The organism is Lentzea miocenica, from assembly GCF_033949945.1.
GTDB classification, from domain to species: Bacteria; Actinomycetota; Actinomycetes; order Mycobacteriales; family Pseudonocardiaceae; genus Lentzea; species Lentzea miocenica.
On sequence record NZ_JAXAVW010000007.1, the window covers coordinates 229,911 to 286,721 of the forward strand.

Genomic DNA, 56,811 nt, shown 5'->3' on the forward strand with positions numbered 1-56,811 from the left:
TGGTGACCTCGAGCAGCTGGTGCACCTCGGGGCCGACCCTGTCGAGGGTGGCCAGGATCGGCAGGATGTCGCTGATCAGGTGCTCTGTCAGCACCGGAAGCTCGTCGACCAGCTTGATCGCGGCCTCGACCTCGTGCGGCGAGAGCTCGTCCACGAACCGTTGCGCGAGCGGCTGGGCCTTCTTGGCCAGCGGCTCGTAGATGCTGATCAACTCGTTCGCCGTGTGTGCCGTGTGGCCCGCTGTCGTGACGACCAGCCCGGCGCGTTCGGCGACGTCACTGGCGCTCGCCGTGATCGCGCGGACCTCGTCGACGGCCTTCTCGGCGTCCGCCACGACGTTCGCCGTGCGGTCGACCAGCGCGCCGGCCTTCTCCACGATGCCGTCGACGGCGTCGATCGTGCCGTTGACCTTGCGGACCAGCTGTTCGACCTCGCCGATCAGGTCCAGCACGCGGCCGGGGACCGCGGCGACGGCGGTTGTCGTGTCGATGGCCGTGTTGAGCGCCTGCTTGGCCAGTCCCATCCCGGGGATCTCCATACACCCACTCTGCCCTATGTGTTGATCAGTTCGGCGTAGCGCCATTCGGTTTTCAAAACTGTCGGACCTCGTCATTGCATTCACTGATGTCCGCCAGTCGGCTGACCGGGCGATCCGGGAACCGTGCACCGTCCGAAGTTGTCAGAGCAGGGGGTTAGCATCCCCGGCGGGCGAGGGAGGGCGCGTCATGGCTTGGTGGCACCGGATCAAACGCATTATCTCCGGTGGAGGGCGGGAATCGGCGAGTTTCGTCGCGGCACTGCTGGGTGTTCTGGTGCTCGCGGGCGCCGCGCTGGGGCAGGGCATCTCGCGCACGTCGGTGGAGGTGTCGGACGGGCTCACCTGGCTGGGGGACGACCAGCGCGGTGAGGTCGTGCAGATCAACCCGGTGTCCGGCAAACCGCAGACGCGCCTGCAGATCAGCGGGCCCGACTCGCAGCTGGAGATCGCGCAGGAGGACGGCCGGCTGATCGTCCTGAACCGGCGGACCGGCGAGATCACGGTCATCGACCTGGCGACGCTGCTGGCTTCCGGCCGCAGGCAGGCCCCGCCCGGTGCGTCGAGCAAGGTGCTGGTGTCGAACGGGATGGTGTTCGTCGTCGACCGCGCGGCCGGCACCGTGCACACCGCGGACCCGCTGACGCTGGCCGACGTCGGGCAGACGTGGCAGGCGGGTCAGCCGCTCGCCGACGCCGTGGTGGACGAGCGCGGCGTGTTGTGGCTGGTCGATCACGGCGGCACGTTGCGGTCGCTGGACTGGTCCGACGACGAGGAGCGGTTCCAGGAGCGGTCGCAGCGCCAGGTGTCCGGTGCCGGGCCGCGCACTGTTCTCGTGCCGCACGACCAGGGCGTCACGCTGATCGGGCTCGACGGCGGTGTCGTGGTGCGCGACGGCACCGGTGAGGACGTGTCGTCGTCGACCGACCGCTCGGACGCCGAGGTGATCGCCGCGCAGTCGTCGCCGCTGGACCTGGTGCCCGCGTCGGTGCCGTCGTCCTCGACCGTCGTGCTGGTCGTCGGGCGGGAGGTGCTGCGCGTCGACGTCGGTGCGCTGGGCTGCCCGAAGCCGGGGCGTCCCGCTGTCTACCGCGACAAGGTCTACGTGCCGTGCAAGGGATCCGGCAAGGTCATCATCCTCGACCGCGGTGGTAGCCGCGGTGGCGACGACGTGCGCACTTCCGGCGGGTCCGACCCCGAGCTCGTGTTCGACGACGGCCGGTTGTTCGTGAACGTGCCGGGCTCGTCGACGGGCGTGCTGGTCGACGCCGACGGCGGGACGCGGTCGCTGACGATCCGCAGCCCCGAACTGCCGGTGAAGGACCCCGACCGCTCGCCGCCGCCGTCGGTGCCGCCGCCCCCGCCGCCTAACCCGAACGAGCCGGTGAAGCCGCCGCGCAACCCCGGCAACAACCCTCCACCCCCGGACGTGCCCGCGCCCCCGTCGTCGTCATCGACGCCACCTTCTTCTTCCGGCGGAACGGCTCCGGCCGCGCCCGCGGGGGTGACGGTGCGGGAGAAGTCGCGCACCGCCTCGGCGGTCGTCGTGACGGTGAGCTGGAGCCCGGCCGCGTCCACCGACCCGGTGGTGGGCTACACCGTGACGGGTTCCGGCTCGTTCAGCGGTGGTTCGGTGTCGGCCCAGTCGGCCGGTACGTCCGCCGATCTGTCGGTGCCGTGCACGGGTTCCACGTTCTGCACGAGCGGCAGGCTGGACGTGACGGTGCGCGCCTCGACGGCGACGCAGGCCGGTGCGTCGGGCATGGCGGCGTTCACGGTCACGGCGCCGAACACGCCACCCCCGAACACCCCGCCGCCCAACACGCCTCCGCCGAACACCCCGCCCCCGAACACCCCGCCCCCGAACACGCCTCCACCCAACACTCCGCCGCCGACCACGACGACCACACAGCCCCCGCCTCCGCCGTCGTTGCCGACCGCTGGTGCCGCGGTGATCACCGGTACCACCGGTTTGCGCACCAACCCGACGCGCCGGGTGAACATGGCTCCGCCTGCCGACTGGGCGAACCACAACGGGCGCTGCGAGGTCGTGAACAAGACGTACGGGTTCTCGGCAGGGATTCCGTGCAACGCGACATCGGCGACGATCGACGTGGACGAGGGCAGCAACTCGATCGTGGTTCGCGCCTACGCGGCTACCGGTGCCGGCCAGGTCGAATCGGCGCCGAAGAACGCCTTCTTCACCTACGACGAGTGCGCGGGCAAGCCTTCCTGCATCCCGCGGATGGCTCCCGCCGGTGCGGGGACCGCGCCGATGGGTGCGGGTGGACTGGGCCTGCTGGCTTGCGCGTTCCTGTTGCGCATCGGTGTTCGCAGAGAAGAGGAAAAGTGATCGACACCGGTGAGGTTTCCGCCTTCCGCGACCTGCACACCCGGCTCGGCGACGCGGTCGAGAGCGCGGTGCGCGGCAAGCGCGACGTGATCGACCTGGTGCTGGTGGCGATGTTCGCGGGCGGCCACGTGCTGCTGGAAGACGTGCCGGGCACGGGAAAGACGACGCTGGCGCGAGCCGTGGCGGGCGCACTGGGCGGCCTGTCGCGGCGCGTGCAGTTCACGCCGGACCTGCTGCCGTCCGACGTCACCGGCACCTCGGTCTACGACCCGCAGACGGGCCAGATCCGGTTCCGCCCCGGCCCGGTGTTCGCGAACATCGTGCTGGCCGACGAGATCAACCGCGCGGCGGCCAAGACGCAGTCCGCGCTGCTGGAGGTCATGGAGGAGCGGACCGTCACGATCGACGGCGTCGGGCACGCGGTGCCGGACCCGTTCCTCGTGGTGGCGACGCAGAACCCGATCGACCTCGACGGCACCTACCGCCTGCCGGAGGCGCAGCTGGACCGCTTCATGCTGCGCACCTCGATCGGCTACCCGTCGGTGGAGGACGAACTGGACGTGCTGCGCCCCGGCAGCGGCGCGGGCCGGATCGCCGACGTGCGCACGGTGTCGTCCCCGCGCGAGGTGAGCGCTTTCAGCGGACGTCTGCAGCTGCTGCACGTGGCCGACCCGATCCTGCACTACATCTCCGGCCTGGGCGTGGGCACCCGCACCGACGAACGCCTGCGCCTGGGCACCTCGACGCGCGGTCTGCGCACCCTGGTCCGGTGCGCGCAGGTGTACGCGGCGTCGAAGGGCCGGCACTTCGTCGTGCCGCAGGACGTCCAGGACATCGCGGACCCTGTGCTGGCCCACCGCCTGGTGCTGACGCGGGAGAGCGTGCTGGCGGGCGTGACGACGTCCGAGGTGCTGGCCGACGTCCTCGCGCGCGTGCCGGTCCCCAAGCCCGCAACGCAATGAGACTCACCGTCCGCGGCACCGGAACGGCGGTGCTGGGCCTGCTGATGCTCGGCGTGGGCCTGTGGTGGCGCTACGCGGGCATGACAGCGTTCGGCCTGGCCCTCGTCGCCCTGGTGATCGCGTCCATCGTGTCGGTGCTGGTCGCGTCACCGCTCTCGGTGACGCGAACCGTCCGCCCCCGCACCGTGCCACGCCTGGCCCGCTGCAACGGCCGCCTGGAACTGTCCGCCACCGGCCGCTGGCCAGTGGCACTGGACGCCGTCGACATGGTCGCGGGCGCCCCCTCCGCCGTCGACGTGCCGCTGCTCAAGCCCGGAGTCGTGGAGGCCGTCGACTACGCCATCCCGACCGAACGCCGCGGCGTGTTCGACGTGGGCCCGCTGACGCTGCGCCGCAAAGGCCTGGCCGGCCTGGCACAGGCCCGCACAGTCCTGGGCGAGGTGGTCCAGGTCCGAGTCGTCCCGCGCGTCCTGCCCGTCCGCGGCCTGCCCTCCGGCGCCCGCCGAGGCCAGGTAGGCGCCGACGAACGCGTGGAACGCGGCGGCACCGACCTGGTGGGCCTGCGCGAGTACGTGCCAGGCGACGACCTGCGCCGCCTGCACTGGGCCACCTCCGCGCGCACCGGCACCCTGATGATCCGCGAGGACGCCGACCCGGCCCGCCCGCACCTGGCCGTGCTGCTCGACGACAACGCTGCTTCCTACGCGGAACCCCAACGCTTCGAAGAGGCGGTGGAGGTGGCGGCATCGCTGGTCACCTCAGCCCTGGAGCAAGGACACCCGGTGCGCCTGCTGACGTCGTCCGGCGGCACCTCCCTGGAGGAGACCCAGGACTCGGCCCCGATCCTGGCCGCCCTCGCGGACCTGGAACTGCAGGACACCGACGGCCGCCCGACCGTGCCGGTGCGCGACCTCGACGTCGTGGCCGTGGTCAGCGGGACAACCGTGCCCGCCCTGGTGCTGGAGGCGGGGCGGGCCGCGTTCGGCACCGTGCTCGTGGTGGGGGAGAAGCGGCCCGTGGGGGCTGCCGGGTCGGTGCTGGTGATCAGCGGGGCGAAGGCGGAGGACCTGGTCGACTCGTGGAACGCGGTGGTGGCACGGTGAAGTTCGCGTGGGTTGCCGCTGTCCTCCTCGTCGGCTCGCTCCAGCTGGCCCAGGCCTGGGACGGCGCGCACGTCTACTTCGGACTGGCCGCGTTCGCGGGATTCCTCGCGCTGGGGCTGAAAAGGCTCGTGCCGGCAGGCCTCGCGGGCTTGGCCGTCATGGTGCTGGCCATGACCGGCGGGTTCTTCGCGGCGCGGGGTGCGTCGCCTGACCGCGATCCCACGTGGGTGTTGCTCGACACCGTGCCCCGCCTGCTCACCGCGGCGAGGCCCGCGCCTGCCACGCCTGAGTTGTTGGTGCCGGGGATGTTGCTGATCGTCGGCCTGTCCACGGTGACGGTGCTGTCGGTGACCAGGCGGGGAACGGCGTTGTTCGTGCCCGCGCTCGCGGCGGCGACGCTGTACGTGTCGGCGGCGTTGCTCACCACGGGGCGCGCGGACCGGTACGGGCTGGTCGCGCTGGTGCTGGTGGTGTTGCTGTCGCTGGGGTGGCTGATCATCGACCGGCGCGGGCCGGTGGTGCCGCCCGCGGTCGTCGCGACTGGGCTGGCGGCGTTGACGTTGCTCGCCTTTGTGTTGCCCACCAACGGGTTTGAGCCGCGCAAGCTGGTCACGCCGCCGGTGACCGATGTGGCCATCGCGAATCCGTTGCCGCAGTTGGCTGCGTGGGCCGCGCAGGGGGACGCTGAGTTGTTCCGGATGCGCGGGCCCGAGGTGCCGGTGCGGTTGGTGACGTTGAGCCGGTATTCGGGGGCTTCGTGGGAGGCCGCTTCCACGTACGGGCCGCTGGGTGTGGTGGACGCGCCGGATCTGCCTGCTGGTGGGAAGGTTCAGGACGCGAGCGTTGATCTGCGGATCACCGGGTTGCAGGGCGAGTGGTTGCCTGGCGTGGGGAAGCCGCAGGCGGTCTCGTTGAGCAACGCCATGGTGGATCCGGACACCGGGTCGCTGGTGGTGGCCGAGGGGCTCAGGACGGGGTTGAGTTACACGGTGAGAGGCACCGTGGAGACGCCGGCCGACACGGATCTGGCTGAGGCGAAGGTGCCTGAGGCCACCAGGTACACGGCGTTGCCGCGGTTGCCGTTCACGTTGGCGGAGTACGCGCGGCAGGCCACGGCGAACGCGCGCACGCCGTACGAGAAAGCTGTTGCGCTGGAACAGGTCGTGCGGCTCAACCGCAGGCCGGACGCCGAGGCGCCGGTCGGGTCGTCTTATGCGCGGCTGGAGACGTTCCTGTTCGGACAGACCGGGGAGGCGGGGGCCGGGGCTGGGACGGCGGAGCAGTTCGCGTCGGCATACGCGGTGCTGGCGCGGGCGGTCGGGTTGCCCACGCGCGTTGTGGTCGGGTTCCAGCCGGTGCCGGAGCAGGACGGCGAACGGATCGTGCGGGCCGCGGACGCCACGGCCTGGCCGGAGGTGTACTTCAGCGGGTGGGGCTGGGTGGCGTTCGATCCCGTGTCCGGCAACGGAAGCGGGCCCAGCGCCGCGTCGAAGCGCGAGGTGCTGAACCGGCTCGCGTCGACCACGGCCAAGCCGGCGCCCACCTCGTTGGCCTCAGTGCCGCCGTTGGTGCAACCGACCGCGGTACCGGCCGAGAACACCGCCGTGCCTCAGCCGCCGAAGGGTTTTCCGTTCTGGGTGTTCGCGCCGCTGCTGCTCCTGGTGGCGCTGTACGTGGCACGGACGTCGCGCCGGCTGCGGTTCCGGGCGGCGGGGCCGGTGGGAGCGTGGAACGAGGTGCTGGACTCGTTGCAGCTGGCCGGATTCCGGCCGAAACCGAGCCGCACGGTGCCGGACGTCGGACGAGAGTGGGGCGAGGCCGGGACCACGCTGGCCGTGCTGGTCGACCAGGCCGCCTTCGCACCCGAACCGGTCAGGGCCGAGCACAGCTGGCGGCTCGCGCGGCAGGTCAGGAAAGCGGTGCGGCGCAAGGCTTCCTGGTGGCGCAAGGTGGTGTGGGCGATCGACCCGCGGCCGCTGCTCCGCCGTTGAACTAACGCACCACCTGGGCGGGAATGCAGTTCTTCCACGTCACCTTGAGCAACGCTTCGCACAGCGAGGGTGCCACGTCCGACGGGAACGGGCCGATCCACACGAACTGGGTGAACCGCGAGTCCTCGGGGACGATGGCGTCGCAGACGTCGTCCCGTCTGGTCAGCAGCGCGGTTTGGCCGCTCAGCGCGGGGTTCGCGCTCTCACGATGCTTCACCCACATCGTTTCGTAGTCCAGCAACACTTTCACGTCCGACGTCTGCATCGAGCCTTCCAGCGAGTGCAGCACGAGGACGGACGAGCCCGGGTCACAGGGCATGTCGGTGTATTCGAGCTGGGCGGGCTCGTTCGGAGAGGTGGGAAAAGTGCCGGTGCTGACGGACGACGACGGCCGGAGGTTGCCGCCGATCAGCACGCCGATCCCGATGCCGACGACGAGCGGGATGGCCGCCCACAGCACGAGTGTGCGGCGGTTATGTCCACGAGCGAACAACGGCGGGCCAGCATAGCGAGCGCTTTGCACCGGGGGACCGTACGCCACTCCGTGCGGCCGCAACAACGTGGCTCCGCAACGTTTAGTTCTTGTTCGCGCACACCTTGGCAGAACTACCGCGTTCGCCGTTGTAGCCGAACGCCGCGATTTGGTAGCAACGACGCTGCCCGCCGCCGTCCTCGACGACGTACGTGGTGCTGCCCCCGGTCACCCTGGTCACGGCGACCGGTTTCGCACCGGTCACGTCGATCACCACGAACTCGGCCTGGCCGTCGCTCGGGTCGCTCCACTCGAGCTCGATCGCCTTGCCCTGGTACTCCGCGCGTTTGAGGACCGGGACGAACTTCGGGTCGGTGTTCGGGAGCGGGCCCGCGTCGGCGGAATCCGACGTCGGCGCCGGCAGGGTCGTGGTGGTCTCCGGTGACGTCGTGGTCACCGGCGGTTGCGACCGCTGGTTGTCCGGGCGGTTGAGCACCATGCCCGCGACGATGCCGCCCGTCACCGCGACCACGGCCAGCACCGCCAGCAGCCCGCCGCGCTTGCGCTTGCGGACCGGCGCGGTCATCGGTTCGGCGGGCGGCAGGTCGACGATCGGCAGCACGGCCACCGGCTGCGGACGAGGCGGTTGCGGCACCAGGTCGTGCTGCCGGTAGGTCAGGTCCGCGAGCTGTCCCCGCCAGGAGTCGTCCGGTTCCTCCTGCGGCGCGGGCTCCGGTTCCGGCTCGGGAACGAAACCACGCGGGCCGAAGCCGGGCGCCTCGGTCGGGCCGTCCAGGATGTCGTAGACGCGCTCACCCAGCATCGCCGTCGCGTCCGGGTCCACAGAGGACAGCGAGTTGCCGGAATTGGCCGCCATCAACGCGTCGCGCAACTCCAGCGCCGAGCCGAACCGGTCGGCGCGGTCCTTGCGCAGACAGCGGTTGATCACGGTGGCGAGCCACGGCGGCACGTCGAACCGGGTGAGCGGGCGGGGTTCCCCGGAGCTGACCCGGCCGACGTACGAGAGCAGCGTGTCCTCGTCCGGGTTGTCCGAGGCGAACGGCGGCTTGCCCTCCAGCAACGTGAACAGCGTCGACCCGAGCGACCAGATGTCGTCGGCGAACGACGGCGTGGCGCCCTCCAGCATCTGCGGGGCCGCGTGCCGGTAGCTGACCATCTGCAGCGACGCCGAGTGGCCGGCGTCGGCACCGCGGGCGATGCCGAAATCGGCCAGCACATAGGAAGTGGGCAGCACGAGCACGTTCTGCGGCTTCACGTCGCGGTGCAGGATGCCCTGGCCGTGCGCGAACGCCAGTGCGTCCGCCACCGCGATGCCCGCCGCCACCACGTCCGGCACGGGTAACGGGCCCATGGCGCGCAAACGGTCGTGCAGCGAGCCGCGTTCGTAGAACTCCATGACGATGCACGGGCGGCCGTCCGGGAGCGTCCCCGTGTCCAGGACGGTGACGATGTGCGGGTGCTGACGGCCGAGCTCGACGGTGATCGCCAGCTCGCGGCGGAACCGGGTCAGCGTCGCAGGGTCGGTCACCTGCAGCACCTTGACCGCGACGTCGCGGCCCAGCCCGTCCTGCCGGGCGCGGTAGATCGTGCCCTCGCCGCCCTGCGCGATGACGCGGAACCCGCTGTAGCCGGGCAGCACGACCTCCGGTGCCGAAGCTGCACCGGTAGCGGGCGCCCACGCCATCAGATCGTCTTCCACCAACGAATCCTATCCCGGTGAACTTGGATCACCGCTGGACATTCGCAGCAGAAGCGGACGAGGTTCGGATCTCAGCGGCAGAACTCAGTCGCCGGCGACCTTCACCTGGAATCCCAACGATTGCAGCATTCCGGTGAGCATCACCCGCGTGTTGTCCTCCGCGCGCTTCAGCAACTCGGACCGCTTCGCCGCCTCGGTGAGCTTGGCCTCGGCGGCGACGTAGAACCGTTGCTGGTCAGGAGGTCCCGCGAGCGCCTGCAGGTCGTTGATCAGGCCGCGTTCCTGGCTGAAGACGTACGAACGGTCGTGGTGCAGGTTCGGCTTGTCCAGCTGCGGTTTCGGCAGCTTCAGCTCGACCGTCTTGCCGTCCGGTGACAGGATCAGACCATCGTCCTTCAGCGAACCCAGATCGACGAAGGCGTTGACGGATCCGGCCGCGACGAACAACGTGCGTTCGCCGGCCAGCGCCGCGGGCACCCACTTCACGTCGTTCTCGATGTCCAGCACGACCTGGAATTCGCCCGCCGCGGCGTGGTACTGGCTCAGGTCCCGCACCGATTTGAGCATCGCGGGCTGGCTGCGATCGATCGATTCATCACCGAACGGCCTGAACTGGCCGAAGACGAACACCGCCGCGCCGAGGAGAATGAGAACGGCTGCGACCAAGGCTCCACGGGTGACCCAGCGCCTGTACACCTCGTTGGAGTACCCGTGAGGTGATGCGTGCACACGGTCCGTATGGGCTAATCGACCCGTGCGGAATCAGTCCCGTGTCCACGTGGTTGGCTTTGGACGAGACGCGAATCGATGTTCAGGAGGCGTGCGGTGGACCCGGAGAACCTGTACGAGGTGGACTCGGAGGTGCCGGACCTGACGGGTGCGGTGCTGCTGCACCACTTCGAGGGCTTCATGGACGCCGGCGCCGCGGGCCGACTGCTCGCCGAGCACCTGCTGGAGACCCTCGAGAGCCGCGTCGTCGCGCGTTTCGACATCGACGGCCTGATCGACTACCGCTCGCGCCGCCCGCTGATGACCTACGCGACCGACCACTGGGAGGACTACGCCGCCCCGGAACTGGTCGTGCACCTGCTGTGGGACAGCGCCGGCCACCCGTTCCTGCTGCTCAACGGCCCCGAGCCGGACCGCGGCTGGGAGGCGTTCATCCTCGCCGTGCGCTCGCTCATCGACCGCTGGGGCGTGCGCCTGACCCTCGGCTTCCACGGCATCCCGATGGGCGTGCCGCACACACGCCCGTTGAACGTCATCGGCCACGCCACCCGGCCCGAGCTCGTGTCCGAGTACCAGCCGTTCTTCAACCGCGTGCAGGTGCCGGGCAACGTGTCGGGGCTGCTCGAGTTCCGCCTCGGCCAGGCCGGCCACGACGCGATGGGCTTCGCCGCCCAGGTGCCGCACTACCTGGCGCAGTCCCAGTACCCGACCGCCGCGGTCACCCTGCTCGACGCCGTCGCGCGGGCGACGGGTCTGGCGTTGCCGATCGGGTCGCTCGTCGACGCCGCTCAGGCCGCCGACGCCGAGATCCACCGGCAGGTCGCGGAGTCCGAGGAGGTGGCCCAGGTGGTCGAAGCGCTCGAGCGGCAGTACGACGCCTTCATCCAGACTGTGGGCAACACCGACCTCCCCAGCGCGGACGAACTGGGCGCCGAGTTCGAACGGTTCCTGGCCGAGCAGCAGCGTCCGCCAGACCTGTAGGAGCGAGTGATGGCCACCTGGGACGACGTGCACAGGATCGCCACCTCCATGCCCGACGTGACCGAGCGGGTGCGGGAGGGCGTCGTCGACTGGCGGGTCAAGGAGAAGCTCTTCGTCTGGGAACGGCCGCTGCGCAAGTCCGACCTGGCCGCGCTGGGTGCCGCGGCCCCCTCTGGACCGATCCTGGCCGCGCGGGTGCCGGACCTGGGTGCCAAGGAGGCGTTGCTCGCCTCCGACGGTTCCGTCTACTTCACCACGCCGCACTTCACCGGGTATCCCGCGATTCTGGTGCGGCTGGAGCACATCGAGGTGGGCGAGCTGGAAGAGCTCATCGTGGAGGCCTGGCACGCGCGGGCCCGTCGCCGGTAGATCGGCAGAACTGAGGCGCTCGTGCTGGTTTCCTGGATTCTCGAAGTAGCGGAAGGACCGTTGCTGCTCAACGGCGACATGGCCGAGGAAGCCGCGGAGAACACCTGGAGTCTCGGAGTGGGCGTGGAGGACTCGCTGGTGGCCGCGGAGGTCGTGGCCGCCTTCGAGAAGACCGCCCGGCTGCTGGGTCAGCGGGTGGCCGCCATGGGGAAGACCGCGACGTTCTACGTGTGGCACGACCAGCAGGCCGGACAGCTGAGGTGCTCGACCACGTCGTTGCCGCCCGACGGTCTGCCGTTCGGGGCGAAGGTGGATCCCGCGGTGCCGCTGGCTTCCATCGTCGAGGGGTTCCTCACCGATCCCGGCGGATCCGTCGCGTGGGACGACCTCTACGAGGACTCGCCCGAGTCCGAGATGCCCGAGTTCGTGCTGCCGGTCTGGGCTGTGAAGATCGGCTGATGGAGTTCTTCTGCTACCACCGCGATCGGCCGGGTTCGCGGCCGTTGCGCGAGAAGCTGGGCGAGGAGCACTGGTCCTACATGGATCGGTTCGAGCTGATCGCCCGCGGCCCGACGTTCTCCGGCGAGGTGCTCACCGGCAGCGTGCACGTCGTTGAGTTGCCCGCCGTGGCGGACGCACGGGCGTTTGTGTTCGACGAGCCGAACTACCAGGCCGGCGCGTATCGGGACGTGCTGCTGCGCAGGTGGCGCAACGTGCTCGGGCGCACGATGTGGGACTTCCCTGGAGGCAGGGAGGGCGGCGGCCACCTGGTGCTCGGGTTCGGGTCGGGGGAGCCGGTGGACCTGGTCCCCGAACGTCTCGACGAGCTGATCGCGTACGGGCCGTTGCTCTCCGACGACGGCACCGCCTGGCTGGGGACGGCCGCGCTGGTCAGGTCCGCGGACCCGCGGTCGGTGCTGACCGCCGGCCGCTACGACGCCGTCGAGGTGCACGAGTGGGAGTTCGGCGGCCGGCGTTGATGGTTCTGGCGCTGACTACGTGTAGGTGACGAACCGGTAGTGCAGCCCTGAGCTGGACTCCTGCCACTCACCGACGGTCGCCGGTTCGCGATCGATCTCCGGCGCGTACGTGTCGCCCTCGAACGTCTCGCGGATCTCGGTCACCTCGACGCGGTCCGCGAACGGCAGCGTGGCCGCGTACACCGCCGAGCCACCCATCACCCACAGGTCACCGGTGACGTCCGCGAGCGCCTCCTCCAGCGAGGCGAACGTCTCGGCGCCCTCCTGCGGCGTCCGGCTGAGCACCAGGTTGCGGCGGCCAGGCAGCGGGCGGAAGCGTTCCGGCAACGACTCCCAGGTGCGGCGGCCCATCAGGACCGCCGAGCCGGCGGTGATCTCGCGGAAGTGCTTCATGTCCTCCGGGACGCGCCACGGAATGGCGTTGTCGCGGCCGATCACGCGGTTGGCCGCCTGGGCCCAGATCAGGCCGATCACACCGCCACCGGCGCCTTGATGCCGGGGTGCGGGTCGTAGCCCTCGATCGTGAAGTCCTCGTAGGAGTAGTCGAACAACGACGCGGCGGGAGCCATCTTCAGCGTGGGGAACTCGCGGGCCTCACGGCTGAGCTGCAGTTCGACCTGCTCGACGTGGTTGTCGTAGATGTGGCAGTCGCCGCCGGTCCAGATGAAGTCGCCGACGCCGAGCCCGGTCTGCGCGGCGATCATGTGCGTCAGCAGGGCGTAGGAGGCGATGTTGAACGGCACGCCGAGGAACAGGTCCGCGCTGCGCTGGTAGAGCTGGCAGGACAGCTTGCCGTCGGCCACGTAGAACTGGAAGAACGCGTGGCACGGCGGCAGGGCCATGTTCGCGATCTCGCCGACGTTCCAGGCGGACACGATGATGCGGCGCGAGTCCGGGTTCGTCGTCAACGTCTTGAGGACGTCCGCGATCTGGTCGATGTGACCGCCGTCCGGGGTCGGCCAGGAGCGCCACTGCACGCCGTAGACCGGGCCGAGCTCTCCCTCGGGAGACGCCCACTCGTCCCAGATGGACACGCCGTGTTCCCGCAGCCACTTCACGTTGCTGTCGCCGCGCAGGAACCACAGCAGCTCGTAGGCGATCGACTTGAAGTGCACCCGCTTGGTCGTGATCAGCGGGAAACCCGCGGCGAGCGGATAGCGCAGCTGGTGGCCGAAGATCGACCGCGTGCCGGTGCCGGTGCGGTCCTCCTTGCGCACGCCCTCTTTCAGGACGTGGCGGAGCAGGTCTTCGTACTGCGTGTCGGGCATGAACGCACCCTAACTCCAGCGGTTGAACGAAGTCAGCTCCGCCACGTCGCGTCGCGCGGCCACCGAGAACTTCCCGGCAGGATGACCGAGCGGCACCAGCGCGGCGATCTCCCACCTGTCCGGCACGCCGAGCAGGTCCAGCGTCTCCGCCTGATGCACCCTGATGACCGTGGTCAGCGTGGTGCCCAGGCCCAGCGCGCGGGCCGCCAGGCAGAAGTTCTGCACGGCCGGGTAGACCGAGGCGTGCACCGGTCCGATGTCGATGCCCTGTACCAGCGACGGCAGGCGCGGCATGAGGAAGAACACGATCACCGGCACGGTCGCCAGGTGCTCGGCGAGGTGGTTCGCGGAACGTTCGATGCGCACTCCGGCCGCGTCGGTGCGTTCGGGCGCTACCTCGGTGTAGCGGGTGAACGCGCTGCGGTACAGCTTCCCCACCTCGGCGCGCAGGTCGGGATCGGTGACGACCAGGTAGCGGGTCGGCTGGACGTTGCCGCCGGACGGGGCCTGCTGGGCCGCGCGCAGGCACGTCCACAGGTCCTCGTCCGCGACGGGCTCATCGGTGAACCGGCGGATCGCCCGCGTGGTCATGATCGCTTCGAGCGCGTCCATCAGAACCTCGTCATGTCCGGGCCGAGCCCGAGCTTGAGCATCGAGTACGTCTCCAGCATCCGCCGCGACACCACGGTGTGCTGAGCCGCGACGTGCACATCGCGCAGGCACCGCTGCAACGGCGACGACTCGAACACCGAGCTACCACCGCCTGCCGCGAACGCCTTCTGGCTCACCTCGGTGGCCTCACCCGCGGCGAACGAACAGGCCAGCCGCAGCCGCGCCTTCACCGGATCCGGTGAAGGTTCGCCGTTCGCCGCGTGGTCCCAGGCCGTGCTCAGCGTCTCGTGCAGGAACGCGGCCGCCCCCGACAGCCGGGCCTCCATCAGCGCGATGTCGATCTGCACGCCGGTCTGCTCGGCGAGGCGGGTCGTGGCGTACTGCGGCGTCTTCTCCGCGGCCAGCGCCTCGATCTCGTCGATCGCGCGCCGGGCCACGCCGAGGCACACGGACGCGACGCCCACGGCCAGGAAGCTGAAGTACGGGAAGATCGTGATCGGGCCTTCGATGCCCGGCGTGCCGCCGATGGGCCACACCGCGCGGCGGGCCGGCAGGAACGCGTCGGCGACGGAGAACTCGTGCGAGCTGGTCGCACGCAGGCCGGCGGCGTGCCAGGTGTCGTGGATCGTCACGTCTTCACGCGGATACACGGCCAGACGCGGACCTTCTGGCGTGAAGGTGCCACCGATGACCCACGACGCGTGCGTGACGGCGCTGCCCCAGCCCCAACGACCGGTCACGCGGTAACCGCCGTCGGTCGTGACAGCCTTCCCCAACGGTGCCGCGGTGCCCGCGATCAACGCGCGCGGGTCGCCGAACACCTCGTCGGCGGCCTCCTGCGGCAGGTACCAGGCCAGCGACGACGAGATGGTGGTCGTCATCGCGGTCCAGCCGGTCGAGGCGTCGGACCGCGACAGCTCCTGGACCTCGCGGCTCCACTCGGGCAGGCCGAGTTCGGCGCCGCCGTAGCGCTTCGGGGCGATCAGGCGGTGCACGCCGTGGTCGACGAGCGCGGTCAGCACCGGTTCGGTGAGAGCGCGCTGTTGCTCGGCCAACGGCGCCTCGGCGCGGATCAGGGCGTGGAGATCCATGCGCGGGATCTTGCTGGACGCGCTACAGCTTGGCGAGCGCCTCAACGAGTGGCTTGAGCTCCGGAGTCCCTGAAGCCTCCTCCAGCGACGCGGACAGCACCTCGTCGTGGGTCGGGCGGGCGAGCGCGAGCAGGTCGTGGCCCTTGTCGGTGACCTCGGTGTAGATGCCGCGGCGGTCGGTGGGGCACAGGTAGCGCGCGAGCAGGCCGCGGTCCTCGAGTCGCGTGACCAGGCGCGTTGTGGCGGACTGGCTGAGCACCACGGCGTTGGACAGCTGGTTCATCCGAAGGTGGAAGCCGTCCTGGCGGTTGAGGACGTCCAGAACGGTGTACTCGCTGACCGAGAGCTCGTGCGCCTTCTGCAGTGCTCTCTCGAGGCGGTCCTCGATGCGTGCGTGCAACGCCGCGAGCGTGCGCCAGCCCTGCGCGCGCGCCTGGACGGCGTCGTCGTCCAGTGACATAGGTCAATCCCTCTCAAATAGACAGCGTCTGCAACTATTGCGTACGCTTGTAATCGTCTTCAACAAGTCTACCGGGGAGAGACATGGATCTGTCGGGACGCACGGCACTTGTGACGGGCTCCACCGCGGGCATCGGCTTCGCCACGGCGGAAGGCCTGCTCAGGGCGGGTGCTTCCGTCGTCGTCAGCGGCCGCGGCGAGGAGCGCGTGGCCGAGGCGGTCGGCAAGCTGAGCGCTCACGGTGACGTGCGAGGCGTCGCGGCGGACATCTCGACCGCGGAGGGTGCCGCCTCGCTGATCAGCCAGGTGCCCGACGTGGACGTGCTGGTCAACAACCTGGGCATCTACGGCGCGCAGCCGGTGTTCGAGATCGACGACGCCGAGTGGCAGCGCTACTTCGACACCAACGTCATGTCCGGCGTACGGCTCTCGCGGCACTACACGCCGCGCATGGTCGAGCGCGGCTGGGGCCGGGTGATCTTCGTGAGCAGCGAGTCGTCCGTCTTCACGCCGACCGAGATGGTCCACTACGGCATGGCGAAGACCGCGCAGCTCGCCATCGCGCGCGGCATGGCCCAGTCCGTGAAGGGCACCGGCGTCACGGTGAACTCCGTGCTGCCCGGCCCGACGCTCACGCCGGGCGTGGAGGAGTTCATCCGCGACCGCGTCGGCGACGGCGGCGAGGCGGAGTTCGTCCGGACCGAACGCCCCACCTTGTTGCTGGGCCGCCTGATCCGCCCCCACGAGGTCGCGAACCTCATCACCTACGTCGCGTCGGACCTGTCGTCCGCGACGACCGGAGCCGCGTTGCGCGTCGACGGCGGCACCGCTCCGACGATCATTCCGTAAGCACTGACTGGTAAGGATCTGCTTTGAACATCGTCAAGCTCAACAACGGCGTTTCCATGCCCCAGCTCGGTTTCGGCGTCTGGCAGGTGCCGGACGCGGAGGCCACGCCCGCCGTCGCGGAGGCGTTGAAGGCGGGCTACCGCAGCATCGACACCGCCGCGGCCTACGGCAACGAGGCGGGCACCGGTGCGGCGATCGCGCAGTCCGGTGTGGACCGTGACGACGTCTTCGTCACCACCAAGCTGTGGAACGACGACCACGGCTACGACAACACCCTGCGCGCGTTCGACGAGTCGCTGAAGAAGCTCAAGCTCGACGTGCTCGACCTGTACCTGATCCACTGGCCGACCCCGGCCCGCGACAACTACGTGGACACCTGGAAGGCGTTCGTCGAGCTGCAGAAGGAGGGCCGCGTCCGTGCGATCGGCGTCTCCAACTTCCAGCCCGCGCACCTTCAGCGGCTGATCGACGAAACCGGCGTCGTGCCCGCGGTCAACCAGATCGAGCTGCACCCGTACCTGCAGCAGGGCGAGGTGCGCGCCTTCCACGCCGAGCACGGCATCCAGACCGAGGCCTGGTCCCCGCTCGGCCAGGGCGGCGAGCTGCTCTCCGACCCGGTGGTCACGAAGATCGCGCTGGCCCACGGCAAGTCCCCGGCGCAGGTCGTGCTGCGCTGGCACCTGCAGATCGGCAACGTCGTGATCCCGAAGTCCGTGACGCCGTCCCGGATCCGGGAGAACATCGACGTGTTCGACTTCTCGCTCGCGTCCGACGAGATCGCCGCTCTGTCCACTCTGGACCGCGGCGGCCGCATCGGCCCGGACCCGGACGAGCTCAACTAGCATCAGAAGTACGAAGCCCCGGCCCGCTCGATGCGGTCCGGGGCTTCGCTGGCAACAGGCCTGAAGGACTAGGCCCGCATGACTGTGGCGATCGGGATCCGTGCCGCGCGGATGGCCGGGATGAGGCCACCCAGCACACCGGCGATCAGACCCGCGATCACACCCGCGACACCGGCCTCCCACGGGAAGGTGGTGCCCTGCAACGACGGGAAGCGGCCACCGAACATCATCAGCGCGACCTGCAGGCCCGCCGCGCCCGCGCCGATCGCCAGTGCGGCGGTCAGCAGGCCGGTCAGCAGCGTCTCGGCGAGCACGATGCCCGCGAGCAGCAGGCGGGACATGCCCACCGCGCGGCGCAGCGCGAACTCCTCGACGCGTTCGCCGACGGTGGCGAGGCCGACGTTCAGGATGCCCGCGACGCCGATCAGCAGCACCATGAACGCCATGCCGAGGAAGATCAGGCGCATGATCCGCAGCTCGGACTCCATGCGCTCCTTGGACTTCACCGTCTGGAAGTGCAGCTGGTCCTGCGGGATGCCGGCACCGACGAGCTTGGCCTTCAGCAGCTGCTGCAGTTCGTCGGACCCCGGCTGCAGGTAGAGCTCGAGTTGGGTGCCGCCGCCGCGGAACCTGTTGGCGTCGCTGTTCGCCGCCGCCGACGGCATCCACGTGCGCAGCTCGTCGAGGCGCATGTAGATCCGCGGCTGCATGTTGCCGTCCTGCACCACGCCGATGATCTGCGGCGACACGTGGTGGGTGGCACCGTCGATCATCATCTCGCCGGGGACGCGGTACTGCCGCAGGCCCTTGGCGGCCTCCTCGTTCAGCACGATCCTCGGAGCCAGTGAAGGCGCGGAGCCGAAGTCGAGCCAGCTGCCGGAGACCGGGCGGAACGGCTTGAACGGGCGGATGTCACCGGTCAGCGCGACCATGCTGACCTCGATCGCCTGGCCGTCCGGCTTCTTCTCCGGTGCCTTCTGCTCCTGGCAGATGCCGTTGGAGTCGCAGTACATCATCGGGCCGTTGTAGCCGCCCTGACCCGCGTACTCGAACGGCATGCCGCCCTCGTTGATCGGCCGCACTCCCGGCTCACCGATGATCGCCTGCGAGCTGATCATCGCGACCGCGTCGGAGCGGCCCTTCAGCGAAGCCTCAACGATGCCCGGCGCGCCCTTCTCGCCGGGGATGTAGCCCATGATCGTGCCGTCCTTGCCGGCCTGCAGCTCGACGTCGGTGAGCATCGCGCGTTCGGCGATCTCGGACCCCGCCTGCACCGCCACGACCGCGAGCACGCCGAGGAACAGCGACACCATCGACAGGAACGTGCGCAGTTTGCGGGCGCGGATGCCCTGTCCGCCGATGACCAGGGCGGACCGCAACTTGCCGGAGAACATCAGTTGAACCGCCCGTCGCGGAGCTCCAGCACGCGGCCCATCTTGCGCGCGTGGTCGTGGTCGTGCGTGACCAGCACCAGGCCGCAGCCCTGCCTGGTCGTGTTGAGCAGCACCTCGACGACGAGGTTGCCGGTCTCGGTGTCGAGCGCGCCGGTCGGTTCGTCGGCGAGGATGATCCGCGGCTGCCGGACCAGCGCGCGGGCGATCGCGACGCGCTGCTGCTCACCGCCGGAAAGCCTGGTGGGCTTGGACTTCGCGAGGTGCGCGATGCCGACCTGCTCGAGCGCCTCCATGACCTGCTGCTTGCGCTTGCGGCGCGCCGACCAGCCCTGGCCGTTCACCAGCGCCATCGCCACGTTCTGCGCCGCGGTGAGGTGTTTGAGCAGGAAGAAGCGCTGGAACACGAACCCGAACTCCGCGCTGCGCAACGCCGCTGCCTTGCGCTCGGGGAGCTTCGTGATGTCGTTGCCGTGCAGGAGGTACTGGCCCTCGTCGGCGCGGTCGAAGAGCCCGATCAGGCTCAGCAGCGTCGACTTGCCGGAACCGGAGCGGCCGAGGATCGCCACGCTCTGTCCAGGTAGGACGGTGAAGTCCACACCGGACAGAATCGTGCGCGGTTCTCCTTGTCCCTTCAGGACTTTGGTGAGGCCGCTGAGCTGGAGCAGTGGCTGCTGCACCTGGACCTGGGGCTGGGACGGCTGAGGCTGGGTCACGTCCGGGGTCATCACGGTCCCGTCGGCTTCTGCTGCTGGTCGCCGCCCTGCTGCTGGCCCTCCGGCAGGTTCGGGCCGGGCACGGCCAGTTCCTCGTCACCGGTGAGACCGGACTTGATCTCGACGACCTTGCCGTCGGTGAGCCCCAGGGTCACGTCGATCGTCCGGCGCGAGCCGTCCGGCTGGATCACGTCGACCTTGCCCTTGCCCTGCGTGCCCGCCACGGCCTCGACCGGAACGACCAGCGCCTGCGCGGCCTTGCCGGTGGTGACCTCGATCGACGCGGTGGCGCCGTTGATCATCTGCACGTCCGCGCCGCCGGTGCACACGATGCGCAGGCCCGTCGAGGAGCTCGGCTGCTGCGGCTGTTCCTGCTTCGGTTCTTCCTTCTTCGGCTGGCCCGCCGGCGTGTCCTTGTTGTCCGGCGTCTGCGTGGGCTTCTCCGGGATGGTGCCCTGCGGCAGCGCGGCGATCGTGCCGAGCACGGTGCACGGGAACGGGCCGGGGCCGTTCTTGATCTGCGCCGTCACGTCCGTGAGCGCACCGCTGATCTTGTACGCCTGCGCGCCGTCGATGTCGCCGACCAGCGCGTATCCCACGTGCTTGGCCGAGGCGATCGGCATGCCCGCGGTCACCGTGGCCTTGTCGTCGACCAGCCTGCCGCCGAACGTGGCACCGGCCGGGATCTCGACGTAGTTCGGTGCCCCGTCCTTCCACACCGTCGCGACCCGGACGGGCTTGGTCGGCGTGCCGTTGGGCGGCGTGATCTCGAAGTACCGCACCTGACCCGCGACCGGCGCGACGAGCCCGAACGTCGGGTTCATCTCGACCTTGCCGTTGATGCTGAGCTTGGTCGTCAGGTCCTGCTTGGTCGGCTTGACCTTCGTCATCGTCGTGCCGCGCGGTGCCAGCTCCGGATTGGTCTGGTCCGGACCTGACGGACTGCACGCCGCCACGGCTACCGTGACCAGCGCGCACAGCGGCGCGAGAAGAATTTTGCGCACGAATGTCCCCCATGTCGTTTCGACCAACCTACCGATAAGGACACCTGATGGGCCGGGGAGGTTGCATCGGACTTTCGGCCGATGTGGCATCGACCTGGTGGCCACGGGTTTCCGGGCGTTGACCGGGAGGGGACCACCTGTGAATGCGCTTACCACGGTGAGCGTGCCGGATTCAGCCGATTCCTGACGGGTACTCGCGCCCCATGAGCCAATCGAATCCCATCCGGATCCAGAAGTACCTCTCCGGCGTGGACCACGCCGTCAGCGCGGAGGTTTCGAACGCATGAGGCGGGTCTGGCAGGCGTACGGCGAGGACAGGCCGCTGCCGGGCTACCTCCTGGCGATCGGCAGTTATGCGGTTCTCGTCGGCGCTGTCACGGTGGCCGGGCGCCTGACCGGCGTCCGGCTGCCCGAACGGTTCTCGCTCGCCGACACCGCGCTGGTCGGCGTGGCGACGCACAAAGCGAGCCGGTTGCTCACCAAGGAGGCCGTGACGAGTCCGCTGAGAGCTCCGTTCACCCGCTATGAGGAACCGGAAGGGCACGCGGAGCTCAAGGAGTCCGTCCGGTCGGACCATCCGGCGGGGCACGCGATCGGCGAACTGCTCACGTGCCCGTTCTGCGCGGGCGTGTGGATCGCGAGCGGGCTCACCGCGGGCCTCGTGTTCGCGCCGCGGCTGACCCGCCTGGTGTCGACCGCGCTCACCGCCGTCGCGGCGTCGGACGCGCTGAACCTCTTGTACGGCAACCAGAAGTCGTGACTCCCGGCCCAGCGCCGGAACGCGCGCCGGCACGGCGTCCGCCCGCAACGCGGTCCGGCCGGACGCCGTGCCGGGAAAACGAACTCTTCTTCTACCCCAACGGTGTCAGGGGTGTCAGCGCACGGCGGCACGCCGGCCGAGCGCCACTCCCAGTCCGATCATGCCGATGCCGAGGACGAAGTGCAGCCAGTCGTCCGCGGTGTTGAGCGGCACGAAGTTGGCACTGCTCGTCTTGTCGATCAGCAGGCCGTACAGCCACAGCACCAGGTAGATCGCGCCGCCGCCGATCAGGAACGCCCGCGAGCTGGCGGCCGTGCGTGCGGCCAGGAAGCCCGCGACGCCGAAGAGCAGGTGCACGATGTTGTGCAGGATCGAGACCATGAAGATCCCGAGCAGCATCGCACCGGACTCGTGACCGGAGAAGGTCATCTGGTCGTAGTCCGTGGTGATGCCGGGGACGAAGCCGAGCACGCCGACCAGTGCGAACACCGCCGCGACGATGAGCGCGGCCTGCTGGACCGGGGTGCGTGTCCTGACGTCGACCATGGGAGTCACCTCGTTCTGTGATGGACACGGACGGTGATCGGCTACCCGGCGCGGATAGGCACAAACGCGGGTGGGGTATCCGGACCGGCATGGACGACCAGACGATCGAAGCGCTCGGCAAGCTCAGCAAAGCCCTGGAGACCGTGGAACAGGCGCGCGGCCACCTCTACTCGTTCCACCAGCTCACCGGCAGCGCCGACTTCATGCTCGACGAGGTGATCGCCGCGTTGCGCGCGGCGGGCCACCACGACCACGCGGACCGGGTGCAGCGGGAGCTGGTCGGCAGGAACGTGCTGCCGGGGAAGTGGACGTTCGAGATCGTCGAGCTGTACGACGACACCTACTACGACGTGTTCCGGGACGTGGAGCGCGCCACCAGGAACGAGCTGGGCGGCGGTAAGCGCCACGAGCACGAGGCACGGCTCAAGCGCGAGCGTCAGCGGCTCAGTGCCGCCGCGTACGCCGACAGGGACTCCCGGTCCGGCTGACCCGTCTTGGCGATCAGCGACGCCACGTGCTTTTCGACCGTGCGCGGGGAGATGTGCAGCCTGGTCCCGATGGCCTTGTTGCCCATTCGGTCAGCCAGCAGCACGAACACCTCGAACTCGCGCACCGTGACGCCGTGCCCGCGCAACTGCCGCGGCACCTGTTCGGTACCGCTGCGGCGTTGCTGCACCGGCGCGCCGGCCTGCCTGAGCAGTCCCCGGCACGCCGAGGCCACCGCCGGGATCCCCTTCTGGTGGAAGTACTCCTCGGCCGAACGCAGCCAGCCCACCGGATCACCCCACCCGCCGGCGGCCGGGGCCACCAGCCGCAGGCCGAGATGGCGGGCCATCGGATACAACGCGGCGGCGTCCTGGGCGCGTCCGAAAGCGGCCACCGCCTCTTCGCGCCTGCCGTCCCGGCCGAGGAGAACGGCGTGCGCGAGGTCGGCGAACTGCCGGTTCCACCGCATGGTGGCGGCACTCGAGTTCACCTGCTCCTGGTAGTCGGGCCAGCCGAAACGGCCGTCGAGCACGCCGAGCAGCACGCGCATGCCGTGCGTGCCGGACAGGTGGAACGTCGTGGGGTTCTGCGACTCCAGCGCGAGAGCGCGGTCGAGCTCCTGCGTCGCCAGCGCGTGGTTTTCCTCCAGCAGGGCGCAGAACGCGCGCGCGAGTCCGATGCAGAGCGGGTACTCCTGGGCGCTGCTCTTCCCGACGGACTCGAACTTCGCGACGGCGTCGTCGGTTCCGGCGCGGTCGGCGCGGTGCGCGGCCAGGGTCGCCTTCGCCATCAGCAGATAACGGGTCAGAGCGTGAAACCGGAGCCGCGCGGTGGTCTCCAGAGACCTGTCGATCTGGTCGGAGGCCTCGGCGTAGTCGCCGACGAGCACGGACTGCAGCGCCAGGATGGCGTCCACGTTGTGCGCCACCGTGATCGCGCCCACCCGGAACGCCTCCGTGTGTGAGCGGCAGAGCGCCTCGGTGCTGCCGTGTTCGAGCCAGTCGTTGCCCGCCCGCCGCACCAGCGCGGTGGCGTGCTGGATCGGCATCTGTCGCGCGTCCGCGAGTGCGAGTGCTTTCCCGAAGCACGCGTTGGCCTCGGCGAGGTCCTGCTCGCGAGCGATGATCCCGAGCAGCTGCCACGCTTCGCACTCCACGGTCGGCAGCTGTGCCCGTGCGGCGGCATGAGCGGCCTGCCTGGCCAGCGACGCCGCCGAGGAGATCCGGTCCGCGCTCTGGATGTTCAGCGTGAGGTAGGCCGAGTTCACGTCCAGCTGCGCGGTCAGCTCGTCGGGCGCGCCGGGGCCCAGCAGCGTGCGGGCGATGCGCACCTGTTCCACGCCTTCGGTGAACCACCCGGCGGTGTGGGCGACGCGGGCGAGCCGGGTGTGCAGCTTCGCGCGGCGTGTGCTGTCCAGGCCGGGCAGGGTGATGTCCAAGGCGAACGCACGGTCGAAGTCGCCCTGCACGGCCAGCGCGGGGAGAAGGGTGTCGAGGACGTCGGCGCGGGCGCTGACCTCGTTGTCCAGCAAGTGTTGTGCACGATCCAGCAACGCGACAGCCGACTCCGCGCCACCACTCGCCAGCGCCCTCCTTCCCGCCTCCGCGAACAGCAGACCGGCCCGCGTGGAGGAACCGGCGTCGAACCGCAGTTTCGCGACGAGCGGGCACCAGTCGCCGGGCAGCCCGGGATGCAGGTCCTCGATCGCGTCGGCGGTGCGCTGGGACAGGTCCGTGCGTTCGGCCGGGGTCAGCTGGGTGAGCAACGCGTCCGCGGTCAGGGGATGCCGGAATGCGTACCAGTCGGGGGTGGGCTCGTCGGGCGTCACGAGCTGTGCGGCGACCCCGGCGTGCAGGTGGCTCAGCAACCCGCGGTCGTCGGTGCCGCTCACCCGCTGCACCACGGAGAGCGGGAACCGGTGGCCGAGCACGGCCGCGATGGAGAGCACCTCGCGGCCCTGCGGTCCCAGCCGGTCCGTGCGGTGCGCGACGCTGCGCACGAACGCCGCCGGCACCGGCAGCTTGAGCTCGCCGAGCACCTGCCAGCCCTGGGCACCGGCGACGAGCAGGCCGCCGCTCACCATGCCGTGCAGCAGTTCCTCGATGACGAACGGGTTTCCGGCGCTGTCCGTCCACAAGCGATCTGTGAGCTCCGCCGGTACCCGTTCGCTTTCCAGGCAGGCGGCCGTCATCTGCCCGACCTCGTCCTGCGTCAGCCTGCGCAGTTCCATCAGGCTGCCGGAACCGCGCTGCACCATCCGGTGGATCAGCTCCAGCGCGTTGCCCGGCTCGGTGCGGATCGTGGCGAGCAGCAGAACCGGTTGCTCCTCCAGGTTGTCCGCGAGGTACTCGATGACGGCGAGCGTCTCGGCGTCGGCCTCGTGCAGGTCTTCGAGGACGAGCAGGCACGGCGTCTTCCGTGCGACGGACCCGAGCAGTCTGAGCACCGCTTCCGCCAGCACGAGGACGGATTCCGTCGTGGACCTGTGGTCGTTCCACTCCGGGATCAGCTTGCCCAGCACGGGTTTGTACGGCCCGAGCGCGGAGTCGTCCGGTGGTTCACCGCGGAACAGACCCAGCAGAGCTTCCGCGATTGGACGAAACGGCACCATCGGGCCGATCGTCGTGCCGCGTCCTTTCAGCACCCGCATGCCCAGCTCGAACGCCCGCCCCGCGGCGTACCGCGCCAGCCTGGACTTGCCGATGCCGGCCTCGCCGGTCAGGAAAATCGCGCCACCACGGGATTCGCGCGCGTGTCCGAGTGCCCCCGTGATGGCCGCGACCTCTCGATCGCGGCCGACCACGTGGGGCGCTCTGGTCTGCATGGCTGGACCCTAGCGGCCGGGAGGTCCGTTCCGTATCGGCTGCCCAGGCGTATTCGACGCCGAAGTTTCTACCCCGAGTGTGGGTCTACCGGACGCTGACGCTCGTGTCCGACAGCGTGGGTGTGATCGACGCGAATGCGCCCACCGCGAGCGTCAGGCCCATCATCGCGCGGGCCCGCGCACCCGCGAAGGTCTTCGGGGTGAGTTCCATCTCCCCGATCACGGGCTCGACCTCGTCGGTCTGGTCGGCCGGGCGGTGCAGGGACTCGTTCATCTGGTGCACTCCTCGATGTGTTGTGTTGGTTCCAGCAGCAGGACCGATGGCACCGGGAACCCTTGGCGCAGCAGGCCGTGGCCGATTCCGGCCAGACCCGTGAGCAGCCCTGGCGACGGCACGCCACCTGGGGTGGCGCAGCGCGGGCCGTGGTCGTCCAGTGCTCCCAGCAACAGCGCCGTGCGGCGGGTCGCGGCGCTGGGGTGGTGCGCGGCCAGTGCTTCGACGACGCCCAGTTCACCGTGGCAGAGACTCATGTCCCGCAACGGTTCCCGTGCCGCCAGCAAGCCGGCGAGGCGTTCGTCGTCACGTGCCAGGGCCGCGCCCGCGAGGCCACTGCACCAACCGGAGTCGGTCGGGTCGATGGCGTCGCTCTCCAGAAAGGCCAGGCCTGTCACATCTGTTGACTCGTTCGAAACCGTTGCCGCGTAACGCCGCAGAGCCCATCCGATTCCCGCATGACCACGGGCGAAGCCATTCGTGGAACAAATCGCGGCACGTAGGACCGTCGCGTAGTGGTCCGCGAGCGCGAGGGAGTCGCGCGTACCGACGGCGAGCATCGCGGCCAGCGAGCCCGCGACGCCGTCCACGACGCTCATCGACGAATCTTCCAGCGGCATCAGCGACACCGCCGTTGAGAGCAGTGCGGGATCGAGGCCGAGCAACGGGGTCAGCCGCGCCAGCCCGTAACAGATGCCGCCCAGGCCGTGCAGCCCGCCGCCGGCCGCCGAGACGAGTTCGGGCGTCGAGCCGAACAGTTCCAGCAGCGCCGGCAGCGGGCGCATCGCGTCCACGGCGAAGTCGACGTACCTGGCCGCCCCGGTCAGCGCTCCCAGCTCCGCGAGGAACAGCGCGACACCCGTGTAGCCGTTGGACAGACCGGCACCGAGCGGTTGCACCGCCCAATGCCTGTCGTCGACCAGTTCGAGCCCGAGCCAGTTGACCCGGTTCTCGCCGGCGACCGCGTGCGCGAGGATCTGGTCCGCGATCCCGCACGCGGCGACCAGCAATCGTGCCGGATCCGGGTCGACCGGGGCGACGCCGCAGGACAACGGCGCGGCGGAGTGGTGCGAGACCGGTCGCGGCCGCGACGCCAGCGCCGCCGTGATCACCCACTGCTGGTCGTGCCGGTCGACCTCGCTCATCGCCGCGATCTTGCGTTCCACGGCGAGCAGTCCGGGCTCCGGCAGCATCCCCGGCAGCCGGAGCCCGGACCCGGTCCACAGGTCGCGAGAGCCCGGCCGGCACGTGAACAGCGGCACGTCACCGCGCCACAGATCAGCGACCTCGAACGGCACCAGCCGATCGAGCAACGGATCGTCGACCACCAGCACACCAAACGCCAGATCGCGGTCCAGCGCATCGGCCAAGACAGACGGATGTGTGGACTCGTCGAGCAATCTTGCGTATTGACGCGTCGCCCGCGCCACGAACCGCACCTCGTCGTCCGCACACGCACGAACCAGCCGCACCAGTTCGTCCCGATGCGCCACGATCGCGTCGTAGCTCGCGCGGAACCCCGCGAGCAGCGAGTCCTGGTAGTCGGCGGGCTCGGCTGGAATCCCGTGCAGCAACGGCCGGTTGAACGCCCCGGAGGACACGCTGGGCCGCCGCACGAGCCGCATCCGGTCCGTTCCCGCGTCCGCCCAGTCGACGACGTCCAACGGCGACGGCGCACCCCGATCACCGCCGACCCCGCCCACGTCCACGACCCCGTTGTCGCCCAGCAGCACGTGGGGGAGCAGCGCCGTGCGGTACACCGAACGGGCCAGCGCCAGCGCCGCCGGATCCTCGGACGCGCCGGGCGTCGGGTGGAACAGCGTCTCCACGTCCACGAGCACCGGCTGGTCACCGCACGCGATCAGGTTCTCGTAATGCATGTCCGTGCCGTCGACGGCGTAGAGCAGCGCCAGCAGCGCACCCAGCCGGCGGTAGAACTCGGCGACCCCGGCCACGTCCGCGCACGGCTCGTACTCGACGTGTTCGAGCCACCCGTACCCGTCGCGGGTGAGCAGTCGCGGCGACCGGAAGTTGATTCCAGTCCGCGTGGAAAGCCAGCGGAGCTGGGCGATGAACCGGACGTGCAGGCCCGTCGGCCGCGGCCGGTAGACCAGCCTCGCCCCGGACTCGAAACTCAGGATCGCGACCGTCCGCCCCTGCTGGTGCGGATCCCCCTGGCCCGTCTCGATCGCCACCAGCGCACCCGGATCGAGCCCGCCGAACAGCTCCCGGACGATCTCCGCCCGGTCGCGGGTGAACCGCGACGACAGCTCGTGGTGCACGGAAACGGCCTGCTCACAGGCCTGCGCGAGCAACCGCGCCAGCACCGGGTAGCGGGCGAAGACCGACGACAGGTCGAGCGTCCGGGTGAAGTCGTCGAACCGCTCGGACCCCGTGCTCCCGTTCAACGTGCCGCGGGCCCGGTGCAGCTCCAGCACCAGCGTGCGTGCCGCGATGCCCACCAGGCGCCGGCCGAGCTGCTCGGCGAACGCGGCGTCGAACGGCGGCGCGACCTCGGTGCGGGCAGCGTCGATCAACGGGCGCAACGCGTGCGCGAAGGCCGCTGTCCAGCTCTCGCCGGTGCTGGTCCCGGCCGCGGAGGTCACGCGGGAGAACCTCGCACGCGCGCCCGTCGGGCACATGGGGACGAGTCCCCCAGATTTGTGCCCGAAGGTGAATATGGGGGGCCACACCCCATGTTTCGCCGCTCCCACGGCCCGAGACTCGAGGTCCGAGGAGGGAACGGGCATGAGGGAGTTCGGCGAACTACTGCGCACGCACCGCATCCACGCAGGCCTGACCCAGCAACAGCTGGCTGATTTCGCGATGGTGAGCGTGCGGGCCATCCGCGACCTGGAATGCGGCCGCACCCGGTCGCCACGCGCCGAGACGGTGCGCCTGCTCGCGGACGGGCTGCGGCTGGACGAGGGCAGCCGCGCGAACCTGCAACAGGCCGGGGGAAGGCCGGCGGGCCCGGTGCCGGTGGCACCACCCGCGCCGGCCGCGGTGATCGTGGGCCGGGAGGTGGAGACCCTCGCACTGATGGACCTGCTGGCCGAGGGTGCGGCCGCGGCTCGGGGACGCCAGGGCGGTGCCGCGGTGCTCACGCACGGGCACGGTGCCGTGGCTGCTGCCCAGGCCGGGGAACGCCAGGCCGAGGCCGCTGACGTGTGGGCCATGGGTGGCGGTGTGAACGGCCGCGAAACCGAGGGTGCCACCTCGGCTCGGGGCCTCCAGCGCGGTGCCGCGGACCTGCTGGCCGCCGGCACGACGGACGGCGCGTGTGCCGGCGGACCCGGCGCGGCGCGGCGGCTGGTCACGATCACCGGCGTCAGCGGCGTCGGCAAGACCCGGCTCGCCCTGGAGGTGGCGGGCGAGCTGCACTTCCGGCTCGGCTGGTCGGTGCTGTGGCATCCGGCCCGCACGCCGGTGATCGACGACGACCAGGACACCGTCCTCGTCACCGATCGCCTGCCCGACCTGTGCCTGCTGGCCGCTCATCCGCGCCTGCGGATCGTCGTCACCGCGCTGGCACCGACGGGGCTGCCCGGCGAGCACGTGTTCCCGCTGGCGCCGTTGGGTGACGACGCCGCGGTGCGGTTGCTGCTCACGCACGTGCACCGGGTGCGGCCAGGCTTCCGGGCGGAACCCGGCAACCAGGCCGCGCTGACCGGGCTGGTGCACGAGCTGGACGGCCTGCCGTCGGCGCTGGAGTTCGCCGCCGGGTGGTTCATGGTCTACTCGCCGCAGCACCTGCTGGAACGGCTGCGGTCCAACCCGATGGACCCGACTTCGGCCCATCTGCGCGACTCGCTGCGCCGTTCGCTGTCCACACTGGACTCCGACGAGCTCGCGCTGCTCACGCGGATGGCCGACGGGTCCGGCTGGGACCGCCCGGACGCACCCGGCACCGGGCACGATCCTGCGCGCGCCTTGTGCGTGCGTGGACTGGTCCGCCGCGCGGGACCCCGATACGAGGTGCTCAACCTCGTGCGCGCGGCGGTGCTGGAACCGGTGTCAGGGCCACACCTCACTGGGGGTGTGGCCCTGGCCTGGCCCTGACCCGGCCTTGTCAGGGGCTGGAACCGAGCGATCAGAACTGAGCGGTCAGGCACGCGAGGCGGTCACCGGCGGTGCCCGCCTTGCCGTGCTCGGTGCTGGTGTGCGCGGCGTGCACGATGACCGCGTTCGCCTCGCCCTTGCGGAACTCCCACTTCACCGTCGCGGTGCCGGTCGCCGCGCCCTGTGCGTCGGTGGTGAAGTCGAGCCAGATCTCGTTCTGGGCGTTGGCGTACTTCGCGTCGACGCTGGGCGTCACCGGGTCCTTCTCGTTCTGGTAGTGCGGGCCCGAGTCGGCGGGCTTGGCGCCGCACGGCTTGGTGTGCACGTGCGAGCCGTACTTGGTGTTCGGCAGCAGGCCGGACACCTTCAGCTCGACCGTCGTCTGTCCATCTGAGACGGACGAGCCAGCGGAGAGCTTGGCGCCCAACGGGATTCGCTTGACGTCGTAGGTGATGCCCTTCGGCTGGTCACCGGAGGCCGCGGGGGCCGCGACGTCGGTCTCGGCCACCGGCTTGATGGCGGGCGGCGCCGGCGTCGAGGAGGACGGGGCCTCGCTCGAGCAGGCGGCCAGTCCGGCGGTGAGCAGTACGGCACCCACGAGGGCGGCCACAGTCGTGCGCATGTTTCTCCTTGAGTCAACTGCGTTCCAGGTTCCCACCCCCTCCACGTCCACCATCGGGTGACCGGTTCAGATCAATTGAGACGAGGTCGGTGAACGCCTGCCGATAGGCCGCGCACAGGTGATAACCGCCATGAGTCTCCACTGTGTCCGGAGAACCGTCCGTCTCATTTGCGCGACGATCAAGCGGGTTGTCCTCCCAGCCGTGCACCGGGAAGCCGAGATAGTCGGTGCGGCGCCACAGGTTTATCCAGTTCTCACCCAGCAACGTCGTGAGGCCGCGTTCCGGTGCCTCGCCGGGCTTTCGCCGCCACGGGTCGCACGAGAACAACGCGCCCGCCCGCACCTCGGGCGTGCCGAGCACGGCAGGCCCGAGCAGTTCGGGGAAGATCCGCCCGAAGTACGGCCGCAGCTGCACGCCGTACGTCAGCAGCTGAACCCGCCGCAAATACCCTTCCGGCAACGCGAACAGCGCCGCCACGGCCAGGACCGCGCCCAGGCTGTGCGCGGACAGCACCACGCGATGATCAGGCGACTCGTCCAGGAACTCGCGGGAGCGGTCGGCGATCTCCGGCACCGCGCGCTCGGCGTAGCAGGGCGGCGCGAACGGGTGCGCCGTGCGCGGCAGGAAGCACATCAGGTCCCACAACAGCCCGAGCGGCCGGCGGTTGGTGAGCATGCCGGCGCCGACGAACGACCCGATCACCGCGACCCCGGCGAGGCCGGTGACCCAGTCGCCCTTGCCCACCACCCACGTCACGCCCCGCCACTGCGACCACGAAGGCGCGTCGAACGTCAGGTAGCAGGTCAGGATCAGCGCGAGCACGCCGAGCGTCGACAGCACGCCGATGACGTTCTCCGCCCGGTGCGTGACGGCGACCACGTGCCGCACCCGCACGACGAGCACCTCGGCCTCGCCGTCGAGCACGGCGGGCGCGAGCAGCCGCGACAGCAATGTGACGGCCTGCGCGATCACCAGCAGCACCAGCGGAACCAGCGCCACCGCGAAGGCCGCGCTGAACCACGAGTAGAACGACGGCGCCCGCAGCCCGGTCCCGACCCACCCGCGGAACGTCAGCACCAGCACCGTCGACAGCATCACCGACGAGGTCAGCGACAACCCCAGCAGCACACCGGGTCCCGCGCCGCGCCACGCCTGCCACTCGTCACCGTGCCGCGGCCGCGCCCGCCACGCGAGCACCCCGCCGAACACCGCCGCGCCGACCCACGCGAGCGAAACCCAATACGTGGCAACCATGGACACGACGAACAGCACGAGCAGAACCAAAGGCCCCTTGGCGTCGTTGCGCCGCCACGACCACGCCGCCAGCACCGATCCGAGCAACGCCACCGTGACGACCGGCGGCCCCCACGACGTCAGCCACAGCGGGCCGGTGAACTCCGGCGCGATCGCGTACAGCGCGAATCCGTGCGCCACCAGCACGATCACCGACGAGATCATCAGCAGCCACGACCACAGGCCGCCCTTCTCGGTCGACGGCACGTCCGGGCAGTCGGTCGCCGTCACCACGACCCGGCCCATGACCGTCGCCAGCAGTCCACCGGCGAGCACGCTCAGCACCAGGAAGAACGCGTGCTGCAACTGCTGAGCGCTCGTCACCAGCACCACCGCGCAACATCCGGCCGCGATGTGCAGGCGGGTGAGCCGGCGGATCCGCGGGCTGCCCTCCCACATGGACGACCGGCTGAGCATCACCCCGGCCCGCCGGACCGGCTTGCGCCGCATCGTCGTTCCCTCGTACCTGCTGCGGGACAACGACGTCAGCGCCAGCAGGCCGAGCAGCAGCAACACCGGCACGGCGGACGCGGCGAGCACCCTGATGTGCCGCGCCGGATCACCGAGCAGGTCCAGGAACTCCGGCAGCCGCTTGCAGGTCGTGCCCGGCAACGAGCACTGGATCGCGTAGATGTCGATCGCCACCTCGCACACGGAGAGCACCAGCAACACCGTGAGCCCCAGCCCGAACAACCGCGTCGAAGCGGCGCCGCGCCCGGCGTTCCACCACACCATGTGCTTCGTCGTCGGCATCGAGTCGTCGGGCAGTTTGCGCGACCAGTAGGCGACGTTCGCCAGCCCGAACGGCAGCAGCAGCGCCCACCCGATGCGCCCCAGCACGTTCGCGAGCACCGACGGCACCCCGCTGCCCGGCACCCCGGGAGTGCTGCGCGCCATGCCGCCCCACGAGTACGCCTCGCGCCGCACGTCCTGCGGCACTTGCCCGGCGTGATCGGTCGGTAACTCGGCGAGTTTGTCCGGCTTCGGCCGCCAGAAGCTGCCGAACCGGTCGCCGCGGAACTGTTCGACCGCGTGGTCGGGGAGCGCCAGCATGGCGTCCGGGGGCGTGTTGTTCACCCCGTGGATGCGCAGTTCCAAGGCCCGTGGACTCATCGCCGGCCTCCCTTTACTCCAGTTGTCGTCTGGAAAACTGCTCCAATTAGCGGCCGAACGGGTGAAAAAGGTGTATCCAGCCGCCCTGGAAAGCCTCTACTTGGCAAGGAGGCCCGCCATGACCGCAACCGCTCACCCGAACGTCGCAAACTCCGTCGGACTCGCCGAGTTCCTCGCGACGTCGGGCACGCTCACCCTCGCGCAGCGCAAGCTGATCGTCGACCAGGCGCTCGTGCTGCTGGAACAGAACTACGCGCATCTGCCCCTCAAAGTCGCGATGCACGCGGTGAACCCCGTGCAAAGACTCAGGGTCCTACGAGCCAGACTCGAACGGCAGACCGACGCCACGGCCGATCCCGAGTGGCAGTTCCACCGCGACCTGTCGAGCACCTTCCACTCGGTGCGCGACCTGCACACGAACTACCTGCTGCCCGCCCCGTACGCGGGCAAGATCGCCTTCCTGCCGTTCCAGCTGGAGCGCTGCTTCGCCGAGGACGGCACCGAGGAGTACCTCGTCACCCGCACCGTCGCGAACTTCTCCGGTCTCGCCGCCGGTACCGTGGTGACGCACTGGAACGGCATACCGATCGCCCGCGCGGTCGCGTTGAACGGTGCGATCTTCGCGGGCAGCAACACCGCCGCGAACCTCGCCCGCGGCCTGGAGTCGCTCACGTTGCGGCCCTTGGTGATCCAGCTCCCGCCGGACGAGGCCTGGGTCGTCGTGACCTACCGCGGCGCGGCCGGAGCCGAGGAGATCCGGGTCGACTGGCAGGTCATCGACAACCTGCCGCCGATGACCGACGTCGACTCGCTGTCGCCCGCCGCGGCCGCGCAGGGCGTAGATCTGGACTCCGACGAGAAGGCCCGCGCCAAGAAGCTGTTGCACGCGCCCAACGTCGTGCAGGCCGAGGCCACCGGCGGTGCCGTCGCGATGGCCGCGCAGGATGTCCCGACGACCATGCCCGGCGTGTTCCGCGCCCGTCCGGTCACCACGCCGTCCGGTGAGTTCGGCCACCTGCGGATCTTCACGTTCAGCGTGGACGACCCCGAGGCGTTCCTCGCGGAGTTCATCAGGCTCGCGGCCCTGCTGCCGCAGAACGGGCTCATCGTCGACGTCCGCGACAACGGCGGCGGCCACATCTTCGCCTCGGAGTTCCTGCTGCAGACGATGACGCCGCGGCGCGTCGACCCGGAACCCGTGCAGTTCCTCAGCACGCCGCTGAACCTGCGGATCTGCCGCCGGCACGCGGACGACCCGACCGGCCAGATCGACCTCGGCCCGTGGTTCCCGTCGCTCGACTCCTCGACCGAGACCGGCCAGGCGTTCTCGTGCGCCCACACCATCACGCCGGTCGACGGCGCGAACGCCGTGGGCCAGACCTACCACGGCCCGGTCCTGCTGATCACCGACGCGCGCTGCTACTCCGCCACCGACATCTTCGCCGCGGGCTGGGCCGACCACGAACTGGGCCCGATCCTCGGCGTGGACGACAACACCGGTGCCGGCGGCGCGAACGTGTGGACGCACGGGCTGCTGATGACGCTGCTGAAGATCCCGGGGCCGGGCGACACCGAGTCGCCGTACAAGACGTTGCCGGGCAAGGCGAACATGCGCGTGTCGATCCGCCGCACGCTGCGGGTCGGCAAGCTCTCCGGCACGCCCGTGGAGGACCTGGGCGTGCGACCGACGCACCAGCACCGGGTGACGCGGGCAGACCTGTTGCAGGGCAACGTGGATCTGCTCGCCAAGGCGGGCTCGCTGCTCGCCGCGATGCCGGTGCGCAGGCTGGGCGTGGCGGTCGACGGGACGACCGTCTCACTGGACACCGTGAACCTCGACCGGGTGGACGTCTACGTCGACGGCCGCCCCGTCACCTCGCAGGACGTGACCGACGGCGCGCACGTCGTGACGTTGGCCGCGGCCGGACGCGAAGTGCGCGTCGAAGGGTTCGCGGAAGGGCAGCTGGTGGCCGCGCGCAAGGTCATCAGTTGAGAGAGCGGGCGCTTCCGGTGACTCCATGACCGGAAGCGCCCGCACCAGAACTACTACCTGGTTGCCAGAACTACCTGGTTGCCAGAACTACTTGGTTGCCAGAACTACCTGGTGAAGGTGAAGGCGCGGTCGGTGGCCAGAGCCGCCAGCCGCGCCTCGGTGCCCGGCGTCCAGCTCTGGACCCAGACGACCTCGCCGTTGCGGCGGAAGTTCCGCGCCGACGTGATGCCGAACCGCTCGTCCTTCGAGAACACGGTCACGCCACCCCGGTGGTCACTGACCGTGCGGGTGCACGTGGTGGTCTCGCAGTACTCCTTCGGCGACCACGCGTGCGCGCCCGGCGCGTTGACCTGCGTGTACGTCGTGACGTTCTGGCCGTTGTAGGTGAACGACACGGTGTTGCCCATGTACTGCATGTCGTCGAACACGCCCTCGGCCTCGCCACCCCAGTTGCCCGGCGAGACGTTCTGCGCGCCGCGGAACGCCCGCGGGTAGGTCTGCTGCTGCCGCGCGGAGAACCCGTCTGCCTGCTTCTGCAGCTCCGCCTTGGTCTTGTGGACCGGCGTGATGTCCTTCGGCGGCCACGTGAGGTCCGTGGAAGCCGATGCGGACGCCGTCGCCGTGCCCGCGAGACCGATGAGTGCGAGGCCCGTCAGGGCAGCCGCCATCACGTTGCGCATGCGCATGTATCCCCCTGGTGATGTGTGCTTGCACAGAGGGAGACGCCGCAAGATCACTTTTGGTTGCCACCAGGTTTCCGGCTAGAGCCAGCCGCGCCGCATCGCCTGCACGCCGGCCTGGAACCTGGTCTGCGCGCCGCACCGGTCCATCAGCTGCCGCACCCGCCGCTGCACGGTCCGCGGCGCCAGCCCGAGCTGCCGGGCGATCGACTCGTCGGTCAGCCCGGCCGCGAGCAGCCCGAGCAGGTTCGGGTCGATGTCGGCCGCCGCCGCGTAGATCCCGCCGGGGCTGAACGGGATTCCCTTGTCCCAGTACAGCTCGAACGTCGACCGCAGCACGTCCAGCAACGCCGACGGGCGGATCAGCAGCACCTTGTCGATCACGTCACCGGACGCCACGGGCAGCACGGCGGCGTGCGCGTCGATCACGGCGAGCTTGAACGGCAGCGTCGGCGTGACGCGGGCCCGTTCGCCGGCCGCGACCATTTCGATGATCTCGGCGACCCGGCCCGGCAGGTCCACAGCGGACCTGTCGTAGACCACGCGCCACTGCACGTCCCGTTGCCGCGTCGAGTCCTCCAGTTCGGCGTGTTCCTCCTGCGGCGACAGGTAGGGCGGCTGGTCGAGCACGCAGACCTCCTCGCGCGCACCGCCCAGCAACGTCCGCCACAGATCGCGCACAGCGTCCTTTCCGGACACCACCTCGACGAACGCGTTGTCCGCCAGCTCCTCGTCGCGGTTGCGCAGGTACAGCTCCATCAACGGGCCGACGTCCGCGCGAGCCCGCCGGTTGGCCTCCTCACGGGCCGCGATCAGGGCCTCGACCGCGAGATCGGGCGCGACCGCCTGCCACACGTCGCCGGGCAGGTGCCGGACCAGGCCGAGCTCTCGCATCTGCTCCAGCACCACGACGGCGACGCCGATCTCGTCGGTGGTGCGGCTGCCTCCCGTTACCAGAAGCTCGTAAACGGCCGTTAGCTCCGGAGAGACGCCCAAGTGTCCGAACACGGCCATATTGTGCGCCATTCAGAGCAGTAGCCCTGTCGTGAACACGCCAGTGTCGGAAACCGGACTCCGCTAGACCTGTTTTCGCAGGTGTGACCCGACTTACGGTCCACGTCACCTCCGCAGCCGGTTCAGAACACTGACGCCCTCAACGGCACGCGAAGGCCCTGCGTGGAAGGACCTCACGTGAACGGATTGCGACGCACGACCCTGTGCGCCGCGGCAGTTTCCGCCGCCGTGTTCAGCGTTGTCTCACCAGTCAGTATTGGATCATCTTGGGCAGGTCCCAGCGGGATCCAGTCCCAGCCGGACTCGACTCAGGTGAACCGCCCCTTCGAGCGGCTGATCGTCGGCTACAAGCCCGGCACCGCCGAGGCCTCGTCCGACACCGCTGCCTCGGACGACGCGAAGAACAAGGGCAAGTCCGTGCACCGCCGCATGGCGAGTGGCGCGGTCGTCGTCGACCTCGGCTCGAAGACCACGAACGCCGAGAACACCATCCAGGCGTTCAAGAACGACCCGAAGGTCGCCTACGTCGAGCCGGACCTGCTGATGCAGCCGTTCGCCGACCCGAACGACACCGAGTACTCCCGGCAGTGGGACCTGTTCGAGGCCACCGCGGGCATGAACGTGCCCGGTGCGTGGTCCAGCACCACCGGCTCCGGTGTGACCGTCGCGGTCATCGACACCGGCTACGTCGCGCACAGCGATCTGGCATCCAAAGTCGTCGCGGGGTACGACTTTGTTTCCGACTCCGCTCGTGCCCGCGACAACAACGGCCGTGACTCCAACCCGGCCGACGAGGGTGACTGGACCGCACGCGGTGAGTGCGGCACCGACGCCAACGGCCAGCCCGTTCCGCCGGCTGACCAGGGTTCGTCCTGGCACGGCACGCACGTGGCCGGCACGATCGCCGCGTCCACGAACAACAGCAAGGGCATCGCGGGCATCGCCTACGACGCCAAGATCCAGCCGTTGCGCGTGCTCGCCAAGTGCGGTGGCGCCACCTCGGACATCGCCGACGCGATCACCTGGGCGTCCGGCGGCACGGTGAGCGGCGTGCCCGCGAACGCGACGCCCGCCAAGGTCATCAACATGTCGCTGGGCGGTCAGTCGTCCTGCTCGACGACCTACCAGAACGCGATCAACGGTGCCATCAACCGCGGCTCCACGGTCGTCGTCGCGGCCGGCAACTCGAACGCCAACGTCGCCAACTTCACCCCGGCCAACTGCAACGGCGTGGTGACCGTCGCGGCACTGGGCCGTGAGGGCAACAAGGCGTTCTACTCGAACTACGGCACCCGCATCGACGTGGCGGCGCCCGGCGGCGAGACCCGTCGCGGCACCGACACCCCAGGCACCATCACCACGCCGGAGAACGGCATCTGGTCGACGCTGAACGCCGGCGCGACCGTCCCCGGTGCCGAGAACTACAAGCCCTACCAGGGCACGTCGATGGCCGCCCCGCACATCGCGGGCCTCGCGGCACTGCTGGTGGCGAAGAAGCCGTCGCTGACCCCGGCCCAGGTCAAGGACCTGATCAAGACCAACGCCAGGGCGATCCCCGGCACGTGCAGCGGTGGCTGTGGCGCCGGCCTGGCCGACGCGACCAAGACCGTGAACGCGCTGGACACCACGCCGCCGCCCAGCGGTGGCCTGGAGAACACCACGGACGTGGCGATCGCCGACCTCGGCACCGTCACCTCCTCGATCAGCTCCACGGTGACGGGCAACGCCTCCTCGACGACCAAGGTCGGGGTGGACATCGTCCACACCTACCGCGGCGACCTGGTGATCGACCTGGTCGCGCCGGACGGCACCGCCTACCGGCTGAAGAACTCCTCCTCGTCCGACAGTGCCGACAACGTGGTGGCGACCTACACGGTCAACGCCTCGTCCGAGGTCGCGGCGGGCACGTGGAAGCTGCGGGTCCAGGACGTGTACTCCGGTGACACCGGGTACATCAACGCCTGGAACCTGACCCTGCGATAGCTCCACGAGTTCGCCGAGGGGCGGCGCTCTCCTTCCTGAGGGGACGCCGCCCTTTCACATGCTGACCAGCCTGCGGTTGCGCTGCACGATCCGTTCGAGATATCCGGCCACCTCGCGAATGGACGGCAACCCGAGCATGTGCCGTTGCGCTTTCCGCACTCCTTGCCGCACCGCCGCGTTCGTCAGCGCGTACCGGCAGGCGGACGCCACCGCGTCCGCCTCGAAGTCCTGCACCCGGACGCCGAGCCCGAGTTCGCCGACCCGGTGGGCGTTGTGCATCTGGTCGTGCAGCACCGGCAACACCGCGACCGGCACCCCGGCCCGCATGGCCTCCCGAATCGAGTTGTAACCCCCGTGCGACACCAGCAAGTCCGCCGCCTGCAACAACAACGCCTGCGGCAACGTCTCGGCCAGGTGCACGTTCGCCGCCCCGGAGTCCTGCACCGGCAACCCGCCGGTCAGCACCACCGCCTCGCAGTCCACAGAGGACAGCCCGGCCACCACCGTCTCCAGGTGAGCCAACGGCGAATGCCGCAACGCCTGGTCCGGCAGCGCGTCGAAGTCGAACAACCGCAACGCCGACTCGGTGGCGAACACCCCGCCGGACGTGCTCGTCGACGCCACCACCAGCGGCCGCGACGGGTCCAGATCGGCCACCCACTGCGGCAGCCGTTCCCCAGCGGAGTGGTGCGACGGCTGCTGAAAGGCGAACGCGGCGGGCATCGGCTGGCGGGCGAAGGAGTAACCCGGCGGGACCGCGTCCAGCCGCCCGTACCGGTGCGCCGAGTCGAGGGATTCGTGCAGCGGCAGGCGAAGTTCCGCGCGGCGTTCGTTCAGAGCGTTCAGCAGCGTCACCCGGTCCAGGTAAGGCCCGACCCCGGACGGCGCCGCCACGTGCGGCACACCGAGCCGTTCCGCCACCAGCAGCCCCGCGAACTCGATGCCCCCGCGCAGCACGAGATGAGGCCGGAAGTCCGAGGCCACCGGCAGCAACGCCCGCGCGGCGTTCGTGATGTGCGGACCCGCGGCGAACTCGACGATCATCTCGTCGGCGAACGGGTCGTAGTCCGGTGGGAGCGCTAACACCTCGCCCTGCAACAGGTCCGCCAGCTGGTCGCACACCTCGGGCAGCACACCGGCGGTCCGCACCGGTTCGCCGGCGAACCCGGCCAGCACCGAATCCGGGCCCGCCACCAGCACCTCGTGCCCCAGCGACGTGAGCATCGACACGAGGGGAAGGGTGGCCCGTGCGTGGGCAGCCGAGAACGCGACCGTGCACAGCACGCGCACGACAAACCTCCCCTGCCCGCCTAGGGTCCGTTCCCCACCGTAAAGAGCCGCGAGTGCCTGGGGGAATGGCGAAGTTCCACTCGCGGGTAACGTCGAGGGCATGGCGACACTGGTGACGTTCCACGCACATCCCGACGACGAGTGCATCGTCACGGGCGGCGTGATGCGGAAGGCCTTCGAGGAGGGGCATCGGGTCGTGCTCGTGGTCGCGACCCGCGGGGAGTCCGGCGAGATCCCGGACTTCCTGGAGGAGGGCGAGGAACTCTGGCAGCGGCGGGTCGTCGAGACGCAGGTGGCGGCCGACCTGCTGGGCGTGGCGCGCGTGGAGTTCCTGGGCTACCTGGACTCCGGGATGATGGGGGACGAGCTCAACGACCGGCCGGGATCGTTCTGGACGGCCGACGTCGAGGAGGCGGCCCAGAAACTCGCCGCGGTCCTGCGGGAGGAGGACGCGGACGCGCTGACGATCTACGACAGCTTCGGCGGATACGGCCACCCGGACCACGTCCAGGTGCACCGGGTGGGCAAGCGCGCGGCCGAGATCGCCGCGACACCCGCCGTGTACGAGGCGATGGTGAAGGAGTCCAGGTTCCGCGAGGCGATCGACCGCGCCGGGCTCGACCAGCCGCCGCCGCTGGGGGAGGACGCCGTGGCGGAGTCGGAGATCAACGTCGGCGTCGACGTGACGAAGTACCTCGACGTGAAGCGGGCCGCGATGCGCGCGCACGCCTCGCAGATCGCCGAACACTCGCTCTTCCTGGCGCTGGACGACGAGACGTTCGCCTACGTCTTCGGCACCGAGTGGTTCATCCGCCAAGGCCACGGCCCAGCGGACACTTTGGAGCTCTAGCGGCGAGTCACACCACTGGCAAGCAGGAACGGGGGCGGCCGGCCGGCCACCCCCGTTCGTCGTTCAGCTAGTTCACGCGCTGCGGCGGCGGCGCAGGAACAGCAGCGTGCCGGCACCGGCACCCACGAGACCCAGACCCGAGAGCAGTAGCCACAACGGGGACGCACCGGTCGCCGCGAGCGGCGGTTCCGGCGTGCTGCCACCGGGAGCCGGGGCAGCCGGGGTCGACGACGACGGCGGCGTCACGGAGGACGAGGGCACCTCCGGCTGGGTCGGGACACCCGGCTGGGTCGGCTCCTGCGGCTTGGTCGACGAAGGCGGCGCCTTCGTGACACACGACTTGACCAACTTGTCCCAGTCGAAGTCGTAGCTCTTCTTCGGCGTGGTGTCTGACGCGTTCACCTCGACGACGAAGTTGTGGTCGACCGTGGCGTCGAGCTTGTCCCACGTCTTCGACCAGCTCTCGCTGAAGTTCTTGGTGGGCTGGAGCTCCGTGCCGCCGTCCTTCACGAGCACGGTGTTCTTGTTGCCGCCCGCGTACTGGGTGAGTGTCACCTTCAGCACGGTCACTTTCGCGTTCTGGTCGCAGTAGGCCTCCACCTTGGGAGTGTGCGCACTGGCCGGGGTGGCCAGCGCCAAGGAGACCAGGGTCGCGGTGGCCGTCACCACGAACGCGCCGAGAACTCTACTTGCCAACGGATTTCTCCTGCTCTGGATGGTGCGTGGCGGATCGAGCGATTCGATTTCTTGATCACCCGACTGGGTGAACCGCGCCACGCTAGCAACACAGAGCACTCGGAAGGTCACCGTATGACAACGCTAAGGTGTCACCACGAACAGATCCTCATGTTTTCTGTTAGGCCGATCATGCCCGCCACCAGGCGCATCTGTTCCACGCCGCGGACGTCCGCGTTCAGCAGCTGTGGCGAGCAGATCATCACGGCGAGCGCCTGGGCACGCGACAGTGCCACGTTCAATCTGTTACGTGACAAAAGAAAGTCCAGGCCACGCGGCAGGTCCACGGTGGACGACGACGTCATGGACATGATGACCGCGGGTGCTTCCTGACCCTGGAAGCGGTCCACTGTGCCCACCCGGGCTTCGTCGAAACCCGCATCTGCCAACCTTCGGCGGATCACCCTGACCTGCAGGTTGTACGGCGCGACCACGAGAATGTCCGCATCGGTCAGTTCGCGCGTTTCGCCGTTGTCCGTCCACCTACGACCGACGAGCGAGCGCACAGTGTCCACCACGGCGTCCGCTTCCTCGGTCGACGCCGTTATGTTGTGCCGGTGATCGACCTCGCGCAGGTAGATCCCGGGCTCGATGCCCTCGATACCGCGATTCGCCGCCGATTCGTGCGAATGGAGCAGTCCGGCATAAGAAAGTTCTGACACCGGCTTGCACACCGCCGGGTGCATCCGGCGCGTCTGGGCCAGGAAGTAACCGAGGTGGCCGGGGATCACGTCCGCGTCGCCGAGCAGGTGCCCGAGCGCCGACGCGTCACTGCCCGGCGGGTGCACGCCCTGCACGACCTGCGGCAGCTGCTGCGGATCTCCCAGCAGCACGAGGTTCTTGGCGGCCGTGGCCACCGCCACCGCGTCGGCGAGCGCGAACTGACCGGCCTCGTCGATGATCATCACGTCGAACGGCTGCGCCTTGATCACGGCGTTGGAGAACGTCCACGCGGTGCCGCCGACCAGATGTCCCTGCGGGTGTTCCTCACGCCAGCGAGCCAGCGCGCCGTTGTCCTTCGGCTGGTCCCACGGCACGTCCTCCTCGGGCTTTCCCTTGGGGCGCTTGGCCATCGGGATGTCCGGGTCGGCCGAGCGCAGCACGTTCTCCACGGCCTTGTGCGACGTGGACGTCACCGCGACCGTCTTGCCCTGGTCGATCAGGTGCTTCACGAGCTTGGTCGCCAGGTACGTCTTGCCGGCGCCGGGCGGTCCCTGCACGGCCAGCGTGCCGCCGTCGAGCTGGTCGACGGCCTTGATCACGGCCTGCACCACGTCGGGGTGCTGCGGCAACTGTCCAGGCGGCGTGCGCAGCAACAGGTCGATGCCGGGGTTGCGGGGGAGCAGCGGCAGCAGGTGCACGGCCTGTTCGGCGAGCTCCGCGACGGCCTCGTCCTTGGGCGACGCCGGCACCGGGCTGCCGGGCAGCACCGCGACGGGCAGCTCGCCGTGCTCCTGCGAGTTGCTCTCGGTCAGCACCAGCTCGTACGGGTTGTCGTCCGACACAACGGCATTGCGCGTGACGTTGCCGGGGTACAGCAGCCGGACCTGCTCCCCGGAACCGAACGGATGCGGCCGCTCCGGATCGATCCGCGCGTGCACCTGCCGTTTGTGCGTCCGGACCCGCCCGCTCGGCGGCACCCAGTCCTCTGCCCTCAGGGTGATCGGCACCGCGCAGTGCGAATCCGTCTCCAGGTCCGAGATCGGCGCGCTGGCCTGCCGGAAGAAGTCGCCCCACGCGGGACTCGCCTCCCGCCGGTGGTACCCGACCGTCGCCGCGAACAACGCGTGCCCCTCGGCGAGCAACGGCTCGGTCAGCGCCGCCATCCGGCGCGCCCGCTCGGCCGCCTTCTCCAGCGCGGCCTCGTCCCGCTCCTCACGCACCGCGGTCTCGACACCGTGCTCGCGCTTGATCTTATCCAGCAGATCGCGGACACCCCGCGTCGGAACTTCGTCGTCCAGCAACGGTTTCAACGCCGGCAGCGTGTACTCCCGCGTCGACACCCTGATCACCCGCCGGGTCAGCGCGCCCAGATCCACGCACCGCCGCACGAGTTCGTCCACTTCGGACTCCAGCGTCGCCGCGCGGGCGGACCTGGCCACGAGATCGTGCGGCGTGAAGTGGTACACCGTGCCCGTCGGCGTGCGCTCGACGAACTCCGCGAACGTGCCCTCCCAGCCCGGCGTGCGGAACGTGTCGCCGTCCACTTCGAGGAACACGTCGTCCTCTTGTGGTTCCGGCAGGTTCTGCAGCGCTTCCGGCGCGACGACCTCGTAGCTGGTCACGCCCGTGCGTTCCTGCTGCACCTGCAACCGGGCCTGCGCGGCCAGCGCCGTGAAGCTGGCGGGGGAGAGCGTGGCGGGCCGCTCGTCGGTCCGCGCGAGCGCGTCGATCGTGTCGATGCCGGCCGAAACCAGCTTCCGCCGCTGGTCGGACCTGAGCCCGGCCACGAGCGACAGGTCACGCGCTTCCTCACGCCCCGAAGCGCAGTGGCGGGCGAAACGGCACCCGTTGCACGCGGCCCTGACATCACCCCACGACCGCTTCGGCGCAGGTGAGGGCGTCGCGAGCCGCGTCTGGAGGCGGCCGAGCAGGGGACCGAAGTCGGCGACGCGGAACGACGTGCGCCGGCCGTCGATGATCAGGTGCGCCCGCTCGGCACCCAGTGCGCGCGCCACCGCGGTCAGGCTCAGGACGGCCAGGGGAGTGGCCTCCTGCGCTTCCTCGCACGGCTCGTAGCCGTCCGGAGTCAGCACCAGCGTCTGCGCCGAGCAGTGGAAGGCGCCGTCGAAGAACACGGCGTTCTCGATCAGGTCCGCGCCGGAGCGCATCTCCGCAGCCGTCCGAGCGGCCCTGCGGCGCAGCTCATCCGGGTCGCCACGCCGTTCGTCACGCGCCAGGTAGCTGCGGTGCTCGCATTCGAGCAGGTCGACGAGATCGGACGGACTGGCGAGCATGGCTGCCGATGCTAGCGCCCCTGGCGGCACGGGCGGACGACCCGCGTTCATCCCCGGTACGCGCGTCGTCCGCCCGCACCACCAGGAGCCGCCTAGACGTTGGCCTCCACCAGCTGCAGCAAGGCCTCGTGGTGCGTGTTCGGGTAGTCGTGCGGCCGGAACGGGCGTGTCTGCGCCCGCACCAGCGCGGCGGCAGCGGCCAGCTCGCCGGTGCGCACCTCGGTGTCGCGGTGCAGGAACGCGAAGTGCGGCTCGCGCACCTCGTCCGGCCACAGCAGCGTGTGCAGCACGAGCACCCCGTGCTGCGGGCGCAGGGCAGCCAGAGTCTCCTTGCCGCGCAACGCGAACTTCACGATCGCCGCGGTCTTGGTGCGCTCCAGGGTCTCCCGCAGCAGCACGTACGAGCGGACGGCCAGGTCGTCCGGTTCTACGTAGTAGCTGCGGTGCAACGCGACCGGGTCGAGGTCGGTCTGCGGCGCGAACTGCTGGACGTCGATCACGCCGTCCTCCGGCGCGGGGAGGTCGCGCGGATCTATCTGCACGATGCGGCCGTCGTCGAGCTCGTACCCGCGCCCGATGTCGTCCGCTGTCAGGCGCAGCGAGCACTCCCCGCACACCTGTTGGTGCCGCACGCGCCCGCTGTCCTCGCGGTGCACCAGGTGCACCTTGCCGCGATGTTCGGTCGACGCGGACACCAGCCGCACCGTCATCGTCGTCATGCCGAACCGAAGTGCTCCCCGCCACACTGTCCTCATGACAAATGGGTACTCGAACACTTGGTCGAATAGACCTACCTGGTGACGAAAGGGCTCGTTCGGGCGCGTCCGACGGGTACCTCGGACACGTGCGTCAGCTGAACTTCACCAATTCGACGGCGCGTAGTCCTTGAGGAAGCACCCGTACAGGTCCTCGCCGGCCTCGCCGCGCACGATCGGGTCGTACACCCGCGCGGCGCCGTCGACCAGGTCCAGCGGGGCGTGGAAGCCCTCGTCGGCGAGCCGCATCTTCATCGGGTGCGGCCGCTCGTCGGTGATCCAGCCGGTGTCGACGGCGGTCATCAGGATGCCGTCGGCCTGCAGCATCTCCTCGGCGCTCGTGCGCGTCAACATGTTCAGGGCGGCCTTGGCCATGTTCGTGTGCGGGTGCCCGGAGCCCTTGTAGGCGCGGGAGAACTGGCCCTCCATCGCGGACACGTTCACCACGTACTTGCGCCGGTGCGAGGACTTCGCCATCGCCGAACGCAGCCGTGAGATCAGCAGGAACGGCGCCGTCGAGTTGCACAGCTGCACCTCGAGCAGCTCCACCGGGTCGACCTCGTCGACGTTCTGGATCCACGAGTTGACCGGGGCGGTGTCCGGCACCAGGCCGCCCGCGTCGATGTCCTTGGAGCCCGCCATCAGCGCCAGCGTCGTCACCGAGTGCGCCTCGGGGACCGCGGTGCCGGGCAACGCCAGCTGGCCGTGGCCGCCGAACGAGATCAGCTCCGGGCGGCGGGCGTCGCCGGTCAGCGCCTCGTGCTCGGCGTTGGCGAGTGGCGCGTAGGCGTTGGAGGAGCGGCGGACGGTCTGCGCGGCGTTGTTGATCAGGACGTCGAGCGGTCCGCGGGAGGCCACCTCGTCCGCCAGCGCCAGCACCTGGGCCGGGTCGCGCAGGTCGATGCCCACGATCTTGAGCCGGTCGATCCACTCGGCGGAGTCCGGCATCGAGGCGAACCGGCGGGCCGCGTCCTTCGGGAAGCGGGTGGTGATCGTGGTGTGCGCGCCGTCACGCAGCAGCCGCAGCGCGATGTACATGCCGATCTTCGCGCGGCCACCGGTCAGCAGGGCGTTGCGGCCGGTCAGGTCCGTGCGCGCGTCGCGTTTGCCGTGGTTGAAGGCGGCGCAGGACGGGCAGAGGTTGTGGTAGAAGGCGTCCACCTCGACGAACCGCTGGCGGCACGTGTAGCAGGAACGCGCGCGCAGCAGCGTGCCCGCCGTGGCGCCCTGGGCGTTCGACACCAGGGGGAGGCCCTGCGTCTCGTCGTCGATGCGGTCCGGCGACCCGGTGGCGGTCAGCGCGGTGACGGCCCGGTCGTTGGCCGTGATGGCGGCCTTGCGCTCGGACTTACGGAACTTCTTCGCGGCCTTGAAGATCTTCGCGGTGGCCAGGCGGACGCGCACCGCGTCGTCGTGCTCCGCGGGCAGGTCCTCGACCTGGGCAAGCACGCGCAGGCAGACTTCCAGCTCTGCGGGGTCGATCGAGGTCATGAGCAGGGATTTTACGGGTTGAGGGGTGGTGGTCCGGTGACCGGGCCCGAACTGCTGGTGTTGTGGGACGTCGACAACACGCTGATCTCGGCACGGGGCTTCGGCGGACTGATGTACCGCGAGGCGTTCCTGACCGCGTTCGGCATGCAGCTGAAAGGCCCCGTCGACCTCGGCGGGCGCACCGAACTCGACATCATCGCCGAGACCCTCTGGCAGCACGGCATCGAGCACACGGACGAGGCTGCCCAGCTGCTGGCCACCGCTCTGGCGAACTCGTTCGAGACCCGGCGCGCGGACCTGCCCGGCCACGGCGAGGTGCTGCCCGGCGCGCTGCAGGCGCTAGAAGCGTTCGCGAACGACCCGCGCGTGCACCAGGGCGTGCTGACCGCGAACCTCCGCAGCGTCGCGCGGATCAAGCTGGAGGAGTTCGGGCTCGCGCACCTCGTCGACTGGGACGTGAGCGCGTTCGGAGACGACCACGCCGACCGCGCCGAGCTGGTGACGTTCGCCCGTGAACGCGCGCGGCACATCCGGCCGTTCGCACCCGATGAGGTGGTGTTGATCGGCGACACCCCGCACGACGTGTACGCGGCGGTCACGGCCGGAGTGCGGCTCGTCGCCGTCGCCACCGGCCGCAGCACTGTCGAGGACCTGCGCCGCGCCGGCGCTGACGTGGTGTTGCCGGACCTGGCCGACCTCGACGAGCTGACCAGGCAGGTGTGGACGGGCGCCGCGCAGGGAAACCGCCGCACATGAATCCCGAAGCACCGGACGCGGACGTGCAGGAACAGCAGCGGGAGGTCGTCCCGCACGAGCCACCTGAGACGTCGGAGACGCCGCTGGAGGCGAACGAGGCCGACGTTCACGAGCAGCGGCAGGACGTTCCCGTGGACGACGAGGACGAGGTCTGAACGGCTCTGGTCTGCGATCGATCACGGCGTTATGGTGCCCGGCATGCCCACAGCAGGCGGCCCGACAGTCAAACGGCTGTCCCAGCCGGACGCCGACATCAAACCCAAGGCCCTCGGCTTGCCCCGGGGACGCACGGTGATCTCGGTCTTCGGCTCCACAGAAGACATCGAGACGGATCTCGCCGCGAAGTTGTTGCCGGTGCTCAGATCCGTCGTCGTGACCGCGGCCCGCAACGGCGCCGTGTTCGTCACCGAAGGCACCGACAGAGGCGTTGTCCACTTGCTGGGCATGGCTTTGCAGGCGTGCGAACAGCGCTGGCCCGTCGTGGTCGGCGTCGCGCCGAGCAGCAAGGTGCACGACGTCACGGAAACCTCCACCAACGGTCAGATCGCGCTGGAACCCAACCACAGCGTCGCGGTCATCGTGCCCGGTTCGGAGTGGACGGACGCGACCCCGGTGCTGTTCCGCGCGGTCGACGCCATCCGGCACAAGAAGCCGGTGATCGCCCTCGTCGTCGGAGGCGAGAGCGAGCAGGAGGTCATCGACCACCTCAGCGGCGACAACGCCCTGCTGGTGCTCGCCGGCACAGGCGGCCTCGCCGACCGCATCGCCACCGGCAACCTCACCGGTGATCTCGCGGTCCTGGTGCGCAGCGGCAAGATCTTCATCGTCCACGTCGACGAGGGGCCCGGCAAGACCGTCACCGCGCTGGAACGGTTGCTGGGCAAGGAGAAGCCCGTCCGGCCGCCGAAGATCTGGCCGAAGATCCGTTACCGCGCACCGGAAGCACGCCCACTGGTCGACCCCGGCTTCGTCGTCGCGTACCCGGCACTTGCCGACGCCATCCACGACGCAAACCAGGTCGTCGCACCGGCGTTCCAGGAACTCGACGCGCAGGCCGAGGTCGAACAGAACCGCTACCGCCTCACCGCCGTGCTGGCCATCGCCGGGGGCCTGACCACGACCGTGTTCGCCGCGTTGCAGACGTGGCTCAAGGACACGCCGTGGCCGGGCGTGCTCGTCGTGGCGGGTGGCGCGTTCGCCGCGGCCATCACGATCGTGGCGCGTAAACGCGAGTCACTCGACAAGTACCTCACCGCCCGGTCCCGCGCGGAACGCCTGCGTGCCCTGTACTTCGCCCATCTCGCCGCTCCGGCGCCGGCCTCCGAGGACGACCGGCTGGACCGCGTGGCGGACCTGGAGGCCGCTGTGAGCGACCGCAAGCACGAGGTGGTGCGGACATGAGCACGTCGAAGGACGAGAAGGCCGCGAAGACCGAGAAAGAGACGGTTGTGGACGAAGCCCAGCCCGCGACGCCGGAACCGGCCGCGACGCCGGCCTCGAAGGCGGACGCGAAGCCGGAACCGACTGAGAAACCGGCCCTGAACGCGACGTCGGCCCCGGCCGCGAAACCGGTTCCGCGCAAGACCGCGGCCGACCCGCAGGCCAAGGTTCCTCCAGCCGCACCAGCAGCTCCGCCTGCGAAGTCCGCCGCTCCCGCGCCGCCGAAGTCCGCCACGCCTGCCGCCACGCCCGCGGACAGGCCCGCCGCCAAGCCGGCCCTGTCCGCCTCGAGCCATCCCACGATCCGCATGGCGCCGGTAACCCAACCCCCGGCTCAACCCCCGCCCCGCGTCGCCCCGCCCCAGCCCCCGGCCTCGCCCCGCGTTCCACCCCCACCCGCGACCACCAAACAGCGCGAGGGCCAGTTCGTGGAGGCCTATCTGCGCCACCGCTTCCAGGACCGGCTCGACCACTTCGAACGCAGCCGCAAGCGTTACTCCGCCGCTCGCACGTGGACGGTCGCGATCGCCGCAGCCCTCTTCATCGCCGCCGCTGCCGCCGCTGCCGTGGGGATGGCGGACGGGCCGCGCAGGGCCATGTGGGGTTTCGCCGCAACGACTTTGGCCGCGCTGGGCACCGCGGTGTCGCTGTACGAGGCCACGTTCGGGTTCCGCCGCCTGGCGCGGGAGAGCGCCACTACTTCCGTTGCGCTGCAACGGCTTGCGGTGGACGGTCCGACGCCGGACGATGTGGACGGTGAAAGCCTGGTTGCATTTGTGACCGAAGTGGAGTCCGTGCTGCGGTACGGCCGGTGATGTGAAATCCTGGCAACAATCGATCAAGCCGCAGCCCGGAAAACGCTTTCTCCAATGATCCGGGCTGCTGCACGCTCTGTGGGTGGATGATTACGGAAAGCACCAGAGCTGGTGTTTCGGACATCCCCTTGTCATGATGACCACATCCCCCGATGCGGAAGCAGGCACGACATGACTTGGGCGCGTCCCGCGATCGCCGAGCCCGAAACCGGCACCTTTGCCGAGGCCAAGGCTCTGGAAAAGGAGCACAGCACGATTCAGAACAGCAAGGCGGCGCGCACCGTGGCCTGTCACGCCACGAACGCGCTCGACTGCGCTGACCTGCTCGAGATGCTCGGGCTCAACGCTGCGGAGGGCAAGGTCCGGGTGTAACCCCGCGACTGGATCCACCACTCGGCCACCAGCAGGTTCACCACGAACGACAGCCAGTTCGCGGTGGCGAAGACCAGCAGCCCGTCCCCGTCGGGCACGAGCGTGCCGAGCAGCAGGCCCCACAGGCGACCCGTCACGGCGGCGCCGGTCAGAGCGAAACCGCGGATCATCCAGATGCGGTGTTCGCCGAACCGGCGCCGCCGTGCCGTCCGCAGGCCGTAGACCGCGGTGACGAACCACAGCACGGACAGGACCGTCAGCGGCCCTGACGAGGCCAGCCCGTAGAACGACAGCTGGGCGCACACGACGCCGAGCAACGACGACGGCAGCACCGCCCCGAAGTAGACGCGGCCCATCACGCGGTGCACCCGCGGATGCCTCCTGCGCAGACCGGGCCAGAACTGCGAGACACCCGCCAGGACCGCGACCGTTCCGGTGAAGATGTGCGCGACCAGAAGGCCGTAGTGCACCGGACCGTGCAGTGCCGGCCTCGCCTGGCTCATGTCCAGAGTCACGTACGCGCTCGCGGCGAAGATCGTTATCGCCACGCACACCAGTCCCGACACCGCCAACCAGGCGACGTACCCCCGAGAAGTTTTCATCCTTCAAGGCTGTCAACGACTTCACCCGTCCGCGCTGGTGCGTGCCCCCGAGCGAGCGGTGGGGCGCGCCCTACTGGGATGATGGGACTCATGCGGACGGTCGAGATCTCCGAAGAGCCGATCAGGCTAGGGCAGTTCCTCAAGCTGGCGGCACTCGCCGAGGACGGCGGGCACGCGAAGGAGCTCATCGAGGACGGGGAAGTCCACGTCAACGGCGCTGTCGAGGTCCGGCGTGGCGCACAGTTGCGCGAAGGGGACGTGGTGGTCGTCAACGGTGATGAGGTTCGCATTTCCGTTCGGCCGTAACACATTACTCCGTTCAGCGGTAAGCGCATGCACAATCGCAGTCGATCGGACTAGAGCCTGAAGGCCTGATCTGAACGATTGCCTCGCGACATCCGTAACCTTTATGTCCCTTGTGGACACGCAGGGATCGTCTTGCGTCGCTTACGGTTTCCAGGTGGTGAGACGCGCGTCACGTCCGGTATTCGGTCATCGGGAAACTTTTTTCCATGGCTTGTAACGCCGATGCCGGTACGGGCGAATCATCGGTTGCGACCTTCGGCCGTGGCGCTGCGAATCGGGCGTTGCCGGAGATCACAAGATTGAGGTCCTCGGGGTGACCTGCGTACGTGCACGTCCGAATCGCCGCTGAGCCGGGGAGATCAGAACGATGAGTGAGCAGGTCCGCGCTGCCCGTGACGTCGCTGCCCGTGACGCCCAGGGCATGCGCTCCACGCTCAATCCTCTGTCGGAACACAGACAGACGCACCCACCCGTCGCCCGCTGGGAAAGTCGCTACCGCTATGCCGTGATCACCGCCGACGTGCTGACCATTGCCCTGGTCGTCATCGCCACCGGCGCCGTCATGAGCATGCGACACGCCGCTTTTGGCCCGATTTCCCTCGCACTGTTGGACATACTCACAGTAGTTGTCGTCGTCGGCTCGCTCGCGATCAACCGCGTGTGGACGCCGACTGTCCTCGGCCAAGGCGCCGAGGAGTTCCGAAGACTCGGCCGGGGTTTGTTCGGTGCCGTTGTGGCGCTCGGCCTCGGAGCGCTCGCCGTCGACATCCCCGGCGCCCGCCTGTGGATCTTCGTCGTGGTCCCCGCGATCGCCCTGGTCGCGTTCCCCATGCGTTACCTCCTGCGCCGCCCGCTGCACCGCGGCCGCAGTGAAGGACGTTTTCTGCTCTCCGTCCTCGCCGCCGGCAACCTGGACACGGTCGAGGACCTCATCACCCGTACGCGCCGCGTCGCCCACCTGGGCTGGCGCGTGGACGCGATCTGCACCATCGACGGCCGCGGCCGCTCCGGCACGGACGTCGACGGCGTGCCCGTCGTCGGCCAGCTCCGTGAACTCGCCGAGCACGTCCGCCGCGGTGGCTACCGCATCGTCGCCGTCACGCCCGACGCCTACTGGACACCTCGCCGTCTCCAGCAGCTCGCGTGGGCGCTCGAAGGCTCCGGGGCCGAGATGGTCGTCTCGCCCGGCCTCATGGAGGTCGCCGGCCCCCGTCTGCACATGAGCGCCGTGCTCGGCATGCCGCTGCTGCGGGTGAGCGAACCGGCGCTGAGCGGATTCCGCCGTCTGGTCAAGGACGTCGTCGACCGCGTCGGCGCATTCGTCCTCCTGCTCCTGCTGGCACCACTGATGTTCGCCGTCGCGGCCTTCGTGATGATCGACAGCCGCGGTCCCGTCTTCTACCGCCAGAAGCGGGTCGGCAAGAGCGGCGTGCCGTTCACGATCATCAAGTTCCGCACGATGGTCACGAACGCCGACGCGCTGCGCACCAGGCTGGCCGCCGCCAACGAGGGCCACGGCCTGCTGTTCAAGATGAAGAAGGACCCGCGCATCACCAAGGTCGGCACGTTCCTGCGCCGGTACTCGATCGACGAGCTCCCGCAGCTGTTCAACGTCCTCGCGGGCAGCATGTCGCTCGTCGGCCCGCGCCCGCCGCTGCCGGAGGAGACCGCGAAGTACTCCTCGGACGTGCGGCGCCGCCTGCTGGTGAAGCCGGGCCTGACCGGTTTGTGGCAGGTGAGCGGCCGGAGCGATCTCTCGTGGGAGGAGTCGATCCGCCTCGACCTGCGTTATGTCGAGGACTGGTCGCTCGCCCTCGACCTCGTGATCATGTGGAAGACCTTCCGCGCCGTCTTCGGCGGCCAGGGGGCCTACTGATGGAGAAGACTCCTGTGATTGGCATCGCCGTCATCGGTGCGGGGTACTGGGGGCCGAACCTCGTTCGCAACGCCCAGGCCACGCCCGAGCTCCGCCTCAGGTACCTGTGCGACCTCGACGTCGAGCGCGCCCAGCGCGTGCTCGGCGACTACTCGACGGTCCGCGCCACCGCGTCCCTCGACGAGGTCCTCGCCGACCCCGAGGTGCACGCCGTCGCGATCGCGACACCCGCCGCCACGCACCTGCCCGTCGCACTGGCGGCGCTGGAGGCCGGCAAGCACGTCCTGGTGGAGAAGCCGCTCGCGGCCAACTTCGAGGACGGCCTCAAGCTCGTCGAGACCGCCGAACAGCGCGGCCTCACGCTGATGCTGGACCACACGTTCGCCTACACGTCGTCGGTGCAGCACCTGCGCAAGATCATCCGCAGCGGCGAGCTCGGCGACATCCAGTACATCGACTCGGTGCGCATCAACCTCGGTCTGGTGCAGCCGGACGTGGACGTGCTGTGGGACCTCGCGCCGCACGACCTGTCGATCTTCGAGGCGATCCTGCCCGACGACGTCACCCCGGTGGAGGTCGCGGCGCACGGCTCCGACCCGATCGGCGCGGGCGTCGCGTGCGTTGGCCACCTCACGGTGCGACTGTCCAACGGGGCAATCACGCACGTGCACGTGAACTGGCTGTCGCCGACGAAGATTCGCACGATGGTCATCGGCGGTTCGCAGCGCACGGTGGTGTGGGACGACAACAATCCGTCCCAGCGACTGTCCATTTACGACCGGGGCGTCGACCACTCCAAGGAACAGCGCACGATCTCGTACCGCACGGGCGACATGGTCGCGCCGGCGTTGCTGGAGCGCGAGGCGCTGCGCACGATGATGGCGGAGTTCGCGGCCTCCATCACCGAGAAGCGCCCGCCGCTGACCGACGGCCGCGCGGGTCTGCGCGTGCTGGCGGTGCTGGAGGCGGCGTCGGAGTCGTTGCGCACCGGCGGTGTTTTCGTTCCTGTTCAACAAGTTGAAGGCAAGGTTTCCTGATGTCCGGCCAGACGGAATTGGGTCAGAAGGAATTGGGTCAGCCGATCACCGGCCAGCGCGCGCTCGTCACCGGTGGTGCGGGCACGATCGGCTCCTCGGTGGTGGACCAGCTCGTCGAGGCCGGCGCCGCCGAGGTCGTCGTGCTGGACAACTTCGTGCGCGGCCGCCGGGAGAACCTGGCGAGTGCGCTGGAGTCCGGTGTCGTCAAGATCGTCGAAGGCGACATCAACGACAAGGCGCTCGTGCGGGAGCTGACCGAGGGCAAGGACCTGGTCTTCCACCTCGCCGCCATCCGCATCACGCAGTGCGCCGAGGAACCGCGCCTGGCGCTGGAGTGCCTCGTCGACGGCACGTTCACGATCCTGGAGGCCGCCGCGGCCGCCGGGGTGAAGAAGGTCATCGCGTCGTCCTCGGCGTCGATCTACGGCCTGGCGGAGTCGTTCCCCACGAACGAACGGCACCACCCGTACAACAACGACACCTTCTACGGCGCCGCGAAGGCGTTCAACGAAGGCATGCTGCGCAGCTTCAAGGCCATGTACGACCTCGACTACGTGGCGCTGCGCTACTTCAACGTGTACGGCCCGCGGATGGACGTCCACGGTCTGTACACCGAGGTGCTCATCCGGTGGATGGAACGCATCGTCGACGGCAAGTCGCCGCTCATCTTCGGCGACGGCGCCCAGACGATGGACTTCGTGCACGTGCACGACATCGCCCGCGCGAACATCCTCGCCGCCAAGGCGCCGGTCACGGACACGGTGTACAACATCGCGTCCTCCCAGGAGACATCGCTCAAGGAGCTCGCCCTCGCGTTGCTTGCCGCGATGGACTCAGACCTGCCGCTGGAGCACGGCCCCGAGCGCAAGGTGAACGGCGTGACGCGCCGGCTCGCCGACATCAGCCTCGCGGCCACCGAGCTCGGGTGGAAGCCCGAGATCGAGATGGACGGCGGTCTGCGCGACCTCGTCGCGTGGTGGCGTGCCGAGAAGGCCGCCGCCGAGCAGGCCGACGCGTAACTCTCCAGACCGCGGCCATGGCGCCCGCCGGCACCCCCAGGCCGGCGCAGCGCCGCGGCCGCACCCCACTGTTACGGCGTCTGCAAGTACCACCAACTCAACATCAACAGGCACTTTCCTACTACCAACCTGTTCGTCCGCCGTCTCGTCCGCCGTCGAACAGGTTGGTAGTAGGTGGCGGCAGTTTGATCATGGGTTGGTGGTACTTGCAGACGCCAGATCCACCGATGAAGGGGCAGTACCAGTGATTCCGGTTATGCGGCCGTTGCTCGGCGAGGAAGAGGCGCTCGCCGCCGCCGAGGCCGTGAGGTCCGGATGGGTGGCGCAGGGTCCGCGGGTCCGGCAGTTCGAGGAGGAGTTCGCCGCGTCGGTCGGCGCTCAGCACGGTGTCGCCGTGTCCTCCTGCACCACCGGCCTGCACCTCGCCGTGCACCTGCTCGGCATCGGCCCCGGCGACGAGGTCGTCGTGCCGTCGCTGTCGTTCATCGCGACCGCCAACGCCGTCCGCTACACCGGCGCGACCCCGGTCTTCGCCGACGTCGAGGCCTCGACCGGCAACCTCAGCGCGTCCACAGTGGAACCAGTCCTCACCGACCGGACACGCGCGGTCATGGTCGTGCACCAGGCCGGCGTGCCCGCGGACGTCGACGCGCTCAAGGCGTTGTGCGAACCGCGCGGCATCGTCGTGATCGAGGACGCGGCGTGCGCCGTCGGTTCGACCTACCAGGGCAAGCCGGTCGGCACCAACGCGCTGCTCGCTGCCTGGTCGTTCCACCCGCGCAAGCTTCTCACCACCGGTGAGGGCGGCATGGTCACCACCGACGACGCGGACTGGGCCGTTCGGCTCAAGCGCTTGCGGGAACACGGGATGAGCGTCTCCGCGGCGGACCGCCACAACGGTGGTTCTGCCGTCATCGAGCAGTACCTGGAGACCGCGTTCAACTACCGGATGACCGACATCCAGGCCGCCGTCGGCCTGGTGCAGCTGTCCAAACTGGACGCGATCATCGCTCGTCGCCGTGAGTTGGCCGCGCGCTACCACGAGTTGCTCGAAGGCACTGGTGTCACAGCGGTGCGTGACCCTGAGTACGGAACGACCAACTACCAGTCGTTCTGGATCTGGTTGCCCGAAGGCGCGCCGGACCGCCAGGAAGTCCTTGCTGGGCTCGCCGAACGCGGAGTCAGTGCACGGCGCGGAATCATGGCGTCACACCTCGAACCCGCCTACGAGGGTCACCCCAGCGCGCCGCTGCCGGTGACGGAGGCCTTCACGGCCAGGACGCTGATTCTCCCGCTGTTCCACGACATGACGGAGTCCGAACAGGACCAGGTCATGTCAGCGTTGTCGGAAACTCTCCACACAGTCCAAATGACCGTACGTGTTTGAAAGATAAAGATTCAGGTTGCACCGGAACATTTTTGTGTTGACACGTAACAGTTTTAACGAGATCGCCGACGTTCGGAGTAGCAGCCCTGTGCTGTCCAGCGTAGTGCGTGGATCACACACGGTAACTTCCGTCCGAGAGGTGAAACCCAATGGTGGCTCAGCAGTCGCGTCTCGTGCGGGTGCTTGTGATCACGGCATTAATCGCATCGACTATGTTCGTGCTCGGGGTGTTCAACGCCCCCAACGCCAACGCTGCTCCGTGTGACTTCCCGGTCAGCAACAAGGTCGCGTGTGAGAACACGCAGCCCGGCGCGGACAACTGGCAGGCCCAGTACCGCGACGACGCGATCCTCGGGTACACAACGGACATCAGCTACAACGTGGGACAGACCGTCAGCTTCAAGATGCTGACGTCCGCGTCGTCCTACAAGCTCGACATCTACCGGATGGGTTGGTACAACGGCAAGGGCGCCCGGCACATGGGCACGGTCAACCGGAACACACCGCAGAACCAGCCACCATGTCTGCGGGACGCGCCGACCGCCCTCATCGACTGCGGCAACTGGGCCGTTTCGGTCACCTGGAACATCCCGTCCACCGCGGTTTCCGGCATCTACTACGTGCGCATGACCCGCAACGACACCGGTGCCCAGAACGAGATGGCGTTCGTCGTCCGCGACGACAGCTCCACCTCCAAGGTCTTCTTCCAGACCTCCGACGCCACCTGGGTCGCGTACAACCGTTACGGCGGCAACAGCCTCTACTTCGGTGACGGCCCCGGCCAGGGCGGCAGCTCGTACAAGGTCAGCTACAACCGCCCGTACACCGGCGGCGACGGCGACGAGAACTTCATCTTCAACGCCGAGTACCCGATGCTGAGGTTCTTGGAACGCAACGGGTACGACCTGAGCTACACGACCGACGTGGACTCGGCGCGGCGCGGGCACCTGATCAAGAACCACAAGGTGTTCATGGCCGTCGGCCACGATGAGTACTGGTCGAACGAGCAGTGGAACAACGTGATGGCCGCCCGTGACGCGGGCGT

52 protein-coding genes (2 of these 52 running past the window's edge) are annotated in these 56,811 nt (G+C 69.4%); 26 read left to right on the forward strand and 26 right to left on the reverse strand.

Translation table 11 applies throughout. The features are described from left to right. A protein-coding gene (locus tag SK803_RS10810) for a hypothetical protein (protein WP_319965717.1) crosses the window boundary here: on the reverse strand, window positions 1–538 show its 5' portion. The gene continues 107 nt to the left of window position 1, outside the view; only the first 538 of its 645 coding nucleotides appear in the window; its start codon is at window positions 536–538; its stop codon lies beyond the left edge, outside the window. 187 nt (window positions 539–725) lie between these two features. On the opposite strand from SK803_RS10810, the gene SK803_RS10815 reads away from it, so the two are divergent. Genes SK803_RS10815 through SK803_RS10830 form a run of 4 tightly spaced genes read left to right on the forward strand, consistent with a single transcriptional unit; the run spans window position 726 to window position 6,944 of the window. Next, entirely contained in the window at window positions 726–2,888 is a 2,163-nt protein-coding gene (locus SK803_RS10815) for an NHL repeat-containing protein (RefSeq protein ID WP_319965719.1), read from the forward strand. After that, window positions 2,885–3,850 carry an AAA family ATPase gene (locus tag SK803_RS10820; protein WP_319965720.1) on the forward strand — a complete coding sequence of 322 codons (966 nt, stop codon included), beginning with the start codon at window positions 2,885–2,887 and terminating at the stop codon, window positions 3,848–3,850. Before SK803_RS10815 ends, SK803_RS10820 begins: the two co-directional genes overlap by 4 nt. After that, entirely contained in the window at window positions 3,847–4,953 is a 1,107-nt protein-coding gene (locus SK803_RS10825) for a DUF58 domain-containing protein (protein ID WP_319965721.1), read from the forward strand. The genes SK803_RS10820 and SK803_RS10825 overlap by 4 nt, the downstream gene beginning before the upstream one ends. After that, window positions 4,950–6,944, forward strand: coding sequence for a DUF3488 and transglutaminase-like domain-containing protein (locus tag SK803_RS10830; RefSeq protein ID WP_319965722.1), 1,995 nt, complete (start codon window positions 4,950–4,952; stop codon window positions 6,942–6,944). Before SK803_RS10825 ends, SK803_RS10830 begins: the two co-directional genes overlap by 4 nt. Window position 6,945: 1 nt before the next feature. Here the strand turns inward: SK803_RS10830 and SK803_RS10835 are convergent, their stop codons facing one another. From SK803_RS10835 to SK803_RS10845, 3 genes are all read right to left on the reverse strand, one after another. Beyond that, window positions 6,946–7,467 (reverse strand): hypothetical protein, encoded by a 522-nt coding sequence (locus SK803_RS10835; protein ID WP_319965723.1) that lies wholly within the window; start codon window positions 7,465–7,467, stop codon window positions 6,946–6,948. A 52-nt stretch (window positions 7,468–7,519) separates the two neighbouring features. Further along, the gene (locus tag SK803_RS10840) at window positions 7,520–9,136 is read right to left on the reverse strand and encodes a serine/threonine-protein kinase (protein ID WP_319965724.1); all 1,617 of its coding nucleotides are present in this window, start codon (window positions 9,134–9,136) and stop codon (window positions 7,520–7,522) included. A gap of 84 nt (window positions 9,137–9,220) precedes the next feature. Continuing rightward, the gene (locus tag SK803_RS10845; RefSeq protein WP_319965725.1) at window positions 9,221–9,802 is read right to left on the reverse strand and encodes a DUF4230 domain-containing protein; all 582 of its coding nucleotides are present in this window, start codon (window positions 9,800–9,802) and stop codon (window positions 9,221–9,223) included. A gap of 141 nt (window positions 9,803–9,943) precedes the next feature. Between SK803_RS10845 and SK803_RS10850 the strand changes: the two genes are divergently transcribed. Genes SK803_RS10850 through SK803_RS10865 form a run of 4 tightly spaced genes read left to right on the forward strand, consistent with a single transcriptional unit; the run spans window position 9,944 to window position 12,195 of the window. Beyond that, window positions 9,944–10,846 (forward strand): proteasome assembly chaperone family protein, encoded by a 903-nt coding sequence (locus tag SK803_RS10850; RefSeq protein ID WP_319965726.1) that lies wholly within the window; start codon window positions 9,944–9,946, stop codon window positions 10,844–10,846. A gap of 9 nt (window positions 10,847–10,855) precedes the next feature. Beyond that, window positions 10,856–11,215 (forward strand): MmcQ/YjbR family DNA-binding protein, encoded by a 360-nt coding sequence (locus SK803_RS10855; protein ID WP_319965727.1) that lies wholly within the window; start codon window positions 10,856–10,858, stop codon window positions 11,213–11,215. Between the two features lie 21 nt (window positions 11,216–11,236). Beyond that, the gene (locus SK803_RS10860; protein WP_319965728.1) at window positions 11,237–11,674 is read left to right on the forward strand and encodes a hypothetical protein; all 438 of its coding nucleotides are present in this window, start codon (window positions 11,237–11,239) and stop codon (window positions 11,672–11,674) included. Next, a complete protein-coding gene (locus SK803_RS10865) occupies window positions 11,674–12,195 on the forward strand; it encodes a YciI family protein (protein ID WP_319965729.1) in 522 nt (173 codons plus the stop codon). Before SK803_RS10860 ends, SK803_RS10865 begins: the two co-directional genes overlap by 1 nt. A gap of 15 nt (window positions 12,196–12,210) precedes the next feature. Here SK803_RS10865 and SK803_RS10870 read toward each other — a convergent pair whose 3' ends face one another. Genes SK803_RS10870 through SK803_RS10890 form a run of 5 tightly spaced genes read right to left on the reverse strand, consistent with a single transcriptional unit; the run spans window position 12,211 to window position 15,626 of the window. After that, on the reverse strand, window positions 12,211–12,669 hold the full coding sequence (locus SK803_RS10870; RefSeq protein WP_319965730.1) for a dihydrofolate reductase: 459 nt from the start codon (window positions 12,667–12,669) through the stop codon (window positions 12,211–12,213). After that, window positions 12,666–13,463 carry a thymidylate synthase gene (locus tag SK803_RS10875; protein WP_319965731.1) on the reverse strand — a complete coding sequence of 266 codons (798 nt, stop codon included), beginning with the start codon at window positions 13,461–13,463 and terminating at the stop codon, window positions 12,666–12,668. The genes SK803_RS10870 and SK803_RS10875 overlap by 4 nt, the downstream gene beginning before the upstream one ends. A gap of 9 nt (window positions 13,464–13,472) precedes the next feature. Continuing rightward, window positions 13,473–14,075, reverse strand: a complete 603-nt coding sequence (locus tag SK803_RS10880) for a nitroreductase family protein (RefSeq protein ID WP_319965732.1) — start codon at window positions 14,073–14,075, stop codon at window positions 13,473–13,475. After that, entirely contained in the window at window positions 14,075–15,166 is a 1,092-nt protein-coding gene (locus tag SK803_RS10885; protein ID WP_319965733.1) for an acyl-CoA dehydrogenase family protein, read from the reverse strand. The genes SK803_RS10880 and SK803_RS10885 overlap by 1 nt, the downstream gene beginning before the upstream one ends. A 22-nt stretch (window positions 15,167–15,188) precedes the next feature. Next, the gene (locus tag SK803_RS10890; RefSeq protein WP_319965734.1) at window positions 15,189–15,626 is read right to left on the reverse strand and encodes a MarR family winged helix-turn-helix transcriptional regulator; all 438 of its coding nucleotides are present in this window, start codon (window positions 15,624–15,626) and stop codon (window positions 15,189–15,191) included. Between the two features lie 83 nt (window positions 15,627–15,709). On the opposite strand from SK803_RS10890, the gene SK803_RS10895 reads away from it, so the two are divergent. Both SK803_RS10895 and SK803_RS10900 read left to right on the forward strand, forming a co-directional pair. Then, window positions 15,710–16,474, forward strand: a complete 765-nt coding sequence (locus SK803_RS10895; protein ID WP_319965735.1) for an SDR family NAD(P)-dependent oxidoreductase — start codon at window positions 15,710–15,712, stop codon at window positions 16,472–16,474. Between the two features lie 56 nt (window positions 16,475–16,530). Further along, the gene (locus SK803_RS10900; protein WP_319965781.1) at window positions 16,531–17,316 is read left to right on the forward strand and encodes an aldo/keto reductase; all 786 of its coding nucleotides are present in this window, start codon (window positions 16,531–16,533) and stop codon (window positions 17,314–17,316) included. A gap of 68 nt (window positions 17,317–17,384) precedes the next feature. On the opposite strand, the gene SK803_RS10905 is transcribed toward SK803_RS10900, so the two are convergent. Genes SK803_RS10905 through SK803_RS10915 form a run of 3 tightly spaced genes read right to left on the reverse strand, consistent with a single transcriptional unit; the run spans window position 17,385 to window position 20,427 of the window. Further along, complete coding sequence (locus SK803_RS10905; RefSeq protein WP_319965736.1) at window positions 17,385–18,710, reverse strand: ABC transporter permease; 1,326 nt, start codon at window positions 18,708–18,710, stop codon at window positions 17,385–17,387. After that, window positions 18,710–19,435 (reverse strand): ABC transporter ATP-binding protein, encoded by a 726-nt coding sequence (locus SK803_RS10910; RefSeq protein WP_319965738.1) that lies wholly within the window; start codon window positions 19,433–19,435, stop codon window positions 18,710–18,712. The genes SK803_RS10905 and SK803_RS10910 overlap by 1 nt, the downstream gene beginning before the upstream one ends. Continuing rightward, a complete protein-coding gene (locus tag SK803_RS10915; protein WP_319965739.1) occupies window positions 19,435–20,427 on the reverse strand; it encodes an efflux RND transporter periplasmic adaptor subunit in 993 nt (330 codons plus the stop codon). The genes SK803_RS10910 and SK803_RS10915 overlap by 1 nt, the downstream gene beginning before the upstream one ends. Before the next feature lie 283 nt (window positions 20,428–20,710). Here SK803_RS10915 and SK803_RS10920 point away from each other — a divergent pair, with 283 nt between their 5' ends. Continuing rightward, entirely contained in the window at window positions 20,711–21,187 is a 477-nt protein-coding gene (locus tag SK803_RS10920; protein WP_319965740.1) for a DUF1360 domain-containing protein, read from the forward strand. 114 nt (window positions 21,188–21,301) lie between these two features. Here the strand turns inward: SK803_RS10920 and SK803_RS10925 are convergent, their stop codons facing one another. After that, window positions 21,302–21,733 (reverse strand): DUF4383 domain-containing protein, encoded by a 432-nt coding sequence (locus SK803_RS10925; RefSeq protein WP_319965741.1) that lies wholly within the window; start codon window positions 21,731–21,733, stop codon window positions 21,302–21,304. Window positions 21,734–21,822: 89 nt separating this feature from the next. Between SK803_RS10925 and SK803_RS10930 the strand changes: the two genes are divergently transcribed. Beyond that, complete coding sequence (locus tag SK803_RS10930; RefSeq protein WP_319965742.1) at window positions 21,823–22,221, forward strand: hypothetical protein; 399 nt, start codon at window positions 21,823–21,825, stop codon at window positions 22,219–22,221. On the opposite strand, the gene SK803_RS10935 is transcribed toward SK803_RS10930, so the two are convergent. The 3 genes from SK803_RS10935 to SK803_RS10945 all read right to left on the reverse strand — a co-directional run bounded on the left by SK803_RS10935 (window position 22,170) and on the right by SK803_RS10945 (window position 27,923). Then, complete coding sequence (locus SK803_RS10935; RefSeq protein WP_319965743.1) at window positions 22,170–25,043, reverse strand: AAA family ATPase; 2,874 nt, start codon at window positions 25,041–25,043, stop codon at window positions 22,170–22,172. The two genes, SK803_RS10930 and SK803_RS10935, sit on opposite strands and share 52 nt — an antisense overlap. Before the next feature lie 85 nt (window positions 25,044–25,128). After that, complete coding sequence (locus tag SK803_RS10940) at window positions 25,129–25,317, reverse strand: hypothetical protein (protein WP_319965744.1); 189 nt, start codon at window positions 25,315–25,317, stop codon at window positions 25,129–25,131. Next, window positions 25,314–27,923, reverse strand: coding sequence for a type 2 lanthipeptide synthetase LanM family protein (locus tag SK803_RS10945; RefSeq protein ID WP_319965745.1), 2,610 nt, complete (start codon window positions 27,921–27,923; stop codon window positions 25,314–25,316). Before SK803_RS10945 ends, SK803_RS10940 begins: the two co-directional genes overlap by 4 nt. A 142-nt stretch (window positions 27,924–28,065) precedes the next feature. On the opposite strand from SK803_RS10945, the gene SK803_RS10950 reads away from it, so the two are divergent. Continuing rightward, complete coding sequence (locus SK803_RS10950) at window positions 28,066–29,379, forward strand: helix-turn-helix domain-containing protein (protein ID WP_319965746.1); 1,314 nt, start codon at window positions 28,066–28,068, stop codon at window positions 29,377–29,379. 31 nt (window positions 29,380–29,410) lie between these two features. Here SK803_RS10950 and SK803_RS10955 read toward each other — a convergent pair whose 3' ends face one another. Both SK803_RS10955 and SK803_RS10960 read right to left on the reverse strand, forming a co-directional pair. Beyond that, window positions 29,411–30,001, reverse strand: a complete 591-nt coding sequence (locus SK803_RS10955) for a superoxide dismutase family protein (RefSeq protein WP_319965747.1) — start codon at window positions 29,999–30,001, stop codon at window positions 29,411–29,413. A gap of 13 nt (window positions 30,002–30,014) precedes the next feature. After that, entirely contained in the window at window positions 30,015–32,408 is a 2,394-nt protein-coding gene (locus SK803_RS10960) for a hypothetical protein (RefSeq protein ID WP_319965748.1), read from the reverse strand. A gap of 118 nt (window positions 32,409–32,526) precedes the next feature. Between SK803_RS10960 and SK803_RS10965 the strand changes: the two genes are divergently transcribed. After that, complete coding sequence (locus SK803_RS10965) at window positions 32,527–34,401, forward strand: S41 family peptidase (RefSeq protein WP_319965749.1); 1,875 nt, start codon at window positions 32,527–32,529, stop codon at window positions 34,399–34,401. 104 nt (window positions 34,402–34,505) lie between these two features. On the opposite strand, the gene SK803_RS10970 is transcribed toward SK803_RS10965, so the two are convergent. Then, window positions 34,506–35,087 (reverse strand): hypothetical protein, encoded by a 582-nt coding sequence (locus tag SK803_RS10970; RefSeq protein WP_319965750.1) that lies wholly within the window; start codon window positions 35,085–35,087, stop codon window positions 34,506–34,508. Window positions 35,088–35,162: 75 nt separating this feature from the next. Then, a complete protein-coding gene (locus SK803_RS10975; protein WP_319965751.1) occupies window positions 35,163–36,089 on the reverse strand; it encodes a LuxR C-terminal-related transcriptional regulator in 927 nt (308 codons plus the stop codon). A 318-nt stretch (window positions 36,090–36,407) separates the two neighbouring features. Between SK803_RS10975 and SK803_RS10980 the strand changes: the two genes are divergently transcribed. Beyond that, on the forward strand, window positions 36,408–38,078 hold the full coding sequence (locus tag SK803_RS10980; RefSeq protein ID WP_319965752.1) for a S8 family peptidase: 1,671 nt from the start codon (window positions 36,408–36,410) through the stop codon (window positions 38,076–38,078). 54 nt (window positions 38,079–38,132) lie between these two features. Here SK803_RS10980 and SK803_RS10985 read toward each other — a convergent pair whose 3' ends face one another. Next, window positions 38,133–39,368 carry a glycosyltransferase gene (locus SK803_RS10985; protein WP_319965753.1) on the reverse strand — a complete coding sequence of 412 codons (1,236 nt, stop codon included), beginning with the start codon at window positions 39,366–39,368 and terminating at the stop codon, window positions 38,133–38,135. Between the two features lie 100 nt (window positions 39,369–39,468). Here SK803_RS10985 and SK803_RS10990 point away from each other — a divergent pair, with 100 nt between their 5' ends. Continuing rightward, window positions 39,469–40,218, forward strand: coding sequence for a PIG-L family deacetylase (locus tag SK803_RS10990; RefSeq protein WP_319965754.1), 750 nt, complete (start codon window positions 39,469–39,471; stop codon window positions 40,216–40,218). Between the two features lie 72 nt (window positions 40,219–40,290). Here SK803_RS10990 and SK803_RS10995 read toward each other — a convergent pair whose 3' ends face one another. From SK803_RS10995 to SK803_RS11010, 4 genes are all read right to left on the reverse strand, one after another. Continuing rightward, entirely contained in the window at window positions 40,291–40,914 is a 624-nt protein-coding gene (locus SK803_RS10995) for an LPXTG cell wall anchor domain-containing protein (RefSeq protein WP_319965755.1), read from the reverse strand. Between the two features lie 131 nt (window positions 40,915–41,045). Further along, on the reverse strand, window positions 41,046–43,910 hold the full coding sequence (locus SK803_RS11000; protein ID WP_319965756.1) for a bifunctional RecB family nuclease/DEAD/DEAH box helicase: 2,865 nt from the start codon (window positions 43,908–43,910) through the stop codon (window positions 41,046–41,048). A gap of 92 nt (window positions 43,911–44,002) precedes the next feature. Then, window positions 44,003–44,665 carry a non-homologous end joining protein Ku gene (gene ku / locus SK803_RS11005; protein ID WP_319965757.1) on the reverse strand — a complete coding sequence of 221 codons (663 nt, stop codon included), beginning with the start codon at window positions 44,663–44,665 and terminating at the stop codon, window positions 44,003–44,005. Window positions 44,666–44,770: 105 nt separating this feature from the next. Continuing rightward, entirely contained in the window at window positions 44,771–46,156 is a 1,386-nt protein-coding gene (locus SK803_RS11010; RefSeq protein WP_319965758.1) for an SDR family NAD(P)-dependent oxidoreductase, read from the reverse strand. Between the two features lie 36 nt (window positions 46,157–46,192). Between SK803_RS11010 and SK803_RS11015 the strand changes: the two genes are divergently transcribed. Genes SK803_RS11015 through SK803_RS11030 form a run of 4 tightly spaced genes read left to right on the forward strand, consistent with a single transcriptional unit; the run spans window position 46,193 to window position 49,167 of the window. After that, on the forward strand, window positions 46,193–46,912 hold the full coding sequence (locus SK803_RS11015) for an HAD family hydrolase (RefSeq protein WP_319965760.1): 720 nt from the start codon (window positions 46,193–46,195) through the stop codon (window positions 46,910–46,912). Then, complete coding sequence (locus SK803_RS11020; RefSeq protein ID WP_319965762.1) at window positions 46,909–47,067, forward strand: hypothetical protein; 159 nt, start codon at window positions 46,909–46,911, stop codon at window positions 47,065–47,067. The genes SK803_RS11015 and SK803_RS11020 overlap by 4 nt, the downstream gene beginning before the upstream one ends. A 43-nt stretch (window positions 47,068–47,110) precedes the next feature. Then, a complete protein-coding gene (locus tag SK803_RS11025; RefSeq protein WP_319965763.1) occupies window positions 47,111–48,313 on the forward strand; it encodes a hypothetical protein in 1,203 nt (400 codons plus the stop codon). After that, window positions 48,310–49,167, forward strand: coding sequence for an SLATT domain-containing protein (locus SK803_RS11030; RefSeq protein WP_319965764.1), 858 nt, complete (start codon window positions 48,310–48,312; stop codon window positions 49,165–49,167). The genes SK803_RS11025 and SK803_RS11030 overlap by 4 nt, the downstream gene beginning before the upstream one ends. Window positions 49,168–49,457: 290 nt before the next feature. Here the strand turns inward: SK803_RS11030 and SK803_RS11035 are convergent, their stop codons facing one another. Continuing rightward, window positions 49,458–50,141 (reverse strand): DUF2306 domain-containing protein, encoded by a 684-nt coding sequence (locus SK803_RS11035; protein ID WP_319965766.1) that lies wholly within the window; start codon window positions 50,139–50,141, stop codon window positions 49,458–49,460. Between the two features lie 90 nt (window positions 50,142–50,231). Here SK803_RS11035 and SK803_RS11040 point away from each other — a divergent pair, with 90 nt between their 5' ends. From SK803_RS11040 to SK803_RS11065, 6 genes are all read left to right on the forward strand, one after another. Further along, window positions 50,232–50,447, forward strand: coding sequence for an RNA-binding S4 domain-containing protein (locus SK803_RS11040; RefSeq protein ID WP_319965767.1), 216 nt, complete (start codon window positions 50,232–50,234; stop codon window positions 50,445–50,447). A 421-nt stretch (window positions 50,448–50,868) separates the two neighbouring features. After that, entirely contained in the window at window positions 50,869–52,323 is a 1,455-nt protein-coding gene (locus SK803_RS11045) for a sugar transferase (RefSeq protein ID WP_319965782.1), read from the forward strand. Next, complete coding sequence (locus SK803_RS11050; RefSeq protein WP_319965768.1) at window positions 52,323–53,360, forward strand: Gfo/Idh/MocA family protein; 1,038 nt, start codon at window positions 52,323–52,325, stop codon at window positions 53,358–53,360. Before SK803_RS11045 ends, SK803_RS11050 begins: the two co-directional genes overlap by 1 nt. Further along, on the forward strand, window positions 53,360–54,379 hold the full coding sequence (locus SK803_RS11055; protein ID WP_319965769.1) for an NAD-dependent epimerase/dehydratase family protein: 1,020 nt from the start codon (window positions 53,360–53,362) through the stop codon (window positions 54,377–54,379). Before SK803_RS11050 ends, SK803_RS11055 begins: the two co-directional genes overlap by 1 nt. Before the next feature lie 244 nt (window positions 54,380–54,623). Beyond that, the gene (locus SK803_RS11060) at window positions 54,624–55,766 is read left to right on the forward strand and encodes a DegT/DnrJ/EryC1/StrS family aminotransferase (protein ID WP_319965770.1); all 1,143 of its coding nucleotides are present in this window, start codon (window positions 54,624–54,626) and stop codon (window positions 55,764–55,766) included. Between the two features lie 212 nt (window positions 55,767–55,978). Further along, a protein-coding gene (locus SK803_RS11065; RefSeq protein WP_319965771.1) for a DUF4082 domain-containing protein crosses the window boundary here: on the forward strand, window positions 55,979–56,811 show its start. It continues 3,886 nt past the right edge of the window; 833 of the gene's 4,719 nt are visible here — the first part of the coding sequence; the start codon lies at window positions 55,979–55,981; the stop codon falls past the right edge of the window.

What these genes read in the sequence shown, in the direction of transcription:
- SK803_RS10815 (WP_319965719.1), top strand. Translation starts at nt 726, where the DNA reads ATGGCTTGGTGGCACCGGATCAAACGCATTATCTCCGGTGGAGGGCGG.
- SK803_RS10825 (WP_319965721.1), top strand. Translation starts at nt 3,847, where the DNA reads ATGAGACTCACCGTCCGCGGCACCGGAACGGCGGTGCTGGGCCTGCTG.
- SK803_RS10850 (WP_319965726.1), top strand. Translation starts at nt 9,944, where the DNA reads ATGTTCAGGAGGCGTGCGGTGGACCCGGAGAACCTGTACGAGGTGGAC.
- SK803_RS10855 (WP_319965727.1), top strand. Translation starts at nt 10,856, where the DNA reads ATGGCCACCTGGGACGACGTGCACAGGATCGCCACCTCCATGCCCGAC.
- SK803_RS10865 (WP_319965729.1), top strand. Translation starts at nt 11,674, where the DNA reads ATGGAGTTCTTCTGCTACCACCGCGATCGGCCGGGTTCGCGGCCGTTG.
- SK803_RS10875 (WP_319965731.1), bottom strand. Translation starts at nt 13,463, where the DNA reads ATGCCCGACACGCAGTACGAAGACCTGCTCCGCCACGTCCTGAAAGAG.
- SK803_RS10880 (WP_319965732.1), bottom strand. Translation starts at nt 14,075, where the DNA reads ATGGACGCGCTCGAAGCGATCATGACCACGCGGGCGATCCGCCGGTTC.
- SK803_RS10885 (WP_319965733.1), bottom strand. Translation starts at nt 15,166, where the DNA reads ATGGATCTCCACGCCCTGATCCGCGCCGAGGCGCCGTTGGCCGAGCAA.
- SK803_RS10890 (WP_319965734.1), bottom strand. Translation starts at nt 15,626, where the DNA reads ATGTCACTGGACGACGACGCCGTCCAGGCGCGCGCGCAGGGCTGGCGC.
- SK803_RS10895 (WP_319965735.1), top strand. Translation starts at nt 15,710, where the DNA reads ATGGATCTGTCGGGACGCACGGCACTTGTGACGGGCTCCACCGCGGGC.
- SK803_RS10900 (WP_319965781.1), top strand. Translation starts at nt 16,531, where the DNA reads ATGCCCCAGCTCGGTTTCGGCGTCTGGCAGGTGCCGGACGCGGAGGCC.
- SK803_RS10905 (WP_319965736.1), bottom strand. Translation starts at nt 18,710, where the DNA reads ATGTTCTCCGGCAAGTTGCGGTCCGCCCTGGTCATCGGCGGACAGGGC.
- SK803_RS10910 (WP_319965738.1), bottom strand. Translation starts at nt 19,435, where the DNA reads ATGACCCCGGACGTGACCCAGCCTCAGCCGTCCCAGCCCCAGGTCCAG.
- SK803_RS10920 (WP_319965740.1), top strand. Translation starts at nt 20,711, where the DNA reads ATGAGGCGGGTCTGGCAGGCGTACGGCGAGGACAGGCCGCTGCCGGGC.
- SK803_RS10925 (WP_319965741.1), bottom strand. Translation starts at nt 21,733, where the DNA reads ATGGTCGACGTCAGGACACGCACCCCGGTCCAGCAGGCCGCGCTCATC.
- SK803_RS10930 (WP_319965742.1), top strand. Translation starts at nt 21,823, where the DNA reads ATGGACGACCAGACGATCGAAGCGCTCGGCAAGCTCAGCAAAGCCCTG.
- SK803_RS10935 (WP_319965743.1), bottom strand. Translation starts at nt 25,043, where the DNA reads ATGCAGACCAGAGCGCCCCACGTGGTCGGCCGCGATCGAGAGGTCGCG.
- SK803_RS10940 (WP_319965744.1), bottom strand. Translation starts at nt 25,317, where the DNA reads ATGAACGAGTCCCTGCACCGCCCGGCCGACCAGACCGACGAGGTCGAG.
- SK803_RS10950 (WP_319965746.1), top strand. Translation starts at nt 28,066, where the DNA reads ATGAGGGAGTTCGGCGAACTACTGCGCACGCACCGCATCCACGCAGGC.
- SK803_RS10955 (WP_319965747.1), bottom strand. Translation starts at nt 30,001, where the DNA reads ATGCGCACGACTGTGGCCGCCCTCGTGGGTGCCGTACTGCTCACCGCC.
- SK803_RS10960 (WP_319965748.1), bottom strand. Translation starts at nt 32,408, where the DNA reads ATGAGTCCACGGGCCTTGGAACTGCGCATCCACGGGGTGAACAACACG.
- SK803_RS10965 (WP_319965749.1), top strand. Translation starts at nt 32,527, where the DNA reads ATGACCGCAACCGCTCACCCGAACGTCGCAAACTCCGTCGGACTCGCC.
- SK803_RS10970 (WP_319965750.1), bottom strand. Translation starts at nt 35,087, where the DNA reads ATGCGCATGCGCAACGTGATGGCGGCTGCCCTGACGGGCCTCGCACTC.
- SK803_RS10990 (WP_319965754.1), top strand. Translation starts at nt 39,469, where the DNA reads ATGGCGACACTGGTGACGTTCCACGCACATCCCGACGACGAGTGCATC.
- SK803_RS11000 (WP_319965756.1), bottom strand. Translation starts at nt 43,910, where the DNA reads ATGCTCGCCAGTCCGTCCGATCTCGTCGACCTGCTCGAATGCGAGCAC.
- ku (WP_319965757.1), bottom strand. Translation starts at nt 44,665, where the DNA reads ATGAGGACAGTGTGGCGGGGAGCACTTCGGTTCGGCATGACGACGATG.
- SK803_RS11010 (WP_319965758.1), bottom strand. Translation starts at nt 46,156, where the DNA reads ATGACCTCGATCGACCCCGCAGAGCTGGAAGTCTGCCTGCGCGTGCTT.
- SK803_RS11020 (WP_319965762.1), top strand. Translation starts at nt 46,909, where the DNA reads ATGAATCCCGAAGCACCGGACGCGGACGTGCAGGAACAGCAGCGGGAG.
- SK803_RS11025 (WP_319965763.1), top strand. Translation starts at nt 47,111, where the DNA reads ATGCCCACAGCAGGCGGCCCGACAGTCAAACGGCTGTCCCAGCCGGAC.
- SK803_RS11030 (WP_319965764.1), top strand. Translation starts at nt 48,310, where the DNA reads ATGAGCACGTCGAAGGACGAGAAGGCCGCGAAGACCGAGAAAGAGACG.
- SK803_RS11035 (WP_319965766.1), bottom strand. Translation starts at nt 50,141, where the DNA reads ATGAAAACTTCTCGGGGGTACGTCGCCTGGTTGGCGGTGTCGGGACTG.
- SK803_RS11040 (WP_319965767.1), top strand. Translation starts at nt 50,232, where the DNA reads ATGCGGACGGTCGAGATCTCCGAAGAGCCGATCAGGCTAGGGCAGTTC.
- SK803_RS11045 (WP_319965782.1), top strand. Translation starts at nt 50,869, where the DNA reads ATGCGCTCCACGCTCAATCCTCTGTCGGAACACAGACAGACGCACCCA.
- SK803_RS11050 (WP_319965768.1), top strand. Translation starts at nt 52,323, where the DNA reads ATGGAGAAGACTCCTGTGATTGGCATCGCCGTCATCGGTGCGGGGTAC.
- SK803_RS11055 (WP_319965769.1), top strand. Translation starts at nt 53,360, where the DNA reads ATGTCCGGCCAGACGGAATTGGGTCAGAAGGAATTGGGTCAGCCGATC.